This is a genomic window from Paenibacillus sp. NRS-1760 (genome assembly GCF_050467785.1).
Classification (GTDB): Bacteria; Bacillota; Bacilli; order Paenibacillales; family Paenibacillaceae; genus Pristimantibacillus.
Genome location: NZ_JBITPK010000003.1, coordinates 1 through 57671, shown reverse-complemented (window position 1 = coordinate 57671; position 57671 = coordinate 1). Strand labels below are relative to the sequence as shown.

53 protein-coding genes, 1 pseudogene and 1 other annotated feature (1 of these 55 running past the window's edge) are annotated in these 57671 nt (G+C 45.2%); of the genes and pseudogenes, 12 read left to right on the top strand and 42 right to left on the bottom strand.

All coding sequences use genetic code 11. The features are described 5' to 3' along the window. The 14 genes from ACIFSR_RS00580 to ACIFSR_RS00515 all read right to left on the bottom strand — a co-directional run. Positions 1–2162, bottom strand: partial view of an S-layer homology domain-containing protein gene (locus ACIFSR_RS00580; protein WP_430054071.1) — the 5' portion only. The gene continues 580 nt to the left of window position 1, outside the view; the window shows 2162 of its 2742 coding nt (coding positions 1–2162); the start codon lies at positions 2160–2162; its stop codon lies off the left edge, out of view. Positions 2163–2175: 13 nt separating this feature from the next. Beyond that, positions 2176–2643, bottom strand: a complete 468-nt coding sequence (locus ACIFSR_RS00575; protein ID WP_430054069.1) for a hypothetical protein — start codon at positions 2641–2643, stop codon at positions 2176–2178. Positions 2644–2791: 148 nt separating this feature from the next. Further along, positions 2792–2986, bottom strand: a complete 195-nt coding sequence (locus ACIFSR_RS00570) for a LytR/AlgR family response regulator transcription factor (RefSeq protein WP_430054066.1) — start codon at positions 2984–2986, stop codon at positions 2792–2794. Then, positions 2983–3108 carry a hypothetical protein gene (locus tag ACIFSR_RS00565; protein WP_430054063.1) on the bottom strand — a complete coding sequence of 42 codons (126 nt, stop codon included), beginning with the start codon at positions 3106–3108 and terminating at the stop codon, positions 2983–2985. The genes ACIFSR_RS00570 and ACIFSR_RS00565 overlap by 4 nt, the downstream gene beginning before the upstream one ends. A gap of 166 nt (positions 3109–3274) precedes the next feature. Next, positions 3275–3790: a bacterial transcriptional activator domain-containing protein gene (locus tag ACIFSR_RS00560; RefSeq protein ID WP_430054062.1), complete on the bottom strand. Its 516-nt coding sequence runs from the start codon at positions 3788–3790 to the stop codon at positions 3275–3277. A gap of 1 nt (position 3791) precedes the next feature. After that, positions 3792–4397: a response regulator gene (locus tag ACIFSR_RS00555; RefSeq protein ID WP_430054060.1), complete on the bottom strand. Its 606-nt coding sequence runs from the start codon at positions 4395–4397 to the stop codon at positions 3792–3794. 143 nt (positions 4398–4540) lie between these two features. After that, a complete protein-coding gene (locus ACIFSR_RS00550) occupies positions 4541–4681 on the bottom strand; it encodes a hypothetical protein (protein ID WP_430054058.1) in 141 nt (46 codons plus the stop codon). A gap of 198 nt (positions 4682–4879) precedes the next feature. Further along, the gene (locus ACIFSR_RS00545) at positions 4880–5473 is read right to left on the bottom strand and encodes a chloramphenicol phosphotransferase CPT family protein (protein WP_339209759.1); all 594 of its coding nucleotides are present in this window, start codon (positions 5471–5473) and stop codon (positions 4880–4882) included. 192 nt (positions 5474–5665) lie between these two features. Continuing rightward, on the bottom strand, positions 5666–6163 hold the full coding sequence (locus ACIFSR_RS00540) for an AAA family ATPase (RefSeq protein ID WP_339205000.1): 498 nt from the start codon (positions 6161–6163) through the stop codon (positions 5666–5668). Between the two features lie 182 nt (positions 6164–6345). Further along, positions 6346–6654: a hypothetical protein gene (locus tag ACIFSR_RS00535; protein WP_339205001.1), complete on the bottom strand. Its 309-nt coding sequence runs from the start codon at positions 6652–6654 to the stop codon at positions 6346–6348. 92 nt (positions 6655–6746) lie between these two features. Continuing rightward, on the bottom strand, positions 6747–7853 hold the full coding sequence (locus ACIFSR_RS00530; RefSeq protein ID WP_430054053.1) for a C45 family autoproteolytic acyltransferase/hydolase: 1107 nt from the start codon (positions 7851–7853) through the stop codon (positions 6747–6749). Positions 7854–8446: 593 nt separating this feature from the next. Further along, positions 8447–11128 carry an S-layer homology domain-containing protein gene (locus tag ACIFSR_RS00525; RefSeq protein WP_430054050.1) on the bottom strand — a complete coding sequence of 894 codons (2682 nt, stop codon included), beginning with the start codon at positions 11126–11128 and terminating at the stop codon, positions 8447–8449. A 381-nt stretch (positions 11129–11509) separates the two neighbouring features. Beyond that, the gene (gene murD, locus ACIFSR_RS00520) at positions 11510–12835 is read right to left on the bottom strand and encodes a UDP-N-acetylmuramoyl-L-alanine--D-glutamate ligase (protein ID WP_430054048.1); all 1326 of its coding nucleotides are present in this window, start codon (positions 12833–12835) and stop codon (positions 11510–11512) included. A 255-nt stretch (positions 12836–13090) separates the two neighbouring features. After that, positions 13091–14290, bottom strand: coding sequence for an MFS transporter (locus ACIFSR_RS00515; protein WP_339205005.1), 1200 nt, complete (start codon positions 14288–14290; stop codon positions 13091–13093). Between the two features lie 439 nt (positions 14291–14729). Here ACIFSR_RS00515 and ACIFSR_RS00510 point away from each other — a divergent pair, with 439 nt between their 5' ends. Next, positions 14730–16991 (top strand): fibronectin type III domain-containing protein, encoded by a 2262-nt coding sequence (locus ACIFSR_RS00510; protein ID WP_430054045.1) that lies wholly within the window; start codon positions 14730–14732, stop codon positions 16989–16991. A gap of 64 nt (positions 16992–17055) precedes the next feature. On the opposite strand, the gene ACIFSR_RS00505 is transcribed toward ACIFSR_RS00510, so the two are convergent. The 9 genes from ACIFSR_RS00505 to ACIFSR_RS00465 all read right to left on the bottom strand — a co-directional run bounded on the left by ACIFSR_RS00505 (position 17056) and on the right by ACIFSR_RS00465 (position 24329). Further along, on the bottom strand, positions 17056–17895 hold the full coding sequence (locus tag ACIFSR_RS00505; protein WP_430054042.1) for an SDR family oxidoreductase: 840 nt from the start codon (positions 17893–17895) through the stop codon (positions 17056–17058). Next, positions 17892–18419: a YfiT family bacillithiol transferase gene (locus ACIFSR_RS00500; RefSeq protein ID WP_430054039.1), complete on the bottom strand. Its 528-nt coding sequence runs from the start codon at positions 18417–18419 to the stop codon at positions 17892–17894. The genes ACIFSR_RS00505 and ACIFSR_RS00500 overlap by 4 nt, the downstream gene beginning before the upstream one ends. Positions 18420–18574: 155 nt before the next feature. Further along, positions 18575–19285 carry a hypothetical protein gene (locus ACIFSR_RS00495; protein ID WP_430054036.1) on the bottom strand — a complete coding sequence of 237 codons (711 nt, stop codon included), beginning with the start codon at positions 19283–19285 and terminating at the stop codon, positions 18575–18577. Between the two features lie 453 nt (positions 19286–19738). Continuing rightward, positions 19739–20191 (bottom strand): EVE domain-containing protein, encoded by a 453-nt coding sequence (locus ACIFSR_RS00490; RefSeq protein ID WP_430054034.1) that lies wholly within the window; start codon positions 20189–20191, stop codon positions 19739–19741. A 38-nt stretch (positions 20192–20229) separates the two neighbouring features. Then, positions 20230–20772 carry a DinB family protein gene (locus ACIFSR_RS00485; RefSeq protein ID WP_430054081.1) on the bottom strand — a complete coding sequence of 181 codons (543 nt, stop codon included), beginning with the start codon at positions 20770–20772 and terminating at the stop codon, positions 20230–20232. Between the two features lie 67 nt (positions 20773–20839). Then, entirely contained in the window at positions 20840–21787 is a 948-nt protein-coding gene (locus ACIFSR_RS00480) for a helix-turn-helix transcriptional regulator (RefSeq protein WP_430054030.1), read from the bottom strand. A 446-nt stretch (positions 21788–22233) separates the two neighbouring features. Beyond that, complete coding sequence (locus tag ACIFSR_RS00475) at positions 22234–22731, bottom strand: GNAT family N-acetyltransferase (RefSeq protein WP_430054027.1); 498 nt, start codon at positions 22729–22731, stop codon at positions 22234–22236. A 36-nt stretch (positions 22732–22767) separates the two neighbouring features. Then, entirely contained in the window at positions 22768–23319 is a 552-nt protein-coding gene (locus ACIFSR_RS00470; RefSeq protein WP_430054025.1) for an SMI1/KNR4 family protein, read from the bottom strand. After that, positions 23316–24329: a serine hydrolase domain-containing protein gene (locus ACIFSR_RS00465; protein ID WP_430054079.1), complete on the bottom strand. Its 1014-nt coding sequence runs from the start codon at positions 24327–24329 to the stop codon at positions 23316–23318. The genes ACIFSR_RS00470 and ACIFSR_RS00465 overlap by 4 nt, the downstream gene beginning before the upstream one ends. 206 nt (positions 24330–24535) lie before the next feature. On the opposite strand from ACIFSR_RS00465, the gene ACIFSR_RS00460 reads away from it, so the two are divergent. From ACIFSR_RS00460 to ACIFSR_RS00450, 3 genes are all read left to right on the top strand, one after another. Continuing rightward, complete coding sequence (locus ACIFSR_RS00460; protein WP_430054023.1) at positions 24536–25516, top strand: phosphotransferase; 981 nt, start codon at positions 24536–24538, stop codon at positions 25514–25516. Between the two features lie 168 nt (positions 25517–25684). After that, complete coding sequence (locus tag ACIFSR_RS00455) at positions 25685–25966, top strand: ArsR/SmtB family transcription factor (protein ID WP_054025100.1); 282 nt, start codon at positions 25685–25687, stop codon at positions 25964–25966. Positions 25967–26037: 71 nt separating this feature from the next. Then, positions 26038–27237: an MFS transporter gene (locus tag ACIFSR_RS00450; protein ID WP_430054022.1), complete on the top strand. Its 1200-nt coding sequence runs from the start codon at positions 26038–26040 to the stop codon at positions 27235–27237. Between the two features lie 622 nt (positions 27238–27859). Here ACIFSR_RS00450 and tyrS read toward each other — a convergent pair. The 14 genes and pseudogenes from tyrS to ACIFSR_RS00380 form a co-directional block, all read right to left on the bottom strand. Next, positions 27860–29149, bottom strand: a complete 1290-nt coding sequence (gene tyrS, locus ACIFSR_RS00445) for a tyrosine--tRNA ligase (protein ID WP_339205016.1) — start codon at positions 29147–29149, stop codon at positions 27860–27862. A gap of 73 nt (positions 29150–29222) precedes the next feature. Next, the gene (locus ACIFSR_RS00440; RefSeq protein WP_430054019.1) at positions 29223–30323 is read right to left on the bottom strand and encodes a hypothetical protein; all 1101 of its coding nucleotides are present in this window, start codon (positions 30321–30323) and stop codon (positions 29223–29225) included. A gap of 58 nt (positions 30324–30381) precedes the next feature. Then, positions 30382–32061 (bottom strand): glutamine--tRNA ligase/YqeY domain fusion protein, encoded by a 1680-nt coding sequence (locus ACIFSR_RS00435; protein WP_430054016.1) that lies wholly within the window; start codon positions 32059–32061, stop codon positions 30382–30384. 91 nt (positions 32062–32152) lie between these two features. Continuing rightward, positions 32153–32406: a binding site (T-box leader), on the bottom strand. Positions 32407–32479: 73 nt separating this feature from the next. Then, complete coding sequence (locus ACIFSR_RS00430; RefSeq protein WP_076267312.1) at positions 32480–32806, bottom strand: YnfA family protein; 327 nt, start codon at positions 32804–32806, stop codon at positions 32480–32482. A gap of 42 nt (positions 32807–32848) precedes the next feature. Next, complete coding sequence (locus ACIFSR_RS00425; protein ID WP_430054013.1) at positions 32849–33331, bottom strand: SRPBCC family protein; 483 nt, start codon at positions 33329–33331, stop codon at positions 32849–32851. A 21-nt stretch (positions 33332–33352) separates the two neighbouring features. Further along, positions 33353–33607 (bottom strand): hypothetical protein, encoded by a 255-nt coding sequence (locus tag ACIFSR_RS00420; RefSeq protein ID WP_339205020.1) that lies wholly within the window; start codon positions 33605–33607, stop codon positions 33353–33355. A gap of 183 nt (positions 33608–33790) precedes the next feature. Then, positions 33791–34051: a hypothetical protein gene (locus tag ACIFSR_RS00415; RefSeq protein ID WP_430054010.1), complete on the bottom strand. Its 261-nt coding sequence runs from the start codon at positions 34049–34051 to the stop codon at positions 33791–33793. Between the two features lie 6 nt (positions 34052–34057). Next, positions 34058–34132 (bottom strand): annotated as a pseudogene (locus ACIFSR_RS00410) (hypothetical protein); the annotation flags it as partial. A 249-nt stretch (positions 34133–34381) separates the two neighbouring features. After that, a complete protein-coding gene (locus ACIFSR_RS00405) occupies positions 34382–36619 on the bottom strand; it encodes a cadherin-like beta sandwich domain-containing protein (RefSeq protein ID WP_430054007.1) in 2238 nt (745 codons plus the stop codon). A 154-nt stretch (positions 36620–36773) separates the two neighbouring features. Then, positions 36774–37115, bottom strand: coding sequence for a hypothetical protein (locus ACIFSR_RS00400; protein ID WP_430054005.1), 342 nt, complete (start codon positions 37113–37115; stop codon positions 36774–36776). After that, positions 37078–37491 (bottom strand): hypothetical protein, encoded by a 414-nt coding sequence (locus tag ACIFSR_RS00395; protein WP_430054002.1) that lies wholly within the window; start codon positions 37489–37491, stop codon positions 37078–37080. The genes ACIFSR_RS00400 and ACIFSR_RS00395 overlap by 38 nt, the downstream gene beginning before the upstream one ends. A 239-nt stretch (positions 37492–37730) precedes the next feature. Beyond that, positions 37731–37997: an extracellular solute-binding protein gene (locus ACIFSR_RS00390; RefSeq protein ID WP_430053999.1), complete on the bottom strand. Its 267-nt coding sequence runs from the start codon at positions 37995–37997 to the stop codon at positions 37731–37733. A 192-nt stretch (positions 37998–38189) separates the two neighbouring features. Beyond that, on the bottom strand, positions 38190–39521 hold the full coding sequence (locus ACIFSR_RS00385; RefSeq protein ID WP_430053996.1) for an alpha/beta hydrolase: 1332 nt from the start codon (positions 39519–39521) through the stop codon (positions 38190–38192). Then, complete coding sequence (locus tag ACIFSR_RS00380; protein WP_339205026.1) at positions 39522–40871, bottom strand: alpha/beta hydrolase; 1350 nt, start codon at positions 40869–40871, stop codon at positions 39522–39524. A 170-nt stretch (positions 40872–41041) separates the two neighbouring features. On the opposite strand from ACIFSR_RS00380, the gene ACIFSR_RS00375 reads away from it, so the two are divergent. From ACIFSR_RS00375 to ACIFSR_RS00360, 4 genes are all read left to right on the top strand, one after another. Further along, entirely contained in the window at positions 41042–41968 is a 927-nt protein-coding gene (locus tag ACIFSR_RS00375) for a LacI family DNA-binding transcriptional regulator (RefSeq protein ID WP_430053993.1), read from the top strand. A 38-nt stretch (positions 41969–42006) separates the two neighbouring features. Continuing rightward, a complete protein-coding gene (locus ACIFSR_RS00370) occupies positions 42007–42165 on the top strand; it encodes an IS3 family transposase (protein ID WP_430053991.1) in 159 nt (52 codons plus the stop codon). 553 nt (positions 42166–42718) lie between these two features. Continuing rightward, on the top strand, positions 42719–43552 hold the full coding sequence (locus ACIFSR_RS00365; protein WP_430053989.1) for a sugar phosphate isomerase/epimerase family protein: 834 nt from the start codon (positions 42719–42721) through the stop codon (positions 43550–43552). A gap of 14 nt (positions 43553–43566) precedes the next feature. Continuing rightward, positions 43567–44037: a heme-degrading domain-containing protein gene (locus ACIFSR_RS00360; protein WP_430053987.1), complete on the top strand. Its 471-nt coding sequence runs from the start codon at positions 43567–43569 to the stop codon at positions 44035–44037. 85 nt (positions 44038–44122) lie between these two features. On the opposite strand, the gene thrC is transcribed toward ACIFSR_RS00360, so the two are convergent. From thrC to ACIFSR_RS00335, 5 genes are all read right to left on the bottom strand, one after another. Continuing rightward, complete coding sequence (thrC, locus tag ACIFSR_RS00355; protein ID WP_430053985.1) at positions 44123–45517, bottom strand: threonine synthase; 1395 nt, start codon at positions 45515–45517, stop codon at positions 44123–44125. 219 nt (positions 45518–45736) lie between these two features. Beyond that, on the bottom strand, positions 45737–50428 hold the full coding sequence (locus ACIFSR_RS00350; protein ID WP_430053983.1) for an S-layer homology domain-containing protein: 4692 nt from the start codon (positions 50426–50428) through the stop codon (positions 45737–45739). A gap of 269 nt (positions 50429–50697) precedes the next feature. Then, positions 50698–51234, bottom strand: a complete 537-nt coding sequence (locus ACIFSR_RS00345; protein WP_430053980.1) for a DUF2812 domain-containing protein — start codon at positions 51232–51234, stop codon at positions 50698–50700. Next, the gene (locus ACIFSR_RS00340) at positions 51227–51553 is read right to left on the bottom strand and encodes a PadR family transcriptional regulator (RefSeq protein WP_339205035.1); all 327 of its coding nucleotides are present in this window, start codon (positions 51551–51553) and stop codon (positions 51227–51229) included. The genes ACIFSR_RS00345 and ACIFSR_RS00340 overlap by 8 nt, the downstream gene beginning before the upstream one ends. Before the next feature lie 193 nt (positions 51554–51746). Then, on the bottom strand, positions 51747–52403 hold the full coding sequence (locus ACIFSR_RS00335) for a pentapeptide repeat-containing protein (protein WP_430053977.1): 657 nt from the start codon (positions 52401–52403) through the stop codon (positions 51747–51749). Between the two features lie 269 nt (positions 52404–52672). Between ACIFSR_RS00335 and ACIFSR_RS00330 the strand changes: the two genes are divergently transcribed. The 4 genes from ACIFSR_RS00330 to ACIFSR_RS00315 all read left to right on the top strand — a co-directional run bounded on the left by ACIFSR_RS00330 (position 52673) and on the right by ACIFSR_RS00315 (position 57351). Further along, complete coding sequence (locus tag ACIFSR_RS00330) at positions 52673–53947, top strand: DUF3895 domain-containing protein (RefSeq protein WP_430053974.1); 1275 nt, start codon at positions 52673–52675, stop codon at positions 53945–53947. A gap of 315 nt (positions 53948–54262) precedes the next feature. Beyond that, a complete protein-coding gene (locus ACIFSR_RS00325; protein ID WP_076267328.1) occupies positions 54263–54787 on the top strand; it encodes a DUF4358 domain-containing protein in 525 nt (174 codons plus the stop codon). A 5-nt stretch (positions 54788–54792) separates the two neighbouring features. Next, positions 54793–56181 (top strand): MBOAT family O-acyltransferase, encoded by a 1389-nt coding sequence (locus ACIFSR_RS00320; protein WP_430053971.1) that lies wholly within the window; start codon positions 54793–54795, stop codon positions 56179–56181. 21 nt (positions 56182–56202) lie between these two features. Further along, a complete protein-coding gene (locus ACIFSR_RS00315) occupies positions 56203–57351 on the top strand; it encodes a DHHW family protein (RefSeq protein ID WP_430053968.1) in 1149 nt (382 codons plus the stop codon). Positions 57352–57671: the final 320 nt, after the last annotated feature.

Here is a 57671-nt window from a genome sequence, read left to right as displayed (position 1 = left end):
TCCCCCGTCGATGGACCGCCACCACCACTGGATGATGTATCTGCTGCTGCAGTTGCTGGGAACACTGCGGTTACAACGCCTGAATCAGCCATATTTGTTGTTGTTGCTCCTGCAACTGTAAAGAAGTCTGCATCCACACCTATTAAGGTATATCCTGCTTTTGGTGTAAGTGTAATCGTTGCTGTGTATGCTGTACCTGCCGCAAATGTTGTAGTCACCGCTGGCAACCATGTTACCGTCCCTGTGTAGTACATTGTCTCCGTTACTGTCGCTGCTGGCGTTGCCCCTATTACCGGTGCTGTTACTCCTGCTATGGCTGATGTTGCGATTGGTTCTATTGTCGTATTGATGTTCGTTATATCGACCGTCAATGTTATTGCGCTGGAAGGATCTGCAGCTACACGGACGTAGACCGTATCTCCTGCATTTACAATAATATTATCTGCATAAGTGCCCGTGATCGCGGTGTAATCAACATCATTAAGCGAATATTCCATTCCATTCGCAACTTTGATCAATTTCGTTGTTAAGTAATCCGTTCCTGGCGTCAAGGCTGTAAACGCCCATAATTGAGGATATTGCTCTGATACCAAATACCAAACTGATTCGAAATCCCAATCCGTAAATGTGCTGCTGGTTTGCATTTCTGCAGTTGTTTTACGAATACCTATTCCATTAACCAATTGTTCTGATGTAATAATGCTGTCATAGAAGCTGTTGCTTATTGTTCCAGATTTGTTATATCCTAACAAACCGCCCACTTCGGAAGACCCACTCACACTTCCTGTGGCGTAGCTGTTGCTGACCGTTCCATCATTCCAACCAACCAACCCGCCTACATTATTTAGCGTTCCACTCACACTACCAGTCGCGTAGCTGTTGCTGACCGTTCCATAATTCCTACCAACTAACCCGCCTACATTATTCGCCCCGTTCATACTTCCTGTGAAGTAGCTACCGCTGATATTGGTTTCATCATTCCAACCAACCAACCCGCCTACATCTGCCCCGCTCACACTTCCTGTGACGTAGCTGCTGCTGACTGTTCCATTATCAATGTAACCAACCAATCCGCCTACAGTATTACCAATTTCGTCGCCTATAATATTCACATTTTCAAGCTTCATATTTGATAGTACAGAATTTTCAGCATAACCGAATAACCCTACAGGTATATCGTGATTAGGCCTGTTAATCGTCAAACCCGTGATTGTATACCCGTTGCCGTCCATATTTCCTTTAAACCATGTATCCCAATCTCCTATAGGCAGCCAGCCTTCGCCGGCCTGATAACCGCTTAAATCAATATCCGCTGTCAGCTTGAAAAAAATGCCGGAATCTAAATAATACCTGACCTGATTGAGTTGATCGGCGGTGGCTATCTGGTAAGGATCACTTTCCAAACCCGTTCCTTCACCTGTATAAAAATGCAACATATTCTGAACTACTGTTGCATGAGAATAACCAGTTGCCTTTATCTTGATTGTATGACTGCCTTTTGACAGCACACCAGCGTTTATCGTGATCATCCCGGCGCTGATCGTGTAATCCGTTTCCAATAACGGATTCTCTCCGTCCTTCACTGCCGTAATCTCTCCGCGCCACGTCTCATCATCTGCAAACGTAATCTCGATGTCGTTCAAGTTATCATTGTCTGTCGTGTCCGCAGTCAAGCTCGGCGATGCATTAACAGTGTTCAGACTCATCACCGTGACTTTAGAGCTATTCCCCAAATCCTGATAGGCCACATAAGGGGTGCCATTGTCTACATACAGGGACGTGTAATGTGCCTCACCCGCTGAAAACCCAGCGTTGCCCACCGTCACCCAATCGCTGCTGACGCTGTCATACTTCTTCACCGTGGCTTTAGAGCTATTCCCCTCATCCATATAGGCCACATAAGGGGTGCCATTGTCTACATACAGGGACGTGTAATGTGCCGAACTCGCCAAAGATCCATCGCTGCCCACCGTCACCCAATCGCTACTGACGCTATCATACTTCTTCACCATGGCTTTAGGGCTAATCCCCCAATCGATATAGGCCACATAAGGGGTGCCGTCTGCAGCTACATACAGGGACGGGTAATATGCCTCCCCCTCTGAAAATCCAGCACTGCCCAAGGTCACCCAATCGCTGCTGACGCTATCATACTTCTTCACCGTGGCTTTAGAGCTACTCCCCCCATCCATATAGGCCACATAAGGGAAACAGGGACGTGTAAGCTACCGAACTCTCCGATAATCCATCTTTGCCCACCGTCACCCAATCGCTGCTGACGCTGTCATACTTCTTCACCGTGGCTTTATCGCTATTCTCCCCATCCATATAGGCCACATAAGGGGTGCCGTCTACAGCTATATACAGAGACAGGTAATCTGCCCTACCCTCTGAAAATCCTGCACTGCCCACCATCACCCAATCGCTTCTGACGTTGTCATACTTCTTCACCGTGGCTTTATCGCTATTCTCCCCATCCATATAGGCCACATAAGGGGTGCCATTGTATACATACAGGGATGTGTAATCTACCCTACCCTCTGAAAATCCAGTGTTGCCTACTTCCTGCCATACCTGTAGAGTATCCGCCGCAAACGCTTTAACTCCACCAACAAACAGCCCATTCAATCCACCTAACACCATCAACATCACTAAGGTGATGGAAACCGTTTTTTTTTAGTATAATATTCATTAATGTTCCTCCTTCAAATTTTCAACTTACTCTTAACTAAGACAAGTATAACTACTACTTCTGACAGCAATCTGACAAATTCGACGTTTCAATGCTTCTCTAGAGCTTTTCGGAAAGTACTCTTTGCAGGGTTTTGTGGAGTCTAGCCTGTTCAACCGGTTTCACGATGTAGTCATAGGCATTAACTTCGAATGCAGCCTGAGCATATTCTTTATAGGTTGTAACAAACACTAGCTTCAGCTTTCTACCGCCCTCTTTCAATCGTTTAGCAAATTCAAGACCACTCTCTCTCACATACTAATATCCAAGAATATCAAATCCACCTCATGATTCACCAAATACGAGTATGCGGCCGTGGTCTCCTGGAAGCTTCCTACGATTTCGATCTCATCCAGCTTAGCTAACATACGTTTCATAATGAAGTGCATAGCCTTCTCATCATCGATAATAACGACTTTCAGACGACTCCCCTCCTCACACGTAGCAAGAACTACAGTATAAACAATCCCACTGACAGCAAACTGACAAACTTCGACAACAAGAAAAAGCCTGCATATGCAAGGCTCTTCATCTTTCTGTATATTAGGTATCAAGCTCCGCTAGTAATTGACTGTAATAGCCAGTTACAATAGGTGAGGGGCTTATTCCAAGCTCTTGATAAAGTGTCTCTGTATAGTGAAGATCTTGCCGCATGAGTGCTAATTTATTATTCTGTAACGCTAAGGATTTCATAAACAGCTTAATCGTTTCTTCATCTAGCTCATAGTGAGCAGTCAGCTTTGTTAATAATCGAATTGCCGTTTGGGTATCCCCTCTATTTAACAAAGCTCTGCATAAGCGTTGGGTAAAAGCTGTATACATCAGCCGAAAGCGTTCTACCTCGCTCCATGCCCAATGGAAAGCGCGGTCCCCGAATAAATCTCCGGCATAGAGCTGCTCCAGCGCTAACGCCTGTTCTATATGGATATCATCCACTACAGCGATCTGCTTATATCCTTCTTCAAATTGAAGCATATCGACATCTATGTGGTTAAGCTCTAACGCATAATAGTTGCTGTCCGAATGTAAGCTTTCCTTCAGCCCATAGGTGTCCAGCAATTTACGAAGCTGATAGACTGTCGTGTATAAATTTCTTAAGTGGCATATCGTCGAACATATCTTCAATGATTCTCGCTCTGGATACAAGCCTGCCTTTATGTATTAACAAATAGCCAAAAAGCTCCGCGCTTTTGCTAGTCTTCCACTTGACTAACTCGTTCTTGGCATTACGAATCTCCATTCCGCCCAAACAATTAAATAGGACTCGTATAGAGGAAGAGTCAAGTTCTACCGAACCTTTTACTGAAGACATTTCGGAAAGCGCCCTTAGGACAGTACGATGAAGCCTTGCTTGATTGACGGGCTTTACGATGTAATCAAAGGCAAATACATCAAATGCAGGAAGCGAATATTCTTTGTGTGAGGTAACGAATACGATTTTCATTTGCCTGCTGCTCTCTCTTAATCGCCCGGCAAATTCCAGTCCGCTTTCCTTCGGCATATTAATATCCATAAATATCAAATCCACGTCTTGGTTCGTCAGAAACGAGTAGGCAGTCGATGTCTCCTGGAAGCTTCCCACGATCTCGACTTCATTAACCTTACCGAGCATTCGCTTCATAATCAGATGCATGCCCTTCTCGTTATCGATAATAACAACCTTCATATGCTTATCCTCCTTCCATCCTGAATTATAGATTGAGAGGAAGATTCGGGAGGAGCGGGGATTGAGAAATGGAAGGTGCTTCCTTGCGAAAGCGCACTGTCAAACCAAATTTCTCCTCCATTCAAACGAACAAATTCCCTGCATTAGGTGAACCCCAGCCCGACGCCTCGCTCTCCGGCTGTCCCCGATGATGAGACCGGATAGACTTCCTGTAATATAGCTTCTGCTTGTCCCGCCGAAATGCCTGATCCCGTATCGCTTACCGAGACAATTATTTCTACCATTCGCGGGATATGCTCGAGTAATAAATCGATTAGACTGTTTAAAAATAGAAACAGCGGTAGCCTTGGACTCAGATATTAAGTCCAAAACTGCCGCTGTTTATTGAACTAACGTTCTCCGTTAGCTCAATCCCGAAATCCCTCGGACGCTGAGGGGCGATAGCCCCAATGCTTGAATATGGTGGTATCTGGATACGCCATCTAGGAAACACTAACATTTTTTTTGCTTAATTTCTTAAATACCGAGTATTCCTTATCGGACTTAATAAAATTTAATATTTTTTCGGCACATTCTTTTGGGTTCATCTCTTCAGTATTTACTTCGAGGTCATATTCATCAAAGCAATATACTTTGCTAAACTGTGAAGCTGCCAGTCCAATTTTTCTATCTCCTCTTGCTTGCTCTCTTCTTATGAGTTCTTCTTTCGAGCATATTACACCTATAAATAACGTAGGCTGATCGAAAAATTGATCAAGAAACTCATTAAACCTCTTGTCATTGTCGATTACGGTATCTACTATTACATTAAAACCCAGTTCTGATAACAATTTAATTGTAGAATGGTACACTGAAAATATGGAATCATCAAGTAATTGTGAGACAACTTGATGATCTATTTCTCTTGGAGGTTCATCTGGAAATTTATTATTAATAAAATCATTGTAATTATTAAAAAAATCATCAATTGATAAATGATAAAAAGGAATCTCTTTCTGATTTATCAGTTCAGTCGATATGGAAGTCTTTCCAGAACTTGAAGTTCCATTTAGATAAACTAATATCCCTTGCTTCAATTTAATCATCCCTTCAAAAAATAATCTTTGCGTATTTTTCAGATAACGTTGTATTCACAGTTTATAAAATTATTCAACTCAAGGAATATTCTGGAAACGATTGAATTATCCTGCCCATTAGCTTAATAAAAACAAGGAGCAGCTACCGTAGTATCTGCTTCTTGTACTGTTCAACTAATGTTCCCTATTAGTTCAAGCGTATTGGAGAACCCACTCTTTTATCTGAGAGGCAACTTCGGTTACATCATTATCCGTTGTATCAATAGTAGGCATAGGTGGGTTATAGACCTCATCAGCAATTTCAAGCAATCGTTTTGCAAAGTTTTTGTGGTTTTGAATCTCTTCCTCTGACCAATTTCTTTCACGTAGACGTTTCTCGCGAGTTTCTTCATCACAATGTAGGTTTAGGTAATATACATGCTTAAAAAATGGATAGTCCGCACATTTTTCAATATCCCAAGGCATCATTGTTCCGCATATTATAGTCATGCGCCCACTTTGAGCGATATTTCGTGCAACCCTAAGCCAAATATTTCGCATTTTCTCCCAATCATGCCCAATAAATTCAACAAGATTATCAGGGTCAAAAATATCAAAATCAGGCATCAATCTCCGTAGTTCCTTTATGACATATGTTTTCCCTGACCCACTTGCACCTGTTACGATAAATAAAGGCAATTTATTTTCCATTAGTTTTACCACCTCCCATTTACTTATATTTACAATTATAACACCTCACAAATGATATAAAAGGTAGTAAACAATTATAACTAAACTGCCAGTTAGCGTAATGAAGCAGCCGATCATTGTGATCGGCTACTTCCGTTTTTTTATTGAAATATCCTTTTCCGTTACTTCAATTCCTGGAAACATTACCAAATATAATAGCCTGAGTGTTTTTTGTTATTTATTAAAATCATGGTTATTGAAACAGCACCAAATATAATATATATCCCTAGAAATACTGGTAATGAGAGGATACCCTTGTTTTCAAAAATTCCCATTATAATAAAAGTCATTCCTAATAAGATGTGTGGGAATATCAATCCTTTTTGGAATGAGGCTAGCTCATCCTCACTCAAAATATCTATTACGGATTTTCTAAGAAGAATTTTAAGTTTAAAAAAATGACAACCCCCGATTACAAGCATCCAAATACCTAGAAAAATTTGTGCATACATTCCCTTACCTCCTTTCTTAACATATCACCACTTTTTACCAACTCTTTTGTTAAGCAAATCTGCCCGTTAGCTCAATCACAAAAAACTAAGTATCATTGCATCTCTCTCCAAAATTGTTCTGGGTTCTCAATAATTTCATTATTATAATCACAAATAATTTCTTGAATCCCAATTGGTGCATCAAAATCTATCACATGCCATGGGTTCATATCCGAAGGACCAAAACTAACCTTCAATTTCTTTTCCGTTACATCAAATATCATACTTCTAAGGGTACCCATCCCACTTGAATAAAAATGGCAGCATGGACCATTTGGATACGGAGTGGACATTAAGTTCCTTATCTTTTCATCATTGATATAAGGAGCATCTCGTAATAACGAGTTCAACACGGAAGAATAGCGCATCTCAGAATGCCAAAAGTGATGTTCATCGAATTCCTTCATTTCATGACTCACATAATGATTTGTGGAAACCAATAAGCCACCAGTTGGTTTTCGCACTGAAATCCTTTTTTTATTTGATGAAAAGCTTGCCACCTCGAATACAGAAACTTGATTATCAGCATCCGCTACCAAAAAATTCGCATTCGTACACAACGGTATTTCTTCAAGCAAACATTGAGCTTCATAAACATCTTTACAGCGGTCTAAAATTGCACGAATAGCGACCCAAAACTCACATCCATCCCCACCAAGCGGTTTCAAGTAAGCCGTACTAGTCATGGAAACAACGAGTCCAAATTCGTTCATTCCATCCATTCTACCTGCATTTTGTAATGAGAAACCAATGTGTTTTGGTTTTCCTGTTACCCGGGTAATACATAAACTTCTTTCATCTCTTACAAAATATTCATAACTCCTTCCAACATAAAAATGCCCATCGCTCGTGTTGGAAGGAAGTACTCCAAATTGACAGCAATTATGAGAGTTGTGATACGAATTTGAAAAGCAAATTATTTTTTCCGGTTCTATACCTACTTCATCAGAAAATCCCTGTACTTCATCCACAAAACCAGGGCATATTTTGTCTATCAACATCATTCTCCTATGGGCAGTTGCTAATGATATATAATCCTGCCCTTCCATTGGACTAATAAAATATGGGATATCATCTGGATAGTTTTCTTTCATTGTAATCGCACGTTGTTTACCTACCTCATAACTGCTACCTTCAGCTACATGAATATCAAAAATCATAGGTTCTTTTTTTCATTTTTATCCATATCTTTTGCACCTCCATAGATTACTGGTTCATCTTGGGAGTAATCTAACATATTAAAAAAATTAGGTCTATGCGATTGATGGTTCTTCGCTATACTGCGTGGTTAAATGTACGTTTTAAAAGCTAATAGAGCGATTTGACATGGAGCCTCTATGGGCATGAGTCCTCGCGAAAAGCCGCGAATGGCAAGTCTTCGCGAAGCAAATTAGCTTATCATGCCCGCCTCTCCGTGTGAATCACACAATCTTTTGTTCCACCCAGGAATAGTGAGGAAGCCGAATGATTATCCTCTGAAGCTTATTGAACTATCCTGCTCGTTGGTTTAATAATCGCTCCTCGTTTAACACTTGTGTTTAATCGCTCGGATTGCTTTTATCTTCTCCACTTTAACAAATCAGTCTTATGTCTTGTTAGACGCAGCTTTAAATGTATCTTACTCTCATCCATATTAGAATGGACACAATCAAGCTTCCGTTAAGAGTACCGCTATTTCGTGCTGTGAATGACGCTACAATATACAAAAAGAACCTTCAAGCTGCACGATACGCGGCTGAAGGTTCTTTCGTATTTAGATATGCAAGCGATCAAGCAGCCTGAAAATCATGGCCGCGGCTTCCGCTCGGCTTGCTGCACGATCGGAACGGAACGTTTGATCGATATAGCCCGTGATAATACCTTCCGAAACCGCACGGTTGATGGAGTCCTTCGCCCATGCCGGAATAGCAGCTGCGTCTTTAAATATCATTACCGCACTTGCTGGCTGCTGCTCGTTAGCCTTTAAAGCATTCGCAATCATGACTGACATCTCAGCGCGTGTAATCGTTTGATTTGGCTTGAAAAGCATTTTCCCGTTTTGCTCGTAGCCTTTCAAAATACCCGCTTGCACAGCAGCAGCTACATCAGCTCCAGCCCATGCTGGAATGTCGCTGTTATCCGCAAAGCTTGCAGCTCCTGAAGCCGCTGGCAGTCCCAGAGCTTGCACGATCATTTTGGCAAAAGCAGCACGAGTAACCTTCTCTTCTGGATGGAATGTCCCATCCTCAAAACCTTGAATTACGTTCATGCCAAGCAAGCGATCCGCAAATGGTGCCACCCAGTGCGTTGTCGCATCGGAGAACTGCTTCGCTTCTACTTGGAAAACTGCAAATTTGGTAAAGTGGTTTACCTTTGCTGAAATTGTGCCATCTGCTTTAACAGTGCCGCCAACATAAATCCAACGCTTTTGCAGCTCGTTATAGTAATAAATGGCCGTTTTTTTGCCCGATTGGACTTGATCCTTCTTGTAGTTGAAGCTAATTTCCACCGGTTTGTTGAATTGGTTGCCTGCTGTGCTTTGGAATTCGACCACCGGACTAAGCGCCTCAAGCGTCCCAGCCGACGGTGCCTCATTCTCCCCTACAACCTTAGCGCTTATTTTTCCGTTAACAGCTGCAGCGCCTGCTGGCACATTAAAGCTAATAACATCTTTAATTGCGCCATCAATCCCTTTCGACGCATCCAAGTCTACTTCTACAGAAGTAGCTGGAGCCGGAGGAGGCGTCACGATCGGTCCTGGACCTGGATCTGTGTTGCCATCGTCTTTTGGCTCACTCGTTACAAAGATAGGATTCGAATAAAACCAAAGATCCTTGTAGTTGCGATCGTTAATTTCATTAAACCGTTTCATATAACGGATATCTAGATCCGCAATCGTTGTATCGTCTTCTGTTCTGACGTCAATGAGCGGCTCGCCGTTTTCAGTTTCGCCAGCTACATTTTCGCCAAGATTAGTGCCTCTTAGTCTAAAATACTGATCTTTGTACGCTGGATCGAGATCATACGTAATGACATTGTAGCCTTCCGCGTCTGTTGTCCAGTCTTCGCTCGTGAATCTGGCAATGACCTTCGTTGAATCATTCGTATCTTTGTTGTATTCATCCGTACCAGGCTTAACCTCACCTGTAACATCACCGGCAATCAAATCTACGTGGTCAACCTTAACAGCATTTGTCACGTCACTTTGGTAAATATATTTGTCATTGATAGCAGGATTTTCACTTTTAATCACGGCGTAATTGTTTGTCTGCGGGCTTTTGAAACGAATGGTCAGCTTAAGCGCATCGCCATCCTTCACCTTCAAGTTTTGCCCCATTTCACCTTTGTTTTCACCGTTAGTAATCGTAAAATCTAGAGCATTAATCAGGTCACCTGTTGTCGAAAATGATTTGCCTGAACGCATGCCGTCCAGCACAGCTGCCATGTCGTTGCCTTCTACCCATGTATAATTTTTGGAATATTCACCCGGCGCGTAGCCACTAGAATAAAGACCTTGCGATACTTTAAAATGGGAATCAGAGTTGGTGAAATTCCAAAACCGGCGACCTTCTCCAAGCAGCGCGTCCCACACCCCGCCAACCTTAGCAATCATATAGTCGGAACCGCCGTACGTCTTGGTCTTGGGATTATTTTGATTCAAGCCGGCTCTATCTGGCTCCATCTGATTGCCTGGCATGCCCTCCATCCCAAAAAAGATGTTTGGCGCTATATTGTTAAAATCACGTATATCTGAAATTCGAAAAATCGCATTGCCATTGACAAGCTTTCTGGATGGATGGTTAATAATCATATAGCTGGAATCTGCATAATTTGTTTTCAACCACTTCACAGCATCGCGCGCTGTAGCCGCATTTAGTGCAGGTCGCGTAGGGTACAGCAATTTCCACTCCGCTACAACTGCCGGGTCAAACATGCTCTCCGGGCGATCCGTATACAAATATTCAAAAAGGCTCGTTGCCTTTAAGCTGCTTTCTTCGCTATCCGCTAATATGCCTGCTCCGACGTGATCGTAGGTTGGCATATCCCACTCAAACCCTGAAAAAATAATTTTATCCTTGTACTTTCCTGCTTCTTTTAGTTTATTTATGATGTTTACCTGATATTTATTAACAGCATCTTTAAATGATATCGGAGAAGGAAGCGAGTTTCCTTCATCATCCCGCTTCGAAGTTCTCAGATGATCAGATAAATTCATCCAGTCCATCCCATAGGTTTCAAAAGCTTGATCGAGCACCGTCTGAACTGATTGCTGCGCATCATCTGAAACGTAGGTATGGGCATGGTATTCCCCTGCCATCCATTTTCCAGTGCCTGAAGTCCCAGCCGACTGGTTGCCCGCTTCTGCGAATGTTGTTGTCAATGCTATATTTTGCCCTGCAAAGCTTGCTGTTAAAATAAAAGCTGCTGCCAGCTTGGCCCACTTATTAGATAACATGTTATAATCCTCCGTTATAATGTTATAATTGCCATCTGCCTATATCATGTTAGCTATGCCGCTAATGCTGACCTCCTATTACGATTGATTTGAACAGCTCCACCCAAATGACCACATGTCTAAAATAAGAGATTGCTCAGGCTCTGTCTATGCTTTTGGAGCAAACGATATAATTTCTTAACATTAGAGATTGGAGCAAAAAAATCTATTCACATAGGAGCTTCGTTGTAAACTGGCCCCAACTATAAAAAACAGCGGCAGTCGTGGACGAAAAAAAGTCCTAGACTGCCGCTGTATTATTGAGCTAACGTTACCCGTTCCCGTTTACCACACATGCGTTCAATCAGGATTTCCCGGAAAACGCCTGTGTCTTATTCAATCCTATCCCTCCGAACGACGCAGTGTCCCGACCAGCTCTACAAAGTGGCCCCCGCGTTCTTCAAAGTTGCTGTATTGGTCAAACGCAGTGCAGGCAGGGCTCAGCAGCACCGTGTCGCCCGGTGCGGCCAGCTTGTGCGCATGCGCCACGGCCTCGGCCAAGCCTTCGCAACGGAAAATAGGCGGGCAACTCGGCACGCTGCGCGCTGCAGCCTCGATTTGACTGGCCGCTTCGCCGATCAACAGCAACACCTTGACATGATCAGGCAGCAGCCTAGCCATCTCGTCAAACGGTACGTTCTTATCTCTCCCGCCGGCGATCAGCAGCACTCTGCCCACGTGCGCGTGCAGCGTGGCAACGGTACGGGCGGGGCTGGATCCGATTGAATTGTTGTAGTAATGCACGTCGTCCACAGTGGCTACCCATTGGTTTCGATGCTCCACGCCGGCAAATGTGCGTGCCGTCTCCAGAATTGCCTCGTCCGGCACGGTCCCCCTCACGGCGGTCATGGCAGCCATAACGTTTTCCACGTTATACCACCCGGGCAAACGAATGTCACTGATAGGTACCAGGCCGTCGATTACTCCATCGCAGACCGTGTGACCGCCGAAATACTTGGTCCGCCCCCGTCCGCGCAGTGCGGCGGTCGCCGGGTTGTCGCCGTTAAGAACGGCAAGGTCTTCTGCACTCTGAAAATCCAGCAGGCGGCGCTTGGCGGCAGTATATTCATCCATGTCGCGGTGCCAGTCGAGGTGATTGGGCGAGAGGTTGGTCATGACCGCCACGTGGGGAGAGCGCGTCATATCCATCAGCTGAAAGCTGGATAGCTCGACCGCGCACACGTCCAGCGGCGACATCTCGCCTGCACGCGTCAGCAGTGGCGTGCCAATGTTGCCTCCCAGATGAACTGTACGCCCCCCGTTTGCCAGCATGTCTGCAATTAACGACGTGGTGGTGGTCTTACCGTCCGAACCGGTCACGCCAAAAATGGGACAAGGGCACAACGCAAAAAACTCCTCCATCTCACTGGTCACACGGCTGCCGCCAGCGCGGGCCGAGTCCAGCGCCGGATGGTCTGGGCGCATGCCCGGAGTGCGGAACACGATATCGCCCCCAACGCGATCCAGGTAATTCTCCCCTAGGCGGAGCCCGACGCCTAGATCATCCCACTCCTTCCGGGGCAGGGCCGGATTGCGGTCGCGAACGATCACGCGCGCCCCTGCTGAACACAGCATGCGGATCAGCGGTGAGTTGCTGACGCCGGCGCCGATGATGGTCACGTCCTGGCCAGCCAGCGATTGGATATAGGTGTCAAAAGCAGGATTCATAAGCACCTCCGCTTAAAAAATGTCATTAAATCAAATATACCACATATTGGAACTACCCTGCCTGCCCGTTAGCCGTTCATTCAGCTCAATAATCAGTCCACCAAGGAAGAATTTTTTTCCTTCGACAATGAATGCGCCTCAAAAGCTAGAGATAAAAAAATAGGACTATAAACTAGCCCTATTCCCCTCAATATAAATTAAAAGACCCAAATAGATCAAGAAACTACACATTTGCAAGAACCATACTTTAGCAACTCAACTGGATATCTCTACTTTTGGCACCTCAACTGCTTTTGGACGAAATCCGAAACCAAGCAGCGCGAAGATGAGAAAGGCCGCACCTAAAAACAGAAAAATACTATGAACAGAAACATAACGAATCCCATAACCGCCAAGCGTCGGGCCCATGATGCTTCCAATACTAAAGTGAATTGAAGCGATAACATTCGCCGCAGGCAATATTGCCCGAGGCAGTATATCAGCTGCATAAGCGAGACCTAAAGAGTAAAACGATCCAACCACTCCGCCAGCAATAGCAAATAATACAAAGAGCAGCGCGATATTATCTCCGGCAACAGGTATGGTGAAAAACACGAGAGCCCCTACCACTGCACATCCAATCAACACCGGCTTCCTGCCGATCCGGTCACTCCAAATGCCAAGCGGCAGCTGAAGAATTAAAGCCCCGACTCCAAATGCCATGAGCAGAAGCGAAATCCAATGCTGGCTCAGGTTGATCCGCAATCCATACAACGGAAAGTTGCTATTCATAGAAGCTTCCATCAGTCCATATAAGAAGCCAGGTATAAGGACAAACCACGCGAGGCGGTAGGTTTTTACAAAGCGATTCTCAGACGCAGTTCCCCGTGCTGCTCGCTCCGGCATTTCATTCTTCATACGCAGCACAAGCATCAGTACAGTAACAAAAAATAAACTGGACACTAAGAATGGAACCGCCCTTCCAAGTGGAAGAAGATTGATGCCCAGCGGCCCTAAGCTGAAGCCGAGTCCATAAGCCATACCGTACAGCGAAATAAATTTTCCCCGTCGATCGGCTGGACTGGAGCTCACGATCCATAACTGCGTCGCATAATGAAGCGAGCTATCTCCGACACCAACCAGCAAACGCAAGACGAACCATATCGCCAACGAATGGGTAAATGGAAACAGTAGATTAGCAAGTGTAACGAATGAAATGCCGACTAAAATAACTTTTTTGTACCCAAAACGCATGACCGGCTTCTCAACGAAAAACATTGTGCAAAAAATTCCGATATACATAGCAGCTGAATTAATCCCGTTCATATCTGACGATACGCCTGAATCCTCCAGCATAATCGAAAGCAACGGCAGCAGCAGCCCTTGACTCATACCGGCTACTACAACAACTAAAAGCAATGTGGTTAAACGAACATGGAAAGAAGGCGAAGCTGAAGCTAAAGCACTTGATGACAAACCTGTTGCACTCCCTTTACTAAAACTATCATTCTGATTTTCTCCTTACACATTGTATACCTGAGAGTAGAGACTGACAACCGCTCATTCATTGGCAGCGCCTCTCGCAATCGCCTATGCTGATTCAGAATTGCTGGGTGCAACGATAAGTGATAGATTTTTCTCCCTAAACTACAGGAAAAATCCCCCTTTATTTTTACTCCTTTCCCCCTCAAAATAAAAGTTGTTTCCTCTTGAAATAGTCTCCTATTTGCCTATCAAGTTTTTTTACTCCATTGCAAGAAGAGTCGAACTCTATTGTACCTCTCGGTTTTTCGCCACACTCTAAGTTCATCCCATTTATACAGTTAGGAGGTGATGTTTTTAAGAGATTGAATGTAATCGCTTACAAAAAAGGTAGTGGTCAGAAGCTTTATATTGAGAAGGGAGATAGTTGACGATGAAAAATGATTCACGATCAACGAAACGAATGATGAAAGCTCTTTTAGCTGCCCTAGCGGCACTGCTAGTATTGACTGGATTGCCCTTAGGAACGGATAGAGTAGAGGCCGCAACAGCTCGCAACAAAATAATCGTAGGCTACTGGCATAATTTTGACAACTTCTCTACCAATATTCGTTTAAGAGATATTTCTCCGGATTACGATGTGATCCAGGTCGCTTTTGCCGAACCAACAGGTGGCGCACATACTGGCAATATGGTGTTCACGCCTTACAACGCAACCGTTAGCGAGTTTCAGTCTGATGTTGCTTTCCTTAAAGCGAGAGGACAAAAGGTGCTCATATCCATCGGCGGCGCTAACGGTGCAGTGGAGCTTATTACACCTCAGGCCAAAACAACATTTGTGAACACGATGAAGGGTATTATTAATTTATATGGATTTGACGGCCTCGATATTGACCTTGAAGGCAGCTCTCTTGCCCTTAACACAGGAGACACCAACTTCAAAGCTCCTACCACCCCAAAAATAGTAAATTTAATTTCCGCTACGCGTGAAATATTAAATAGCTATAGTCCAGATTTCCTTCTGACCATGGCTCCGGAAACGGCCTATGTTCAGGGTGGAGCAGGAAACTATACAGGACATTGGGGAGCATACCTCCCTGTCATCTATGATCTGCGAAATGAGCTGGATTACCTGCATGTACAGCATTATAATACGGGTCCCATGTTAGGCCTTGATGGTAAAGCCTATTCTCAAGGTACGCCTGACTTCCATGTGGCTATGGCTGAAATGCTCCTTGTTGGATTTCCTGTCGGAGGCAACCCGAATAATATGTTTCCAGCGCTTCGTCCAGATCAAATCGTCATTGGTTTGCCCGCTTCACCACAAGCAGCAGGCGGAGGTTATACAACACCGGCTAACGTCCAGAAAGCTCTTGATTATCTTATAAAAGGTATCCCTTTCGGCGGAACCTACGTTCTTCGAAATACTGCTGGTTATCCTGATTTAAAAGGATTGATGACCTGGTCTATCAACTGGGATAAATATACGAACAATCTTTTTTCTACTAGTCATCGTACCTATCTTGATCAATATGGTTCGGGTGGAGGTGACGTTACAGCTCCGTCAGTTCCTGCTAATCTTCAATTAACCGCCAAAACGTCCACGAGTGCGAGCTTGTCTTGGAATGCATCTACCGATGATCGAGGAGTAACGGGTTATATCGTCTCATATGGTTCAACTTCAACAACCGTTACAGGTACAAGCACAACAATCAGCGGTTTGACACCTAACACAGCGTATTCATTTACTGTAAAAGCAAGAGATGCAGCAGGCAATATTTCTGGCGCGAGCAACGTGATTAATGTAACTACTGATGCACCCGTTGTGGATGTAATAGCACCTTCTGTACCTGCTAATTTACGCACGACAAGTACAAGTGCATCCAGTGTCAACTTAGCATGGAACGCTTCCACGGATAACGTAAATGTAACCGGTTATACCGTGACTTACGGTACAACAAACGTGAATGCAACGGGTACAAGCGCAGCAATTAGCGGATTAACCCCTAACACTGCTTATACCTTTACAGTGAAGGCATATGATGCAGCAGGCAATGTGTCTGGCGCAAGTACGCCAATTACGGTTACTACAAGCCCCGCAAATGTTTGCACCGTACAGCAATGGAACACCGACACAGCCTATACAGGCGGACAGCGTGCTTCCTACAACGGCTCTGAATACGAAGCTAAATGGTGGACAAAAGGAGAGCGCCCAGATATAAGCAGCGTGTGGAAATTAATTGGTCCATGCGGCAATGCAGGACCAGCGGATACTACAGCGCCAACTGCCCCAAATAATCTTCAAGCAACAGGTGCTACAGCTTCTACCATTAATCTTTCATGGGGAGCATCAACGGATAATGTCGGCGTTACCGGTTACACCGTTTATTATGGCTCTTCCAGCCTCAATGTTGCTGGAATTACAGCTACCGTAAGCGGTCTTACAGCAAACACAGCCTACAGCTTTACAGTGAAAGCAAAGGATGCTGCAGGAAATTTGTCGGCAGCTAGCAACGTACTTCAAGCCTCAACTACAGCTAGCTCGGGCGGAACAACGACTTGGGCTGCTCAAACAAGCTATGTTGCTGGCAGTACAGTAACCTACGCGGGCCTCTCCTATGTTTGTCTCCAGCCTCATACCTCACTGGTTGGCTGGGAGCCGCCAAATGTGCAATCTTTGTGGCGGCTTCAATAATAAAGCAAGAAAATGGACTATGGGCGCAATAACCCATAGTCCATTCCTGTTTATATATCTTATATTACATTTCTAATTGAAGTTTACGTGTATTCAGCATGCCCTCCAGCCCCGTAGGATCGTTGCTCACTTTATAATGTACAAACGCTTCAGCTTTATCGGATGTACGAATGCGCAGCGGCTTCGTCTCCATATTTACTAATTGAAGCACAACATCAGCAACGGATTCAGAAGTTTGTGGAACGGAGTTTCGCTTGGAAAAGGTATTAATAATGGTGTCATACGTTTGTTTATAATCATCATCTGGAATACCGCCTGTTTTTTCAATATGTGCAAAAACAGTATTGTTGAAATGGGTCCCAATTGCTCCAGGCTCCAGCAAAGTCACATCAATATTAAATGCAGGCTTGTAGTAGGTCGCTAAGCTCTCCAACAACCCTTCAACTGCAAACTTGCTTGCGCAATAAATTTCATTTAATGGTTGTCCGACCAATCCCCCTACACTCGTCGTTGCGATCAAATGGCCTGAGTTCGACTTGCGAAGAAGTGGCAAACCCGCACGAATCGTATGCATAACCCCGTACACATTCGTATCAAAAACAGCTTGAATTTCCTCGAAAGTAGCTTGACCTAGAGCACGCAACAGCCCAAATCCTGCATTGCAAAATAAAACATCCATATAACCGTGTTTTTGCTTAATGACCTCAAATGCCTGCTCCAATGATTCCGGTTTAGTTACTTCCATTTCAATGAAATGTAGATTGGGCTGATCGCTATACTTTGCTTGATCACGTTCTGCATGCCGAGTTCCAGCGTATACGATCCATCCTTCTTCAGCAAATTTTAATGCTGTTGCAAGACCTATTCCGGATGAGGCGCCTGTAATGGCAATAATTTTATTCATGCCTGATTCTCCTTTTTTAAAAATATGGAAGCGATCTGTGCAGTATGATGCCGATTATGCCAAATGAATCGTTGAAGCGCAGCATCAAGACTCATGGCGCCGTGAGTTGGACTTGTAAACGTTCGTTGAAAATCTGATGATTGTAAAGATCGGAGAATTGCAGTAAACCGATCATGAACGGATTCCAGGAGATTCAGCGATGTTTCGAGGGGTGTTTCATAATCGCTTAATTCCGCCCATAAATCTTCTCTATATGAGCTGGCTGTGGGATTATCCTCCGTTAGCGCTCTCTTGAAACGGATAAAAGCATTCATATCGTTGTCAGCCATATGGTGAACAACCTGCCTGACGGTCCAACTGCCCGGACGGTATTGTAAAAGCAACTGCTCAGACGTTAAGTTTTGTACCGTATGCCGCAGAATCGGACATATTTGCGACACATCCTCAATCCAGCTTTGCCGAAGCTCGGTCGTTACATGCTGTATGAGTTCAAATTGCCCGACAGGATAACGTAACTCATTCATATGCTCGCCCCCCATTCTTTAATTAACCTTCAATAAACATAGGGATTTCCATATGGTTAGGATTAGAAATCCATTGTGACAATACTTCTCGTTGGTGCTCCCATAATAAAATTCAAATCATTGTCGGGATGCAAACTTAGCTGCCGTTCTAATTCTCACGTGATCACCTCACTATTTTTATCGCGTTTTCCTTTAATATTTATATTTGCTGATTGTCTTATTGCTCTTGCATTTTTTATGCTTGTCGCTTCTAATAATTTGTTCAAAATATCTACTGGAGTGTTGGCGTTTTGGGATAATGACAGCCAAACATAGGGCTCTTTTGTCTCAAAAAGGGATTGAAACTCTTCAAGTGTTAAATCATTGCAGCTCGCATATTTAGCAGTGTCTACTACAGTAAGCAATCTTTGCAATACGTCTGCATCCATATTCCTTTTTATAGCTGCTTCGAGTAATCTTCGCTTTTCAGGTGATGACGGCTGTTTATAAATCAAGCTCTCCATCATCCATTTATGATTATCGTATTTGTTAAACAGCAGCTCTATTACTTCATGGCCAAAGGATAGTTGAGTATAGACGTCTATCGCTAGTGTCAATAAAGCTTCGTCTACTATCTCTGCTAATCTCCACAAGACATCGTAGTCTTGTTTGGAATGACCTAAGTCCATAATAGCAATATTCCTATCTATAAGGGAAAAAGCGATTTGCTTCGGGAGAGGTTCATCGTATAACGAGATTAGTTTTTTCCAAACCTCCTCCTCCCCATCCGTATTTTTAGCTTCATTGTAAATTTTATATAATAGGTCTTCCGTTAATTCTATTTCCATTTGATTAGAATGTAACAATTGTTCGATAAAAGGATTCATTTTACTCCATTCCTTTCATTAAGAAACGTCACTCCATATCGTACAGATTATTAAAATATTCAATAGCTTGATCCAATAGTTGTTGATTCATATCCGAAATCGTCTCATTTGTATAATAGGCAAGATGTGGAGTACATACAACATTAGGCAGATCATATAGCTTTCGAACGTTTGCTCTAATTTATTTCGTTTCTGTGCTGTTAGATGGATTGTTTTGTCTACTGCACATTGCCATTTCTGTTTCATTTCTATCCTCTTCTCATGGATTCTATAGGTTTAATCTCATAATAATAGAGAACCTAAACCGTTTCCAATATCTAGTTTATATAGGAAAAATAGATATAGCCTATAACAAAGCACCTCAGACTTCCTAAAGTAAGTTTTAGACTGGCCTCAGAAATTGAAACAGCGACAGCCTAGGATATGAAAATAAAGTCCTAGACTGTCGCTGTTTTATGAACTTTCTATCTGCTCATTTAGCATCGCTTTGGCAATTGTCAAAAAGTCCTCCCGACTGATCTCAAAATGACCGTAGCGGAAGGAATACCCCCAATTTCGGTTCCCACGAGTGAAGCTAAGCTTTTCTAAAAGATCTCTAATCTGTACCTCGCGGCATGAAATATAGCGGATATTTCGGCGTAATGGCACAAATGATTCCGACATCTGATATTCGTAGACTTTATCATCATCCACTTCTCCAATAGCGGTGAACGCTTGGAGTGGTGCCCCGTTCCTTATTTCTGTTCGCGGGGAATAGTAGATCAACCAATCGCCTGCTCGCATCTTATGTAAAGGTGCTGACTTGCCGTGGCAGAGCTGAGCGAATCCCCCCGACTCTCCACACTTCACATGGGATGCGGACACGACACCAATCCAGAAGCGGCTTTGCTCGTTTATTTCATCCATTTGCATACCTCGAAATCCCTTCCTTTTTTAAAACATGTTTATGTCGCTTCCCGTACCAGCTCTTGCTTTAAGCGGTCCAGCTGCAGGAGATGGTGACGGTAGTGCATTTCAACAAGCAGAAACCACTCCTCCGCACACAATCCACCGAATCTCGGATGGGACACTGTATGTTTTTTGGACACTTTTTCAAGGGTAGGTTCAATGTCCTTCATTCTCTGGATGACAGTGTGTAAGCCTTGAATCAGCTGCTCTTTGCTTTCCGGCTGCTCCGGAGTATATTGTGGGGAAGGCGGAACATGAATACGAGTGGGCGGGAAGCTTCCTTGAGAAAATATAGCCACACCAACCTCGGTTTTTTCCGTTCCAGGAACCGTGGGATCTTGGCTTGGCATCAAGCATTGATCAAGATTACGAAGCTGCATATAAAGCGCCGAGCTAATGAGATGTTGAAACATCTGACCGATTGACCATTCGTTTTCACTTTGCTTTTGCCTCAGCTGCTCCAGACTGAATTGATCCAGTTCATGAATATAATGTGCCGCAGTTTCCTCAAATCGTTGTAATGCTACCTTTGTTGTAATCATCGTCTATCATCGCCTCTAATCATCTTTTTTCTAAGTATACAAAAACGCTACTGACACCATTATGTCAGTAGCGTTTTAACGTTTTTTTCAGTTCGTTTCTAACCCGATGTCGGAAGGATTCCGGCTCCAGCACAACCACTCCGCCTCCCCAGCTGAGCACCCAATGCAGCAATTCCTCAGGCTGCCGAACACGTAAGGTCACCAGCAACCCTTCGGTATGATCCTCTATGGTTTCTATATAGAAGTTGTTCGATTCCCTTACCTTATCGGCAATGTCAGGTTGGACACATATGCGCACACGAACGTTGCGATCGTCTGGAGGTTGGTATACATCTAAATTGAAATCTGCTGGCAGCATAAATCTATCTTCCAGCTCGATAAGCTCCGACATCCGGGACAAACGAAAATGACGGATGTTTTGACGCAATTCGCACTGTGCAACGAGTACCCATGACCCTTGAAGAAGAACAAGTCCATAAGGAGCAACCGTACGAACACTTTGGCGGTTCCCATCAGCCTCGGCAATTCTTTTGGAATAGCGGAATCTTATTTTTCTTTCCTCCAGAATCGCTCTACGAATCGCTTCCAAGTATGCCTTCTCTTGTATTCGTGCTATATCTTCAACGGAAGCAAGCAAACGAAAGCTCTTGCGAATCCGGGATGCCCTACTACGGATCGGTTCCGGCAGGATGGCTTCAATCTTTCCTCTTGAAGTTCGAGACTTACTGCCATAGTGAACATCAAACCATTGCTCGATAAAATCTGTCCCGATGAGTAACGTCACTGCTTCTTCTACCGTGAAACTGACTGGCGGTAGGAAATACCCCTCCATTAGGGAGTATCCCTGCCCTGGCGCTCCTATCACGGCTACGCCAGCTTCACTCAAAGCCTGAATATCCCTGTAGATGGTTCTCACGCTTGTTTCAAATGTAGCGGCTAAATCCTCGGCTCGTAACACTTCGTTACGCTGCAGCTCAAGCACTATAGCTAACAAACGATCCGTTTTGTTCATGCACTGCACCCTTTTCCGAGAGATTGTTTATACCAGAGTTCCTCCACTGAAAGTATATCACTAAGGTATCCTGCCCGTTAACTTAATGAAGCAACGTCAGTCTACAACTTTATTTTCTTCTGACAACATATAATTTATAGAGAAATGAAGTCAAATAAGGTTGGTTAGGTTCGTTACAAACGATAAAATCCCCTACCAGCGGCTTGTACTCTGGATAGATACTTGTTATGAATCATATCATGGTGAAGAACTCATGATTCGCTATGGGGTGCACATGTCTCTGGCTGGTCTAGACGACCAGTCTCAAATTAAGGTTCGTCAAGCACTAATACTTAAACTGCGTGTGCTGGTGCCCACTATCTTTTTTCCAGCAGCCGTGTCGGGAGTTGCGGTGCTAGTACTGAGCGGCTCCGAGCTAGTTATGCAAATTGAAAAGATGACTATTCTCATAAGTGAATCCAGTAATTGCATTTCCCATCTTCATTTGCTTCTAGTACACCATTATTTAACTCAATGACTCTTCTAGAAGCGATATTACTTTCCACACAAGTCAGCATAACATCCTTAATTCCCATGCTTTCTGCGTTTTTTAGGAGTTCATTTAACATGACCGTACCGTAGCCTTTTCCGCGTTTGCTTGGTCTGATCGTATACCCTATATGCCCGCCTGATATTTTTAAATTATCATTCAAATAATGCCTCAGCTTTCCGTAGCCTACGGGATATGAATCAACGAATAACCAGAAAACAGTCTGGGGAACGTGCTGGGGTAAGAGATCAATACCTTGCGAGATCGCTATGTTTTTTCGAATAAATGAAGGAAATTGACTATAATCGATATCATACGAACTATTCACAAACCCATTTTCTCCTGGGCCTATTTCTACTAACATGTCAAAAATATCACGTCCATCATCTACGCTTGCTGCTTTTAGTTCAATCATCTTCTTTAGGCCTCCTATTTATATATTCCGCATCCACTAGTCTCTTAATCTATTATTATTTCCCTCGTTATAAATGGGCCAATTCCAATACTTCTCACCCTGACATATGATAAAACGATCAAACCATTGCTCAAAATTCATATGCAGCGGCCTCGCATCATAAAAATGTTCAATATGGCCTTTGACCATTAAGTAATGGTCTGAGCCTTCGTTAAAAGCTTTTAAATGAATAACAATGTCATCCTGATAAATGTAAGCTACTTTCAAATAACCTTCATTAGGCTCCTCGTACGTTACTCCAAATGTATCTTGCCACCCGTATAAGTAGGCCTCTCCTCCGTACTCCGGATGGTCAAAGAGCGAGCAGCCATTCGTTATTCTAAGGAAATTCAAATAATCCTGAGGAAGTTTACAACCCAGTTTTTCCTGAAAAAGCATTAAATCTTCTTCCCGTACAGGGGATCTAAATGTACATTTGGCCTCGTATAGTTCACCTTCACGCAGCTGTAAGGTTAATAACCCGTTGCCCGCCTCTAATCTTTGTTTTAAGGAAGTGATGGTTTTCTTAATGATACCGCCTTGAATCATCGAGCACCTCCATAACTGCGAAGCAGATCATATGCCATATTTCCAAACTTTCTAATGTCGTATAAGTAATCATACCCGCTCGAATCCTGCAGCTGGTTATACATGCGAACCACTACGGCATCGCAGCTCGGAATGACCAGACAGGCGCAGCCTGTAATTCCAAGAACTTGATAAGCGTCGCTCGGCAGATGCTCGCCAATTTGATTCAAGGGAGTATCACTTTGCAGCCACCATATAAAACCATTTCGAGGCAGGTGAGAGGGAACAGTGAGCGGCGTATGCAGCGTAGTAGCTCTTGCAAAAACAGTTTGCGGCAGCAACTGTTTTCCATTTACATTGCCGTTTTTAAGATGCATATGTCCCCACATCGCTAGATCGCGCGCACTAACGAACAAATTGCTTTGATCACCCGCATCACTATCGTTTGGCCCCACCCACGTATCTTCATCATCGTAATAATTATATATAAGCTGCTCAGCTGCTTTTGTTCTCCAGTCCGTTTCCTTTAACCCATATTGATTAAATACATGACTCGCCATAAAAGAACTTAAGTTTTGCCCCGTTATATGCCTAACTATTTGAAAAAGCATGCCAATTCCCGTATTGCGGTATGCCCATCCATATCCAGCTGGGAACTCTCTTGCTATCTTCCCGTTCTCTTCGATTAATCCATGGGTATGCGTAAGCAAGTCCCTCAACGTTACCCCTCGCGCTGCATCTTTATAATCATTGAGATACTGCCCGATTTCATCATCCACGCTGCCTATTTTCCCTTGCTCTATTAATAAGCTGACAGCAAGCGCTAGATACGTTTTACGGATTGATGCTACGTTGAACTGCGTTTTTTCATCCACGAGTCTCGATGCATCTGATGCTTCATGTGTACCGGAATACCACTCGTTTACAACAACATCGTTCTGAATGATATAAGTTGCGGCAGCTGTGGCGCCGATACTTTGTTGAATAACATAGACATACTCATTCAGGCTTTGAAAATGATTCGTTTCCATTCTCTGCACATAATCCTCTCCTGCTTCAGAGTTGATTGACCAATTCTGATTAACAATAATCCGCTGCTCTTACATTGTCAAATAAACCCAACAAAGCGATTTCCAACAGTAATAAACAATTATAGCTATTGTTTCTATCCCCTTCGGTTCACGATTGCTATAGGATAAATAGATAATGGGAAAGACATTGAAAGGATGATTGTGACATGCTGCATATTCCTGCCGTACATACTGTATTTCATAAGGAAACGCTTTTTGAAGCCATGGCCTTATTATATGATATCGGTACACCGCTAAAGAGCCAATTCGTGTCCAATGGCTTGAATGATACCTATTCGGTGGATACGAATACCGGAAAATTTATATTGCGAATTTATAAGCATTTGTGGCGAGCAGAATCCGATATCCGTTTTGAGCTGGATTTGTTAACCTATCTTAAAAACTGCACTTTGCCGGTTTCCTATCCAATCCAAAGACGAGATGGCGAATGGTTAACTGAGCTCGACGCACCGGAAGGCACTCGATATGCTGTGCTATTCTCTTATGCGGATGGTGCCGGGAAACTTAATGTCGATACAAGCCAAGTTTACGGCAGCGCTATAGCACAGCTTCATCATGCCATGGATTTCTATGAGCAAAAGCATGAACGGTTTGAGCTTGATGCTGCCCATTTGCTCGACGAGCCTCTTCGTGCGATGCTTCCGTTTTTACAGCATCGTCCGAACGATGTAGCATTTGTACAAGAAACAGCCGGCAGGCTGAAAGCTCGCCTTGCAGAAGCCGCGAATGGTGCATATGACTGGGGAGTATGCCACGGGGATCTGCATGGCTGGAACGTCTTTCATTCGGATGACGGCAGCATGACACACTTTGACTTTGACTGCTGCGGCGTAGGCTGGCGCTCGTATGATCTATCCGTTTATTTATGGGATCGCGTCCATGGCAGATCGGATAGTGAGAGCTTTGAGGATGAATGCTGGGATGCTTTTCTGGAAGCCTATACGAAGGAACGTCCTTTAAGCGAGCAGGATCTTGCGATGATTCCCGTATTCGTAGCCGTTAGACAGCTTTGGTTGATCGGACTTCATACAGGCGGAAGCGCCGTTTGGGGATCCTGGCAAGATGATGGTTACTTTGACGGGAAGCTAAAATTTTTGGCAACTTGGATAAAGGCGCATAACCTATAATGCGATGAAAGAAAAGGAGCTGCTTTCGGCTCCTTTCTTCTTTTATACGATTACGGAAATGCTTGTTGTAAAACAAAATGAATGCTTGCCTGTTTACATTCGAATATCGATATGCTATCTTATTTCTACAAATATAGAAATAACGACTGCAAGAAAGGTGAAGCCACAATGACAGAAGATCATGCGGACGTACGTCAAGCTGTAAAAGTATATAAGGCGCTCGGCGAGCCTACCCGTCTAAAAATAGCTCTGCTGCTTACTGAGGAGAAAAATTTATGCTGCTCCGATATTGGCACAAAGCTGGAATCTGTAGCCGGCTCTACCCTCTCACATCACTTGAAGCAATTGACGGAAAGCGGGTTGCTAGATCTCCGCAAGGACGGTACGTATATCTACTACAGTGTGAACCGCGAAATGGCTCGCAAGTATGCGCCATATTTGTTGGAGTAATTTTTTTAGGTTATATTTCTATAGATTTAGAAATATAAAAACAGTGGAGTGGAGAGAGGAGTATTTTTTATATGTCTAACGCGTGGAAAATTTACATGCTGGCTATAATTAGCTTTTTGGTTGGAACGTCAGAATTTATTATTGCGGGTATTTTGGATAAGGTCGCCGACGACATAGGTGTATCCGTATCTGCAGCAGGCCAGCTGATTACCGTTTTCTCGCTAGCTTACGCTATTGGCACGCCGATTCTTATGGCAGTTACGGCGCGTGTTGAGCGGCGTCAGCTGCTCCTCTACTCATTAGGTGTATTCGCGATCGGCAATCTTATTGCCGTTGCTTTGCCTGGATTTGAGTTTTTGATCGTGTCCCGAATTGTTCTAGCGCTCAGCACAGGCGTGTTTGTCGTTACCGCTTTGACCGTCGCTTCTAAGCTTGCACCCGTTGATAAACAGGGCAGTGCCATTGCGACGCTCGTTATGGGCTTTAGCACAGCATTAATCGTTGGTGTCCCTCTAGGCAGGGTGGTCGCATCTGTATACGACTGGCATCTCATCTTCGGAGCAATCGGACTGCTGGGCCTGCTTGCAATGCTCCTCATTTTATCCAGCATTCCAAAAACAGATGGTGAAGAGCCCGTTCCACTTCGCAGCCAGCTTGCTCTCTTGAAGCAGCCGAAAATTGTAACGGCACTGACGGTCACCTTCTTGTGGATCGGCGGTTATTCCATCGTTTACACTTATATTTCACCATTCCTGCTTAGCGTAACGAAGCTGAGTGAACAGGGCGTGAGCATCGGACTATTTGCATTCGGTATCGCCAGCCTGATCGGGTCTAAATTTGGCGGCTACAGCACCGATAAATGGGGAGCGCCTCGAACATTAGTCAGCGGCATGCTGTTCCATACGATAGCACTTGTTCTACTCTCGTTGGCTGGACAGTCTCCGGTTATCGTATTTCCTCTGCTTATGATCTGGGCCTTTACTGCTTGGTCATCCGGTCCAACTCAGCAGTATCATCTGATGTCACTAGCTCCAGAAGCTTCGGGTATTATGCTAAGCTTGAACAGCTCTGTACTTCAGCTGGGCATGGCTGCAGGAGCCGGGCTTGGCGGGGTTGTCGTTGAGCAAGTATCGCTCACCTCTATCAGCTGGATTGGAGCTACAGGCGTCATTCTCGCCGCTGCTACAGCCGCAACCTCCTTCGGGTTCTCCCGCCGCGCAAGATCCCGCCGGAAGATAGCCGAGGGCAGCTTGGCAAAGACGAGTGCTTAAACTTTAGCAGCCCTTTTTATAAAAGCTAACCATAAAAACCCAGACTTCCATTAACGGAAGTCTGGGTTTTTGTCCTATTCAGAAACTAACCATAAAGCAATTTCCGAATCATTCGGCCCCCACTTTTCACGTAATATGCTGGCAAAAAAGATTCTTCAGATTCACTTTCAAAGTGGTTTTGAAGGTTCTTTTGCACATACTATGGGATTCTCTCACACAGGTTTCCCCTTTTGGGATATCCCCTTTTCTAATCCGGCAAATATGCACTTCTACATTGTTCTTAATTATTTTCTATAATGCATATTCGCAGGATAGCGGTATCTTTCTCACACTTACGTGCAGCTATACTGTATTCCCTACAATATAAGCGCACTTAAAGTGCTAAAATGACAGATCATATAGCAAGTTATTTCATAAATACAACATAAGACTCCAACACAACTAAAATTGGGCGAGGTTCCTGCAATTGTGCAGGATAGCTGGACGTTGATCGCGGAAATTGGTGTTGGAGACTTCTCAAAATAGTATCAAAACAATGAAAAGTGTACACTCGATTTCCTAAAGTAGATATAACATTCAAAAAAAACCAGACTTCCAATAGTGGAAGTCTGATTTTTTTGTCCTATTCAAATCGAATCAAGAAGTAATTTTTTTTGCCGCGGCGCAGCACGACAAATTTGTCATAGAGCTTTTGCTCCGAACCGATGATGGATTCTACATCCGTGTTTTTCGTGCCATTAATTGAAATCGAGCCGCTCGTAATATCTTGTTTCGCTTGGCGGCGAGATGGTGCAGCTCCAGATTCGATTAGAAGATCCATAAGCGCAATCTCTTCTCTATTCGTAAGCACCGTTGTAGGCATGTCCTGCAAAGCTTCAATCAGCTCCGCTTCACTCAGTTGATTTACATCGCCGGAGAAAAATGCCTGCGTAATTTTCTCTGCGCTGTCGAGCGCTTCTTGTCCATGAACAAGGCGAGTAATTTCACGCGCCAACTCACGCTGCGCCACCCGCTTCTCTGGGTGCGACTGAAGCTCTGTCTCCAAAGCTTCGATTTCTGCACGAGAGAGGAATGTGAAATATTTCAAAAATTTAATCGTATCGTTATCTTCAGTATTGATCCAGAACTGATAGAACTGGTACGCCGATGTCTTCGAGCGATCCAGCCAAATCGCGCCAGATTCGGATTTCCCGAATTTCTTGCCGTCGCTTTTGGTAACAAGAGGCATCGTCATGCCGTAAGCGTCGCCACCGCCCATTTTGCCAATCAGATCAAGGCCTGCTGTAATATTGCCCCATTGATCGCTGCCGCCAATTTGCAATGAACAGCCGTGCTCTTGATGCAGCTTATGGAAGTCGTAGGCTTGCAAAATCATATAGCTGAACTCGGTAAACGAGATGCCTGATGAAAGACGGGAATCGACCGAATCCTTCGCCAGCATGTAGTTTACAGTAAAGTTTTTGCCTACATCGCGTAAAAAAGTAATGACATCCAGCGGCGCAATCCAGTCGTAGTTGCTTACTAGCTTAGCCGCATGATCCGCAGCATCGAAGTCAAGAAAGCGGGAAAGCTGACGCTTCAAGCTCTCTGTCCACTCGGATACCGTATCCGCTGTATTGAGCGAGCGTTCCGTCGAGCGGCCGCTTGGATCGCCAATTAAGCCTGTTCCGCCGCCAACTAGCGCAAGTGGAATATGGCCAGCCTGTTGGAAACGACGCAAGCACAAAATCGGAAGCAAGCTGCCGATGTGCAGGCTGTCCGCTGTAGGGTCGAATCCGCAATAAAGCACAACGCGTTCACTCGTAAGCTTCTTATGTAATTCCTCGCGGTTAGTAAATTGCTGTACTAGCCCTCGGTATTCTAGATCAGCCAATAGATCTTCATGATTAATGGTTAATGCTTCGTTTGTCATTTAACTCTCTCTCCTCTAATGTTTCCTACAGTTTACGTTGATTTCGAGTTTTTTAAAAGATGTGGACGGACGATTACATGGTTTTGGTCATTTCTCTACGTCTACGAATCGTTCTTCTAATTAAAATATCACAAATAAGCAGCCCTACGCCAACAACAAAGTCGACAAACCCTACAAAAATAGCGTTAAACGGATAACCGCCCATTTTCGAGATATAATATACCGTAAAAGCAAAAATCCCAAATGCACTGATCGTAAATAGCAAACTTTTTCTAAAAAACAGCGCAAGCGCTGCAGCAATTACCGTTACTGCGGCGACTGTTCCGAGTATCAAGTGATTATGGTCCTTCTCGATATTCGTTGGATACAACAATCTTTTGGGGTACGTGTAAGAAAAATACCAGTCCTTGCTGGGCAGTTCATTAAAAACAGCTTTGAATGTTTTGGAGTCCGTTTGTTCCATTGCTAAATTCGAATGAAGCTTAGCGCCGGGCGCACTTAGTCGTATTTCCAGCTCGACATGCGGCTCGCCCTCCCAGAAAGCTGCTGGGGTCAAATAATAAAGATGGGAAAAAATCGTCGTAATCACACCTTTATTATACATCCCTCCATTTTCAATATAGGTGATGACAATATTTTTCGTTTCGTTCGGCTTAAAAGATAAAGGGAACCTCGCTCCTTGTGCTGGCCCAATTTCCGCTGAGTAATTGGATAAACGCAGCTCCTTGCCGCTTACTGGATCAATGACCGTATTTTTCAATAGGGTATTCTGCCAATTAACCGTCTTTACATTCGGATCCATGATCACATGAATCTCTTTATTTCCCTCTGAAACCATAAAAGCCTCACTTGCAGGCGTTACAAATAAAACCTCCAAGTCCTTGGCGGAATCGGACGTATTGTGAAGCTCATACTGAACCGTTACTTCCGCATGGCTTTTGTACCGTTCGATATCACGGAAGGTAAACGCAACCTTCTCGCGAACCAAACTCACTTGCGATTGATCATCCAGCTCCAGCCTGCCATAACCCTCCGCAGGATAATGCAGCGGTCCCCCGTTGGCACTTGCTGCTTCTGGTAAAAGCATACATAATAGGACAGCAGTCAGAATTAATGGTCGAAGCTTATGCAGGAACACTCCATCACCTCGTTCTCCGATTGTAGAGCCTCTCAAAAAAGAAGCCTCCATATGTATTATTTTACCACATGAGAGGCTTCATCTTGTTATCGCTCTATTTTTTCTTCCACGTATCCTTAAGCGGTACGATGCGATTGAAGACTAGCTTCGTATCCGTTGTATGTTTTTTGTCCACGCAAAAATAACCATGCCGAACGAATTGGAACTTATCCTCTGGCTGCGGAAGAGCCTCAAAAGGCTCAATCCTACAATCTTTCACGATTTGCAATGAGCTCGGATTAATGACGCTGTCCCAAGCTATAACGGTATCCTTCGGGATTTCATTACCCCGCAGCAGACTATCATAAAGGTGGACATCCACCTTAGACGCGTGACTCTCCGAAACCCAGTGGACCGTCCCCTTCACCTTCCGGTCGGTAAAGCCCGTTCCGCTTTTCGTTTCGGGATCGTAAGTGCAGCGAAGCTCAATGATCTCACCTGTGGCTTCATCTTTAATGACTTCCTCACATCTAATGAAGTAGGCACCGATCAGCCGAACTTCAGCTCCGGGTGCTAATCTGTGAAATCCTTTGGACGGCTGCTCCATAAAATCATCTTTCTCTATAAATAGCGTTCTAGAGAAGGTGACCTTGCGTTTGCCAAGCGTGTCGTTCTCGCTATTGTTATCAATGGACAACAGCTCGGTTTGGCCCTCCGGATAATTAGTAATAACCACTTTCAGTGGATGGATGACGGCCATTACGCCTTTGACCTTCGCCTTCAAATCCTGTCTTGCCGCATGCTCCAGCATCGCGATATCAACGGAATTTTGGGCTCTAATCATGCCGATCTCATCGATAAAATTTCTAATGCTCTCGGGCGTAAAGCCTCTTCGCCTGAGTCCACGGATCGTTGGCAGCCTTGGATCATCCCAGCCGTCGACAAAGCCGCCCTCAACGAGCTGTCTCAAATACCGCTTGCTCGTCACGACACCCGTTAGATTCAGCCTTCCGAATTCCCTTTGCCTTGGCGGCTGAGCAAATTCCAGCTCCTTCAATACCCATTCGTACAAAGGACGATGGTCTTTGAACTCAATGGAGCATAACGAGTAGGTAATGCCCTCGATGGCATCTTGAATCGGATGCGCAAAATCGTACATCGGATAAATGCACCACTTATTTCCCGTCCGGTAATGCTCAGCATGGATTATGCGATAAATAACGGGATCTCTTAAATTAATATTAGGCGCACTCATATCGATTTTGGCACGCAACACTTTGGAAGCGGCCTTAAAATCACCGTTTTTCATTTTCGCAAACTGCTCTAAATTATCATCAATGGAGCGATTTCGGTAAGGGCTATCCTTGCCCGGCTCCGTAAGCGTCCCCCGATATTCCGTTACTTCCTCTGGCGATAATTCACAAACATAAGCCTTTCCTTTGCTTATGAGCGCAACTGCAGCGTCATATATCGCATCCGAATAATCCGAACCATAATAAATATGGCTGCCTGGACGATAACCAAGCCAATTGATATCTTCGATAATGGCATTCACATATTCGATATCCTCCTTCAGAGGATTCGTGTCGTCAAATCGCAAATGAAACCTCCCATTATACTTTTGCGCAATCGTATAGTTTGTATGGATGGCATAGGCGCTTCCGATATGAAGGTATCCATTAGGCTCAGGCGGAAACCGCGTGCACATTTCTCGTGTAAACACGCCTGCTTGAAGATCCTCATTAATAATTTTATATAAAAAATGATCCGTGATCGGCTCTAATTCGCTGCTCATTGTAAAACCTCCAATTTAGGGTTGCTATCGATACCTTGATTTTTCATGTCCCAAAAAACAAAAAAAAAATTCCACCCCCAAGACTTCGCGTCTTGGGGACGAAATTTTTCGCGGTACCACCCCAGATTCGTTAATATGTCGCCATATCAACCTCTTCAAGTACGGCACCAAAGGATGCTTATACTCTAGCTCTATAACAGGAGCTCCTGTCACAGCATCCCCTTGCTCAGGTTCCGATGTGATGCTCAGAGACTTGTTTCGATAAACCATTCCTTGCCCCTTTTCAGCTGCCGGGGCTCTCTGCGAAAGAATGTGTTTATGTACTCTTCTCGTCATCGCCTTTTTCAATATTTCATATATGTTAACAAATCGTTCCCTGAATTGTAAATGGTTATTCTACACAGCAAGCTAGAAAATACTAATGCCTTGGCGCCCACAGTATAACTGAAACACCGACCAAGCAAATTGCAGCACCTATCCAGTCGTATAAATCAGGTGTTTTTTTATCGACCAGCCAGCCCCACAATACGGCCATCACTATAAAAACGCCCCCGTACGCCGCATAGACTCTTCCGAACGAGGGGAAGGATTGAAATGTAGCAATAACACCATATAGTGCCAAAGCTACACCTCCGACCATTCCCCAATACATCGGCTTGCCTTCACGCAGCCATAACCAAATCAGGTAACCTCCACCTATTTCAGCTAACCCAGCTAATAAAAATACCAATATTCCTGTAATCATCTCTATCACATCCGATAACCCAAGCTGATTGAATACTTATTTCTAAGCCTGAGGCAAATTTTCAAAAGCTTGTACATATTTATCGTATTTCATTTTCCATACGTCCTTGCGAGAGGCAATTGTTTTTCCATCCAGCAATGCCTCGATAACATCCAAACATACATCCCAGCCGGCAATATCTCTAGGGGTATGCGCTGTAATTTGGGCAAGCTTCTCGATTAAAACCAAGCGGCAGCCCTCTGGCTCTGCATATAATTCAAAACGAACGATATCCTCAGCCCACGTAAACTCCAAAACCGATAACGCTTTGAGCTCAATGATGGCCATCTCTTCAAAATGTCCATTTTGCATATCAAATTTTATTAATCCGCCTTCACGCAAGTCCGCGACACTCAGTTCGGGGAACCACTGGGCGAGCTTCTCGTTGTCAGTCAGCATCGACCAGACACTCTCCACAGCATGCTTCAAATTGCGCTCGAAACGGACCGAATATCCATTCTCAGCTTGGGTAATGGATGCCAACATGTCTACTCACCTCGTCCTTATTTATTCCTGATTGTATTTTTTCTCAAAAACAGACCATCGAATCAAAGAAAGAGTAACACCCACGACAAATGAAATAAAAATAATAGGCGCCATTTCGATTTGATCTACACTTTTACGACCGAGTACAATGAGTACTCCCTGAATAATTAAAACGTAAATCAATATATAAAGCACCCATCTAATAGCATACGACAGCTTGCCCTTTGTTCTTATCTTGCTCCATTTCTCGCGATTGAATTTGTTGAAGTCATTCACAGGTTATCCCTCACCCAATTACATATTTCTAGTGATACATACTCCCGAAATAGGATTCAGCACCTTATTTAATATGGCGATTATAACATAAGTATAATCAAAAATAGGCTGCAGCAAGAAGAATAATCCTTCTTCACTACAGCCTTGCACGTCAACCGACTATTCATTTTTTGTTATATGAAGCTACGAAAACAACAAAGAATCGCTAATTGCAGGTACATCCATCCACTGTCTCGACTCGGCAGAACGCTCAACAGCTTCAATAACGAGCTGATTTCTATAGCCGTCCTCGAAGTTCGGAGCAGGATTAATCCCGCTGTGCAGCCCTTCCATGAACGTCGCCATCATAATAATAAAGGTATGCTCGTAGCCGATAATATGACCATCAATCAGCTTCTTAGCTAGCTGTATCGCAAGCGCAAAACGATAATTATGGCAAATCATATGCATAACGCCTGCTTTTTTTACCGCCTGCAGCATCTCCGCTGCTTGGCTTGCACTGACCGCGAGCGGCTTCTCGCAAATGACATGCTAGCCCGCTTCTGCCGCATAGTATGACTGAAATTTGATTAAGGTGTTGATTTCATACTTTTGTTTGTTGTCCGTTCTCTCCCGTTACAACTAAATTCCAATACCTAATAGAATAGAGCCTCCAAGCCTGCACCTGAGCAGGCCTGAAAGCTCTATTGGTTAACCAACCTTCAATGGCTGATGTCAGGGCAGCAGCAATTTGACTAATAGATCAAGCTTTCGGCTCAGCATAACAAATTGCCTTTATTTGCTCGCTGCTAGATCATCCAATATATATTGAATGATAGCAACGACTTCAGCTCGAGTTGCCGATTCAGCCGGAACAAATAGATTCTTTCCCCGACCCTTCAGGATGCCACGGTCTTTAGCTGTCTTCACAGCATATTTGGCCCAATTTGAAATAAGACGATCATCAGCAAACCCAGTCTCTGGCGCAAGCGCGCCTCCCTCAGGTTCGCCAAGTGCTCTCATAGCTATTACGGCTAACTCCTGACGATTAATTACCCCCTTTGGTTGGAGGCTTCCATCCACATAGCCAATAAATAAACCATGCTGGTAACCAAGTGCGATCGCATTCGCTGCATAAGGGGCGATTTGCTCCCCATCACTAAAGCTCGGTTCACTCCCTTGTGCTGGACCAGACCAACCTAATGCCTTAACCAGCATGACGATAAAATCCTGCCTTGATACTTTCTCGTTAGGCCTAAAGGTCCCATCAGGGTACCCCGAAATCCAGCCCTGCTGAACTGCTGACTGTATGATCGGCTCTGCCCATGACCCCGAAATATCGTTAAATGAAATGGGCTTGACGGGACCAACAGGAGTCTCCGTAGTTGGAGTCGGAGATGGCGGAGTATACGGAACAAAAGCTCGGTTTACCCTAATTGTGTATAGCAGCTCTTCACCGCTCTGCGAGACGACTTTAATATGAATATCATTGTTCCCTTGACTCAACAGTAGATCTACGCTGTCGCTAGCACTTGCAACTGGGACGTAGGTCGAGTCATTTACTGATACGCTTACTAAAGCATGACTCTCTGCTGCAACTGGTTTTACCGTTATCGCATAAACCGAATAACCAACGGATGCTTCGTAGTTTACTGTTTCAGGATGAAACAAAGGTGTAAGTGTTCCTGCTGACAAACTCAAATCGCTCAGTGTAGCATTGTGGCTTGGCCGCAAGACTTGTACGGTGTAGATTTGCTCATTTCCCTCCTCGGCCGTTACGCGTATGGCAATCGTATTTAGGCCTGCCTCCAGCGGCAGGGGAGCGCTTGCCGAACCGTTGGTCAAGCTTTGATATGAACCTCCATTGACACTTACCGCTATAGACGCATTCGTTCCCGCTGCCGAAGGCGTCAGCGTAATCTCACTCTGATAACTCCCCACTTCGGCTGAATAGCTATAAATTCCAGCATCGAATAATGGGCTGAGCGTACCAGAAGAGAGAGATAAGCCGCTTAAATTCGCATCGTTGCTCTGCCTATAAACTGTCAGCACATATTGATTCACCGTCGCTCTGTCCTCTGCCGTTACGCGTATGGCAATCGTATTCAGGCCTGCCTCCAACGGCAGGGGAGCGCTTGCCGAACCGCTGAATATGCTAGTGTATGTTCCCCCATTAGCACTGTAGGCGATTAAAGCATTCGCTTCTGATGCTGTAGGCGTTACCATGATGGAATCTTGACTATTTGCTACAACAGCCTCATAGCTGAAGCGTCCGCTGGCGAAATCCGGCTGCAGCAAAGCACTTCCGGATAAGCTTAGCTGCTCTAAAGTTGCATTCGTGCTAGGCTCAGCTCGAATAACTTCGATTGTATATTTTCTAGTTTGGGAGCCATCCGCAGAAATCGTTTCAACCGGAATGGCAGTGCTGCCCACCCCAAGCGGGATAGCGGAGCTAGCTTCGCCATCTGCTCCCCCTATCCCATTTATGGACAAGCTACCATCGGCATCGTTTAAAGTAGGAGTGACCATTGTAGAGACTGTTGAATAAGGAACGTAAACGGTGTAATTAAGCGTATTCGCGTCGAATGCAATCGTCCCAGCTGAAGTTTCCAGCTTCTTTAGAGCAGCATCATTGGCCAACGGCCGATGCACATGGAAATTAATCAGTCGAGTGACTGTGCCATCGGAAGAAGTAATTTTTATTTCTACGAGGTTATTTGCCGGATTTAGAGGAAGATGGCCTGTCGAAGTCCATTGCCCAAGATTTTTCCAACTATCTCCATTCATTTGATATTGTATCGTTGCATTTTCATCGACGGTCTTGATTGCGAAATAGTACGTTAAAATCGAACTTCTGGGAATGTAGACATCATAATCGTTAATCGTGTTCGAAAGAGATGGGGTATGCGGATATGTAAATTCAACCCTGTCCACATCCACATTATTGCTCCCAGCCGCCCTAACATAATGACTCAAAGATGCTGGAAGCAGTATGCTAACTACTAACAAGATTAGGCCTATTTTTCTTAACATTAAATGAATTCCCCTTTGCTATTCACTTATTTTTCCCTAACGAAAACCACATCTAGCAAACTATGTTTATTATATCATATAGACATGACTTATGTAGTTCGATGAATTAAGTGGGAATTGTGAGAATCTATGCTTGAATAAACCGGCCACCTGGTTACGCATAGGCTACTAATGCCTCCGTAGCGAACACGAATTCCATATGCGCATGCTGATATGCCTCCGAAGTGGGATGGTATTTCCCGAAAGCAAGGTCTTGCTTGGCCATACGAAAAAACACTTCAATGCGCCACTTTTTCCCATAGACTTCGAACGCCTTTTCGGGCACATCGTGGCGGTTGCTAATGATGAGATAGGCTCCCTTGTACGTTGCAGGGCTGTAGTCATAGTCCTCTATGCCAACACTCGATTCTTCATCTTCTTTCAAGCGAACAGTGACGACCGCGGCAATAGGGACACGCTTATCTTTCGAGATCGCTTGCCCTTTCTTGAAGGACAACCAGATTCATACACCAGCGATACGTTTTGGATGAAGAGTCGAACAACCAGCATAAGAAAGGCAATTTTTTGGCGTAGGGATGGGCAATAAGCGTATCATCCAAGTTTATGACGTCACCTGGTTTTAGTGCCGTAACGCTAACTTCTTGAAGCCTTGCCGCACGTTTATGACCAAACGTTCTCCATGCAAACGAAGTTGTGAAAAATCGACTAAGTGTATACTGCGCAAGCTTATAGGGTTTGAACATGGTCGCAAGTAGAGCGTCCTTACTGGTTAACAAAGCCATTTGGTTCACAGACGAGTGGTTTTCCATCTGTTGGTATGAACTGCATAAGTCATGTGATTTTTTTCTACAGGATCTTTCTATACCGTTCATCAAATTAACCACCTGCTCTGAACATTTAATAAAAATGATCAAAGAGCCGCAACCATTAAAGAAAGCCGAGCGAAATCAGTTTATGGTTAACTGAAGATCGTCGGCTTAGCAGTAAGCTTATTAAGGTGATAAGATAGCTGAAAGTGAGTCCACACCTTTTAGATTTGCACACTACGTTAATACAATGAAGTCGTTCCCTCTGTCTCTTCTATCCTTTAGTCGCGCCTGCCGTCAGACCGTCAACAAAGTGCCTCTGCAAATACATGAACAGCAGCGTAATCATCGTTAGGCAGAATCAGCCCGGCGCTTGCCGCCTTGCCCAGATGGTCCTGGGAAGTCGTAATGACGTCTGCCGAAAGGCCAGCTGGACCGTCCAGCTCGAATTTTCCGATTTGATCCATCGTTCCAAGCTCCTGCATCTTCACTTCGACGCCGTATAGTTCCGTAAATTCCTTGATGATGGCATCCACAAAAGGCCGGGCTTCTTTGCTCTCCCATACCAGCAAGCTCGCGCCGGTCTCCGGTACAAGCTCCGTATCGAGCTTCTCAAACGCCAGATCGAACTAGCTTTGTACAGGAGTTACGCCCGCTCCAGACTCGGTTGTTCCGTTGGAGCACGCGGCTGCGGCGAGCAGCGATAGCGTTAAGAAAGACAATGGTAGTTTTTTTACGACGCGAGTCAGTGTTTTACCCCGTATTCATATCGATTGACTTAGCATCCAACTTTGGACTTCATAACGCAACGTCTTGTTGCCGTCGGCGACGAACCGCCGCTTCGGGACGTCCGCCCCCTCCGGGCCTGCTTCCCTTAGACCAGAATGCTCTGAGACGTGAAAAGCAAATCCCGTATTTCTCGGCAGGAAAAGCCGCCTTCGGTAGGAGCGAGGTCCGGACTTCTCCAGTTCCGCCCCCGCATATACTCTCGCCGTTGCCGAGGTATCGTCTGGTACGACAACTTCCAACTCCACTTCGACCTTTTCGGATAATTCCGGCACGATCCTGATTATTGTCAATGCGTTCAGCCCATGTCCGCTGTATGCGATCTCACAATCCCCCGTCTTGACTGCCCGGATCAAGCCTGTCGGATCGACCGCCGCTGCGCCTTCGGGCGTTACGCGAAAGCTTGCGTCCAGGTCGACCGAAACTAAACCGCTTTCATATGTGACAAGCGGGTATACCCATGCCTCGGCTCCCTCGATCCCGGCAATAGGATCACCGGTCAACTCGGCTGAGACGGGCGATCCTTTGTCTCCGAAGAAGAAGACAAGCGGCGCGTATACCCTCTGCTCCCAAGCTGCCTCGTTATGCTCTGCCATCGGTTCGTAGCAGAACACGAGGTCGTCTCCAGACCGGTAGCCTAGCTTCAAGAAATGCTCCACCATGTGCCTGACGTGATCGACACGCACAGTCATGCCTTCCATGCCGCCAGCATCTATCCATAATTGAAACGGTCCTTTTCCATCGAAAGTCTGAACGATGGGCAGATGCGTCATCGTCTCCTCATTGTATTGGGCAAAATAAGGCGAAACCATGGCCAGCTTGCCAAAAACGTCGGAACGGCGGAACCCGATATGGTAAGTCGCGAGCCCGCCTCTGGACGAACCCATCAGTGCGGTGTGGCGGCTCTCATGCTTCGTCCGGTAAGTACGGTCGATGTAGGGTTTAACTTCCTCCGTCAGGAAACGTTCATAGAACTCTCCCCGGCAAGGGTAGTCGAGCTCCTCCGCGAACGAGCCTTGATGCGCGAACTCGCTGTTTCGCTCCAGCCCCATATTCGAAACCGCCACGACGATCAATTTTTCGATGCGTCCTTCCGCAATCAGACGGTCGCATACGCGGTGCAGGTTCCATGACTGCCCGTTAAATGCTTCATGGAATACGTTCTGCCCGTCATGGACGTAAAGTACCGGATACGTCCTGTCCGCTTCCTGCCCGTAGCCGGGCGGCAAATAAACGAAAATGTCCCTTTCGTTGCGCATAATTTCCGATCGGAAATTCGCGATGGATTCCACTCGCGAAGGCTGCGTCATTCAAATCTCCTCCTCTCTTCCCATATCGGGCCTTATGTCTATCCAATTATGAACCGTGTAAACGACTCTTTTGTCCTCGTCCGTGACAAGCCTTCTGTAAGGCATCCGCCCGAAATCCCGATCGACCTCTTCCTTATCGTAGCCCCGGGTGATGAGAAAATCGAACGTTAATCCTCTAGGCAAACTGACCGTTCCGCCATACAATCCTTTGCCGAGCTTCGGAACGCCGAACGTCGCATAAATCTCGGCATCTTCCGGCGTTGTATCCGGCACGAGAATTTCAAGCTCGACGACGACGGTCTCAGATAGCCGTTCCACGACAGTATACATTCTGGCCGCTTCTTGGCCACCATAGCGGCAGACGATCGTCGCAGTGCCGGGTTTCCGTGGAAGCAGCCTTCCGTCTGGCGAAATCCCGAGGACATCCGGATTATCCGTCTGGTAATCGGCTCTGAGCAAACTGAAGCGTATGCCGTTGTGAAGAGCGGCAACCGCATTAACGACCACTAAAGGCCCGTCGACACCGACGATACCGTCCCCTTCAAGCGCGAGAACCGACACATCGGCGGCTTCGCCAAAGAAGTGCAGCAGCGGCATGTGCGCCCGGCGGCTCCAGTCCCATTCGGAATGCGCGGCTTCCATGTCCAGATAATAATAAAGCTCCTCACCTTGCTTCCAGCCAGCTTGCTGCATATTCTCCGCGACGCTCCGCACGTGGGATGGCATGAAGAACCCCTCCGCCCCACCTATGTCCATCCATATTTTCTGCCCATCGTTATAAGGATACAGCCGATACTGCGGCGTTTCCTCCAGCGTGCCGGGATCTACCTGGACGAAAAAAGGCGACAGGATGCCAAGCATTCCGAATACGTCCGGACGGCGAAGCCCGATGTTGTACGTTGCAATGCCGGCCGCCGAGGAGCCCATTAACGCCGTATGATCCGCATCCGGCAGTGTCCTGAATGCGCGATCTACAATTGGCTTCAGCTCTTCGATTAGAAAATGCTCGTAAAGCTCGCCGACGCAGCGAATAGGATACGCGCACAGGTCGTGGAAATATTCACTGGTTCCGTCCTCGTACTTATGTTCGACCGCTACGATAATAATTGGCCGAATCAGCCCTTCCGCCAATAGTCGGTCCGCTACGCGGTGCATACCCCAGGACTCTCCAGAAGGCTTGCTCGGCTCGAATACGTGCTGGCCCACGTGCATGTACAACACGGGATACCTTACGGACGGATCATCGTCATAGCCCACAGGCAAATAAATGTAGATGTCTCTTTCATTTCCCAGCCGGGATGCGTGCACCCCGGGTAATACGATTAGCTTCGATTGAGCCGAATTTTCCATATTGCATAGCCCCTTCTGAGAACTTCATTCTTCAAGTTTCAACTTAACCGGTTAAGTGGCTTCAGTATAGGGCGTTTCCCGTGGCTTGTCAACGGCAAGTTTGACATCCTTCCAAGTTCGGACTTATGATTATCTAAACTTTTGATCCTAACGAGGCGGTTACTGATACGATGAAAAAAACGACACTTCGCGACGTAGCCAAAGAAGCCGGCGTCTCCGTCGCCACCGTAAGCTATGTCCTTAATTACGTGAGCACCCAGACGATTCCAGAAGAGACGCGGCAGCGGGTCTTTACGGCAGCGAGCAAGCTTCATTACGTTCAAAATTTGACGGCGAAGTCGCTCTCACTGGGTAAAACCAACGTCCTCGGCGTGCTGTTCGTCAGCACCGGAGACGCCCGCATTCCAAAGCCGGTCAGCTACGGAGCTTTCCTTGACGGATTAGAGCGCCGATGCCGGGAGAAGAGCTATCATCTCCTTGTATCCCAAATTGATCCGGCCAAACCCAATTTCGAGATCATTGCCGAGCGCAAGCTGGATGGCGTCTTTCTGATTGACGCTATGGCCCAATCCTTCCATGCGATATCGAGGAATCTGCAATACGGCTCGCCGTTGGTTATCGTGGACAGCTTGATCGACGATTCCTTGTTCCGGCAAGTCAATCCTGATTTCCAACGATTGTTCAGTGATCTGAACTCGTCATTGCCGGCCGGACAGCCTTATGCACTCATTCACGAACACATGTCGAACGAGCGGTATCACGAAATCATTCGATCCGCCTCGGGATTGGACGAATCGCTCGTATTTGCGGCCACCAGCGACGAAGAGTCGCTCAAGCAATTTATCCAGCAGCACGAGAACAAGCCTCTCGTCGTCTTCAACGAATTTTTGGCCTTGCAGGTACTGAAGTACCTGAGCCCGGAGAACCTTGTCGTCGTCTGCACCTCGGAATGCCCGGAACTCCTTCCCGAGCAGGTCACAAAGTTCGTTTTCACTCGTTCCAAGTCCGAGGTCGCTTTCGGCTTGATGAGCGCGCTACTGCACACTCCTTTCGGCACTTCCGAGGATCAGTACATCTCTCTGAGCAAGAAGGATTAAACGGCTGGGGCTCGTCATGAACCTATGAGACATAGAGGATGAACAGATCCATAGAACGAGTAGCTCGCTGTATCTTTAAGACGGATTTCGCTAACCATGCGCATTTCCTCGCGGAAGAACAGTTTGACATCGAACCCCATGATTACGTCCATTGGTTCAATTTCCATAAACCACGGGACACTAGATTATTTTATTAAATGACATGGTTATCTTTAATACGTTTGCAGATGATGAATTCTAATATGTTGTGACATGAAGTTAATCCACCAGTTGAACATATACATTTTTTAATTAGACTTATAATTGAAAAATAGAGTTGCACCTAGTCAATTTACAGGAATTCTAAAGGTACCTTAATTAAATAATCTAAAAGAAATGCTCGCCTTTGAATTAGGCGAGCATTTCTTTCTTTAAAAAAAGCTTAGTAATATTCAGAATTTCTTCAGAAAGTTCCTAGTCAGTAACTAAGCATTCTTCTCTATACTGATATTGTCGGGCGACCTCTACACTATTTATGTCTGCCTTTTTCAATTGTTGCTAGCCTCTTTCATGAACGCATGTTTATGCCATTATCACATACATTTCATAAATTGGCTGTCATTCCCTTTGCAGCAACAAAATTTTATTTTTTCAAAGTGCTCATTCTTATCAAAAGATTGATCTTGTATAAACACGTGTTTATGTTATACTTTGCTCAACATAAGTTATTCCTGCCAGCGAGAAAATATTCGAACAAAGGACGGGGTTTCGATGAGGCTTGGAGGTCAGGTTTTTCTAGAAAATAAAAATCCTGAAAGTTGGTCAAATGCACTTATACAAGCGGGCTTCCGCGCAACAACCTGCCCCATAGACGGCAATGAAGATATTAGCGAGCTGGATGATTACTTAGCCGCAGCAGCAAAACATGATATTCTGATTTCCGAGGTCGGCGCATGGAGCAACCCCATTAGCCGAAATGAGGAAACAAGGCGCAAAGCGATTGCATACTGCATGCAGCGTCTGGAACTTGCAGAACGGATGGCTGCGCAGTGCTGCGTAAACATTGCCGGGTCACGCGGCGAACAATGGGACGGACCCGATCTAGACAATTTCAGCGATGAAACCTTTGAGCTCATTGTAGAGACGACACGTGAAATTATCGATGCGGTTAAACCAGAAAGAACCGTATTTGCCTTGGAAATGATGCCGTGGGTATTCCCAGATTCGGCTGACTCCTATCTTTCCTTGATCAAAGCGATCGATCGCAAAGGCTTTGGCGTACACTTCGATCCCGTCAATATCATTAGCAGCCCTCGGGCCTATTACCAAAATGGCGAGATCATCCGTGATTTTTTTGCAAAGCTTGGGCCATATATTCGGAATTGCCATGCGAAGGATATTTTGCTGCGCGGCCAATTGACCGTTCATATGGATGAGGTCATCCCAGGTCAAGGTGTGCTTGATTACCGGACATTTCTTACCGAGCTGAACAAGCTGCACCCGGATACGACGCTCATTATCGAGCACCTATCCACCAATGAGCAGTATCAGCAAGCTCGGGAGTACATATGCAAGACGGCTTCAGAGCTTAATATATCGCTGTAAAGGAGATCGGCATAATGAATCACGAACAACTCCTAGAGGAATTGAAGCGCGAGGAAGAGGAGCTGCAATTCGACTCCTTCACGAACGAAACCGCGCTGCAAGTCGGACTTGGGCTCATTGAGCAGGCCAAATCGGAGAACAAGCCGGTAACGATTGATATTCGAAAAGGCGAACAACTGCTGTTTCACTATGCTTTTCCGGGCACCTCGGCAGACAATGATGACTGGGTCACGCGAAAAGCACGCGTCGTCAATCGTTTTGGAGTCAGCTCCTATCGTATGGAAATCGAGTTGCGCGCTGCCGGTACAACGCTTGCCGAGCGTTTTTCGTTATCCCCTTCGCTCTATGCTCCTTATAACGGAGCGTATCCCATCTACGCTCGAGGGTTCGGGGTAATCGGAACCATTGCTGTATCCGGATTGCCGGATGATCAAGATCATAAGCTGATCACTTCTGTGCTCCGAAATATACTTAAACGAGCCTAAATGTAGGTTCCAATAGAAAAAAGGCAGCAGCGAAAGGATTTCTCCTCTAGCTGCTGCCTTTTCCATCGTATCCAAGCATGAATGATTATGCGTTATAAAATGCTTCTAATTCGCTAACGACCGCTGCAAGCGATCCGTCTACGCGAGTCTGACGCTGTTCTTTGTTGAACAGTGAAGCGATTTGCTCAGGGAATTGCTGCTCGATGCCGCAAAGCTCGATGGCTTCGTTGAACTTAGCCGGATGAGCCGTCGCAAGCGAGATCGTGATTCCTTGTTCATTGCTGTATTTATCAGCCGCAGCGACGCCGCAAGCTGAATGCGGATCAAGCAGGTAGCCGTTTTCCGCTTCATATTTCTTAATCGTGCTCAGGCACTCTTGGCCTTGTACGCCATGCGCGCCAAACTCGGCTTGCACTCTGCTCAGCGCATCGCCGGAAATGACGATTTGTCCTTCGGCTTTGAACTGATCCATCAGACTGCGAATTTGAGCAGCATCCTCGCCAAGCACATAATACAAGTAACGCTCAAAGTTGCTGGCTACTTGAATGTCCATCGATGGGCTGTACGTGCTGCGGAAGTCGCCCGGCTTGTACACGCCCTCAAGAATAAAGCGCTCCAAAATATTGTTCTCATTCGTAGCTAGAATGAGCTTGCCTACAGGAAGTCCCATACGCTTCGCTAGGTAACCTGCAAAAATATCACCGAAGTTGCCTGTCGGTACGCTAAAGTTAACCTGCTTCGCATCCGTCTGCTTCGCCACTTGGAAGTAGGCATAGAAATAGTAAACCGTCTGTGCCAAGATTCGAACAAAGTTGATGGAGTTGATCGCCGCAAGCTGATTGTTAGCTTTAAAATCAAGGTCAGCGAACAAATCCTTAATCATGCGCTGGCAATCGTCGAAGTTGCCATCTACAGATAGATTCAGTACATTGTCGTCCTGAACCGTCGTCATTTGCAGCTCTTGTACTTTACTTACTTTGCCATGTGGATGTAGAATACAAATCTTGATGCCGTCTTTGCCTTTAACGCCCTCGATTGCTGAAGCTCCTGTATCGCCGGAAGTAGCACCGAGTATATGAATTTTTTTATTTTGCTTCGCTGCAACATACGTATAAAGCTGGCCCATGAACTGAAGCGCGATATCTTTAAATGCAAAGGTAGGACCGTGGAACAGCTCCAGCAAATAAAGATCATCCTTCAGCTTGCGGACAGGCGTTACTTCCGGGTCACGGAAAGCAGCATAGCTCGCGTACACCATATCCTTCAAATCCTGTGCTGGAATCTCATCATTCGTAAAATGCGAGAATATAGCAAGTACAAGCTCTTGATAGCTAAGATTCTGCCATTCCTTTAATGTTTCAGCTGAAATAACTGGAATTTCGCTCGGAACAAGCAGTCCTCCATCGTTGCCTAAGCCCATCATAAACGCATCGATAAACCCTATTTTGCCAACATTTCCTCTTGTACTAATGTACTCCATCTGTAAATAGCCTCCTACATGCGCACAATTATCGTCAAATTTCGTTATCTAAATCATATCATCGTTTTCCATAATAATCGATTGTTTTCACAACAGTATATCATTTTTATCGTCTAACAAGCTAAAACGCATTCGGCGTTCTTTAGAAAAAAATATACTGCCTTATATTTAAATAAACGAAAGACATCCCTTATTTTGGGATGTCTCGCGTTAAACCTGCTATTTGACGAAGTTTGCTACAATCGATGCAATCTCGGCGCGTGTAATCTTTTCCTTTGGCCTGATTGAACCATCCTCATAACCTTTAATGATACCCGCTTCCGTTAATGCTGCTATCGCTTCTTTGGCCCAGTTGGACACGCTGGGCTCATCCGCAAAGGATGGTTTTGCCGCTCCGGAGGCAACGATCATTTGGCCTTTAACCGCTCTATACAAAATAACGAATGCTTCCTCTCTCGTCATTTCCTGATTCGGCTTGAAGCTGCCATCATCGAAACCAGTTATAATTCCAGCGGCATACAAGCCATTCACATATTTACTATACCAAGCCGTCGGCGTAATATCTCCGAAGCCAGATTCACTGCTTTCTGCTTTGAGGCCTAACAATCTGTAAATAACAGCTGAAAATTCCGCTCTGCTCATTTCCTGATTAGGCTTAAAGCTGCCATCTGGAAAACCGCCCAAAATGTTTTGGTCTGACAGCTTGTTAATCGATGCTGCTGCCCAGTGCCCTGCTGTATCTTTGAAATGCGGCTCTGGATCTGGGCTCGGTGTTGGAGCCGGACTTGGTGTTGGGTTCGTTCCAGGGTTTGGCGTCGGACTAGGCGTTGGATCTGGACTCGGACTTGGTGTAGGGTCCGGGCTAGGGCTTGGTGTTGGATCTGGAGTTGGGCTAGGCTCTACGCCAGTGTCCTTCTTTTTCTCCACCGTTACGACAACCTTAGCTGTAAATCCGCCGTCTACCGTCACAACCGTAAGGGTAGCTGTTCCTTCTTTTAGAGCTGTAACAATGCCGTTTGTATCGACTGATGCAATGGCTGCTGCATCGCTGGACCATAACACGGCTTTATTATCCGCATTCAGCGGTGCAACTTCTGCATTCAGTTGCAGCTGCTCTTCTTCCTTCAGCGTAACCACATCCTTGTTCACCGTAACTCCTGTTACATGAACAGCCGTATCCAGCTGCTTCAACACAGTGAACGTGAACGTTCTTGATACAGTCGATTTTCCATCTGATAGAACAGCGGTCAGTGTTACAATTTCATCTCCATTTTCAAAAACAGGCCGTGCAACAGTACCGCTATTACTAATGATTGACTCATTATCTGATTGCCATGTAATGGTTGCTCCATGCAATCCAGTCGTTGGCAGCTCAAGATCCGTCAGCACTGCATCCTTGCTGCTATTCTCCCCAAGGAAGCTCAGGTCATCTAATTGATCGGCAGCATGTTGTAGCAGCAGCACCTCCATGCTTGACAGCTTCTCATTTGCCGCCACATGAAGCTCGCTCACTTCAGAGGCAGGAAGTGCGCCATTATAGATTTGGAAGTCTGCGATCATACCGCCAAAATAAGCATCTCCCGCATAAAAGGATTTTCCAATAATACCGCTGATGCCGTTTTTATTGTTAATTTGATCGAGAGTAAAGCCGCCAGCATTACCAGATGAGACTAGCTGGCCGTCTACATACAGCGACAGCTTGTTTTCTGTACCCGACATTACTGCCGTAACGAGCTTCCAATCATCTGATTGGAGCAGCGGCGCTTTCGTCGCCACTTCATTGCGCCAGCCATTCGTTGCGATACCGAGCCGCGCCGTGCTGTCTGCATTATATTTTGGCGTCACATACAAATAATGTGTATCGCCTTGTCCAAGCGCAAACAGCCATTCTGCACTGTTCTTGCCTTTCCAATTGACAAGGGCAGATACCGTGACATCCGTCAGCCCATCCAAAATACCCTGCGGCATTTCAATATAAGAGCTTGTATTGCCGCCTGCAAAGCTGATGGCTCCGGCTGCATCTGTCTTAATCCACTCCGCGTTGGCAGGGTTAATCCATGTGCCATTGTATTTGCCAGTCTGGTCAATGACCGAAGTACCTTCCAGCTTGCTCATGTCATAATGGACAATCAGCTCTGCAGGAGTCTCAACAACATCGCCTTTGCTATCCGTTATCATAATCCAGCTAATTTGCGGATCGGAACTGGTTGCACCTGCATTCGCCGCTCGATGCACCGTCAGCTCCAGCTTTCCGTTATCAACGGCTACATTGCCATAGCTAAGCACATCTTTTGCTGAGGAGAAAACATACCCGCTTGTTTTCACCGTTCCGTTCAGCAAAATATCAGCAATCCGTTTGCCGTTTGAATACTGGGACCACGGGTCGTACAAGCCTACATAAACATCGTAGCTTCCATTATCGATGTCGAAACGGTACGAGAGATCATTGCCAGCATTGCTTTTCAAATAACGCAATCCATCAAAAATATTGCCGCTGTTCGTACCGGATGTCAGCGTATTGTCTCCGATATAACCCCAAGTTTGATTGTTCGCCGGATCGTATTTCTGATCGATAACGTTTCCGTTTAGCAAATGCTCTTCGCCAATCAATTGAGTAATATCTTTATAATCTGACGTTTCCGCACCGCCTGCATGAACAAAATAAGCGCTGCCCTCTGGAATGACATACATCTGATGTTCGATTATTTTATTGGAGAGCTCAGTCAGCTTGCCGCTGACGCGCACCGTCCCCGGAATTTTAAATGACGCTTCATTTATGCTCCAGCTCATCGGCGTATCCTTCACCGTTCCATCCGATAAGGTCACTTGTACAGTAGTCGGAAGTGCTGGCGCTTTGCCAATTGTTGTACTTGCAGGAAGCGGAGTATTTAATGTCACCTTCCCCATGCTGTCGAGCAAATCAAGCGACCACTCATCATGCCATTGAAGGGCAATTTCATCATTTTGACCAAATTCAATCGGCAGCCAAATATAGCGGGAATTCGCAAGATCGTTTTGATTCCAGCGGTCACCCATATAGATGAATTTCCCCGCAGCCGCGTCTACTGTAATCACTTGAGTGCTCTGCGAGCCATAGGTCGTTGAGCTTCCAGGCGCAACATCGCGCATCGTTTTCCACGGTCCCATCATGCTGTCGGCAACCGTATATTTGCCCACGTTCGGAGCCCAGCCCGTCGCACCGGATGAAATCATGTAATATTTCCCTTGGTACTTAAATAGTGCTGGTGCCTCGCGCTGAGCTAGCGGGAATACGCGCACATAGTCCTCGCCATGCACTCCCTTGTACTCCGTATCTCGCTCCTCGTTGCCGTCTTTATGCCAACCAACAACATCTGTATACGAATCATTGAGCTTGGAGATGTACATCGTTAAATTTTCTTCACTCGAATAAATCAAATAACCGGTGCCGTCGTCATCCTTGAATAACGTCATATCCCGAGCCATGCCTGGCTGGTTTGGCTGGCCGTTATCCGTTGCTCCCTTAGGCGCTTGGTCCATGCGGTGGCTCTCCTGATAGACAAAAGGACCGAGCGGAGAGTCACTAAGCGCATAACCGGCTTCTGCTTTCGCATAGTTGGCTGTCGATGTCGCACTTGGGCCATCCGTGTGCATCCACATCACATATTTTTTTGTGTGATCGTTATAAATGACTTTAGGACGCTCAATGATGCGGTCCGTACCGATGTCGTTCAAAATATCAGCTTGATCTGTCCGACCAGCATATAGCTCTGAAATAAGCGGATCATTCTCAAAGTCATCTATGGAACCGATCGCTGTCAGGGCGAGTCCATGATCCTCCCAGTTGTACAAATCCTTGGACGCGTAAACCCTTACCCCTCTGGCAGGCAAATAACCATAGGTTTTATCCTCGCCGTACCAGTAATAGGTTTGTGTATTCTCATCAAACATCATGCCAGCGCCGTGCGCTTGAATGAGCGCTCCGTTCGTATCTCTCCAAACCGCACCGGGTTTAAAAGAATTGTATGTCTCTTTAACTGCCAGCTCTGATATCGCCTTTGATAATGCTGCGATAGCCGAAATAATCTGCTCCTGAATTGCGAGATCCGTAATATCCGCACCGCTGCCCACTAGCGATTGCAGAATGGAATCACTCTCTTGAATGACCTCGTTCAGTACTGCGAGACTGAATGGCGTATATTTCGTGTTTGCTGCTTCAGCTCTTGCTGCTGCAATCTTGTCATCTAAATCAGAAAGTGGAACCGTTCTGTTCTGTCTAATGATGAGATAATTAACGAGTGGATCGTTATAGTTTGAGAGCGCAGCTGTTGCCGGCCCTTGTATCCTTACGTTTAACATCCCATCGGTAACGCTGATTTTGCGATAAGTAACCGATTTTTCAGCCCCTTCACCGCCAATTGCAAAATCACCGCCAGAAACGTTATTCCCTTCCAGCAGCAAGTTCACGCTTCTTCCGCTCCACGGATTATTAAAGCCAAAGGTCACGTCATATTCGCCTGTTGGCAGCTCAAAGTCATAAGCCAGTGCCTTATCTCTAACCTGCGTACCGTTATAATATCTTAACGATCCGGATTTGGTCGTTGCATCCCAGACGTTTGTGCCGCTCGTTGTCGTCACCAAGCCCCATGATTTAGACGTTAGGGGATCAATTCCATATACCTGCTCCGTAATCGAGCTATACAAGCCCAGCTTGTCGTTCCCTTCAACCGTCTTCGGGGTTGAATCACCTGCATTAACGAAATATAAAATATAATCGTTATCCTTCAGCTCCTGCTCTGTAAAATCGTCGGTGACAGCTAAAGCTTCCTCTAGCCCTTCACTTGCTGCGTTTACAGGGGCAAGCGAGGTTAGAAAACTTGCTAATAGAGAGAAGCATAGCGCCAAAGACAGCCATTTCTTTCTTTTCAACAATTGAATTCCTCCTTTAGTTTGGGTATCCGCTCTTTATGTATGCGTTTGCAGATCATGCTGCTTAGAACGTCTCCATGAATGTTAGCCTAGGTGTACCGTCTCTTCAACTGAACAATTTAGACAGCAATGAACTTCCATTAGACCGCCTAATTCTTCCGAAAATGAAGCGTTTATGTTCACTCAGGTTTGATTTTTTCACCTGCTCAAAACGGTGTGCACACATGTGAAAAAAGAAAAGAGACTGCCCGTGGGCAGCCTCTACTTCTGTGCTATTTATGCAAATCTCGTCTCTTGATAAGCCTTCGATTATTGGAAACGATACGAATAATACCATAAACAAACAACCCAACAACGATCATATACAAACCTAAAATGATTAATGACCATGGGTTGAACATTTGTAACGGAAAAATGTTAATCAGTATAATGGGAAACTGTGCGAATAATACGACTGAAAGCAGAGACAAAATTCTTTTGTTGCGATCAATTAGAGAGTCCAGATCGGAGTAGATTTCAGGCCGCACCTCACTGTAGGGCATTCGCCAAATAAACCAGCCTGTGCCGGAATATACGAGCTCCCAGCCTGCTTCTTTAAACAGCTGCACATAGTTTGGGTCGTTGTTCATCTGATAGTCGAGGCAATATCTTAGCTTTCTAGTCTCACCCTTCTGGAAATGGAAACGAACGACATTGCCGCTTACTTTCCTCAGATGCCATCCTTCAGCCTCCTCTTGCTCAAGCCATCTCTCTATTTTTTCCGAATCCCAGCTTACCCACCATTTCGTCACCCGTTTCTCGTTATTCATGAAGTTTCCCCTCCACTTTTAAACTATTATGATACAGCTCTCCGATCCGGTTCATTTCTAGTTTGAGCAAGGTTTTACCGTCATCCGTGATGCGATAAAATTTACGCCTATCCTCTTCAAGCACAACTTCAATTAAGCTGTCTTTTTCCATGCGCGACAGGCTTCCGTACAAAGTCCCGGCCCCTAAATGAATTCTATTGTTCGTTAGTTCATCTACATGCTGCATGATCCCGTAACCATGACGAGTCTCTATAAGCGACAGCAAAATATAAAAAGCCGTTTCCGACATTGGCAAATAATTGCGAAGTAATTTCTCCATTGTGACTCGGCTCCTTTTGTGTGGAACTACCGAAAGTGTATATCACCCTATGCTATATCGCATCTCGATATAGCATAACGCGATTATATCACGTCACGATATATAAGTAAATCATTTCCATGCAAAAAAAGACCACTGCTCGTACGCAGTGGTCTTCTTTGTTACCATTTAGGCGTTGGTATACTGCTTGCCATTATGTTCCATCATTCACAACAAGCCCAAAAATCGTCGCCATTGTAATCGCCTGTGCAGGCGAGATGATGCAGCGCCGCAAATCCTCAAGCGAAGCGCCTAAGCTGTTAAATTCACAGCTGCTAATATCGATGCCGCCAAGCTTCGTCTGTGAAAGCTGCGCTTGATCGATATTTGTTTCATGCAGAAAGAAATTAGCTAATGTCATATTGGACATGTCCGCTTTGGCTAACGAGCTTTTTTCGAATTTAACGCCTTTGGCATTGGTGAAGCGCAGTACCGCATAATCCGCCACACATTGCTCGAACCTTACGTTGCGCAGCATCGAGCCTGTCAAATCCATGCCAAGCAGCTTGCAATTAAGGAATGAGACTCGATGAAATACCGCTTCACTTAGATCGATATTTGATAAATCGCAGTTGTCAAAACGAACATCGGTAAATTCCGCTTTTCGCAGGCTTGTCGCCCGAAACGATACGTTATTAAACACCACTCGATCAAAACAAGGCTTATAAGCCGATTGATTATGAACACCGCTGTCTTGAATGATGCTGTCGCTAATCTCAATCTCATCCGCCCATTCGTAATCAGGAACGTCTAAAGATTGCAATTCGCTTGATATTTTAGGAGCTTCAATTTTCTCTTTTTTGCTGGACATAAGTATGAGGACCTGCCTTTATTATGAAATAAAATCTATACAACCTCAGCTTCTTTATATTATACACCTTCAAATCCTGATAGGACGAATTCGTTTTTTAAGCAACAAATCTTAAGGAGGCGGATTGAACATTATGAAAAAACGGGTAATGAGTTGTATTGTTTGGCATCGCTAATGACTTCTTGTGCTCCCCCATCTATAATGTGATTAAATAAAGTATGCAATAAAGGGGGACTTCACTCCCTTTTTAGACGGAATAGAGGTGTGTTATGAAATACGAGATGTCGCTGGAGCAGCGCGATAACATAATGGGAACGCTCACGGAGGAGCAGCGTCATTTTTTGCACCATGAGCTCGTTAGAGGCAGAAGAACGTTGTTCGCACGACAGCTTGCCCGAAAAAAATGCCAGTTCATTCCCGAGGACGCTGAATTCGAGGATATTGAATCGTTTATTGAGGAATGGGACTATATCGGGTTCACCGATAGCGGCGAAGTGTCTCCTCATACAAAATGTGAATGCGGCCGATCCTTGCGCTACCAGCATCAGGTGCTTCATCTCCCTACCAATACGATTCGCTACTTCGGTATCGAGCATTTACAGCTGCATACCGGAATTGATGCGAAAGCCATATCGGATATTATGAAAGGCTTCGACATCCTCGATGGCGAGATGAATGAAATGTTATGCAAATATAGAGATGGCTGGCAGCTCGATCAGCATCTTTTTTTGCCGCTGCCATCTGAGCTTGAAGTACCTGCCGACATTCAAGCACATATCGATGCCAATCTTCCGCTGCTGGAGAGACAGCTGTCTCGGATTCGCAGAAGACTGCATGAGCTCGACCTTGCAAGCAGGAAGAAGCGTATAGCAGCCGCTTTAACCTTCTATGATCAATCGTCTTCAGAAGACGATGAACAGCAAATACCGGAGACCCCGAACCTGCATAGCGACTACCGTTCCGACAAGGACATCATGGAGAACAGCAATCAGCCTGTTGACCCACCAAACCATTCGCAAGGCTCCTTCGATTTTGGAGATAACGATGTAACACAAGGCGTACTCAGCTTTGACAATTCCAATGATGGCCAAGGTGCATTTGTATTTGATGAAATCGAAAACAGTCAAGGCGCATTCGTCTTTGATGAGATTGAGGAGAGCCAAGGCGCGTTTGTGTTCGATGAGCCTCCGGTGAACCAAGATGCGTTTGCATTCGAGGAGGCTGGCAAAAAATTAGGTGCTGCCGCAATGCGAGAATCTGAGCTAAGCAGCTCGAATGCCAAAACTTCAAGTCCCTTTTATTTGTCACAGCCGGCTCAGCGTGTCGTTGATGATGCTCTCAAGTACGGACGTATCAGCACATTAGCAATCTCTAACTTCTTAATTGAACAGAAGCTTGTACAAGATACACGAATGTCTACCGGCAAGCCTGGCATCTACATTGCTGTGGCAGCGTATTTGGACAAGCTTTCAGCAGCAGGCCAATGCGAGCTCGTGCTCGGCAATTCCGAGGATCGCGTTTATTCGAATTCGAAGACTCCGTAATTGCTTTTTGTGCCGAGCGTTCACCCAGCATTCATTCCAAGTTGAATTTCTATTTTTCGAGCCCACTCTGTCCACCTCGTTTTTTGTGAGAGCTTGACCATCGATACATCAAAAAGCATTGCTGCTTCATGGTCAAGCCTCTCCTCTATGGCAAAAACTCCGCGTAATCACTCATTTTTCTCGTAAATTAAATAATCATAATCTTATGAATTATTAACGTTATTTTTTACCATAATAATTAAACCTGCAACATAAACTTAATATTTTCCGTTTTTAAACTTGATAACAAAAATGACACCGAGGAGATTGATTACGATGAAAAAAAGATATTTTGCATTTATGCTTGTCATTGCTTTAGGTTTGGTGCTGACGGCATGCTCAGGTTCGAACTCAAATTCAGGAGCTAATTCTAATACATCAGGCAACAAAGAAGAGCAATTCGTAACAACAAAAACGACAAAAGAGATGGTTGACGGCATGTTGGCCAAAATTGAACAACCCGCGCTAGCAGAAATGACAGGCGACATGGTGAAACAAATGTATTACTTCGATCCATCTATTCTGGAAGAATATACAATTATGTCACCATTAATGAATGTTAAAACAAATGAAATAGCTGTTTTCAAAGTGAAGGATGCTAAAGATATTGCTGCTGTTGAGGACGGAATCAAGAAACGTGCTGCGGATGTTCAAAAATCGTTTGAAACTTATTTGCCAGATCAGTACGAAAACGCCAAAAACTACAAGCTTGTAGCGAAAGGCAATCACGTCTTTTTCGTCATTTCTGAACAAGCGGATAAATTTGTAACTGAATTCGATTCCTTCTTCGCTAAAAAATAAGCAATATGGTATTCAGCAGTCTACTTTTCCTATTTCTATTTCTCCCTGCTGTATTGCTGCTGTATTTCGTGTCTCCGTGGCGAATTAAAAACTTTGTTTTGTTCGCCACAAGCCTCATATTCTACGCATGGGGCGAGCCCGTTTACATTGCAATTATGCTGCTCTCGACGGTTACTGACTACAGCTTCGGACTTGCTCTTAGCAACCCGAAGCGGAGCAACCTGCAGCGGAAATGGATTGTCGTCGCCTCTGTCGTCGTAAACTTAACCTTGCTTGGTTATTTTAAATACGCTGATTTTCTCATTAACAATGTGAATGCACTATTAGGTACACAAATACCATTAACTGAACTGGCGTTGCCAATCGGTATCTCCTTTTATACTTTTCAATCGATGTCCTACATTATTGATGTTTATAGAGGTACAGCAAAGGCACAGCGCAACTGGATTGATTTCGGTACGTTTGTCGCTTTGTTCCCTCAATTGGTCGCAGGACCAATCGTACAATATTCTACAATTGCGGAGCAATTGCGCCATCGCACAGTGAACATCGAGCTGTTCGCTGAAGGCGTTAGACGATTTATTATCGGTTTAGCAAAAAAGGTACTGCTCGCAAACAATATCGGACTGTTATGGAATACGATATCAAGCACAGGAGCAGATACGATGCCTGCCTTGACCGCTTGGCTCGGCATTATCGCCTTTGCCTTCCAAATTTATTTTGATTTCAGTGGTTACTCCGATATGGCCATAGGGCTTGGCATGATGTTTGGCTTTCGGTTTAACGAAAACTTTAAACGTCCTTATACGGCGCAAAGCATTACTGATTTTTGGCGCCGCTGGCATATATCGCTCAGCACCTGGTTCCGGGACTACGTGTACATACCGCTTGGCGGCAACCGCAAAGGTCCATGGATACAGCTTCGCAACATTATGATCGTATGGCTGCTGACCGGTATTTGGCATGGAGCCAGCTGGAACTTTTTACTTTGGGGCTTATACTTCGGCGTTGTTCTTGTGTTCGAGAAATGGTTTGGACTAAAGCTGCTGCAGCGAATGCCAGCTTGGGTTAGGCATGTGTATGCGCTGCTGCTTATTTTGATCGGCTGGGTATTCTTTGCCTTTGACGATTTAGGTAATATGGGTACTTACTTTGCTGCGATGTTTGGCGCCAATGACCAGCCATTATGGAATAATGAAACTTTATATTTATTGTATACAAATGCGATTTTACTCGTATTATTAGTGCTCGCATCCTTGCCTAAGCGCAAGCTCAAGGAAAACAGAAGTACGCGACCCGTTTTACAGCTTGGCTGGCATGCTTTATTGTTCTTTATGTCCGTTGCTTACTTGGTTGATGCGACGTTTAACCCATTTCTTTACTTCCGTTTTTAATGTAAAAGGAGGCTGGCGGTTTTGAGCAAGAAGACGGACCACGTTTTTGTGTGGGGCTTCGTCGGTGTCCTATTTGCTATGTCGTTATTATTTTTTTTACTGCCCGTACAAGCATTCTCGGACGTTGAGAATCGCACGCTCCAGAAGTCACCTGAGCTGACTTGGGATAATCTTTGGTCTAAGAAGTTTGCCGATGATACGGAAAACTACGTAACCGATCATTTTCCTTTCCGAACCAACTGGGTATGGACGAAGTCTGTATTTGAGCAGCTTCGCCTGCAGCAGGAAAATAACGGCATCTACAAAGGCTCTGACGGCTATTTGTTCGAGAAATTTAATGAACCGAACTATAAAGATATAGATGAATACACTGCTGCGGTGAACAAGTTTGTACAAAACCATCCTAACGCCAACATCACCTTTATGCTTGCTCCGACCTCCATAGGCCTGTATCCAGAACGGCTGCCATGGCTGGCTGATGCTTACCCGCAAACGAAGGTAAACAGCTTTATTGCCGATCAGGTTAAAGGGAGCTTGTCCTTTATCGACGGATTCGAATTTCTAGAGCCTGAAGCCGGCAGCAGCAGACCGCTTTATTACAAAACAGACCACCACTGGACGACTTATGGCGCCTATCTAGCCTATGTTACTTACGCGGAGAAGATGGGCTGGACGCCAATGGCCGAGAAGGATTTCGACATCGAGACCGTTACCAGCTCTTTTTTAGGCAGCTATCATACTCGCGGTCAGTTCAGCGGTTTAACACCTGATTCCATTGAAGCCTACAAAGCTAAAAACGGTATTAAAACAGACATGTATGTCGCTGATACGGACAAAACCTTGACGACCATGTTTGATTCGAGCTATTTGGAAAAGAAGGATAAATACTCGTATTTTCTTGGCGGCGTGCACGCTTTAATGACGCTTCACAGCGAGCTTCCTCCGAAGCAAGCCGATATGAAGAAGCTGCTCGTCATTAAAGATTCATATGCGCACAGCTTCCTCCCTTTCCTGACGCAACATGTGGAGGATATCCATGTGATCGACATTCGTTATTATAACGGCAACATTAGTGACTACATGGAGGCCAACGGGATTGAGGATGTCCTGTTGCTGTTTAATACAACAACCTTCATTGCGGAACGCAATTTATTGAAGCTGAAGTATTAATGGTGGGTGTAAGTTCAAATAATAGATTCGCAAAACAAAGGAGCAGCCGCGGTGGCTGCTCCTTTGTTTTTTGGCGTTCCTCTATGAGGCAATTTGGCAGCTGCTGAGCCGTTTAACAGGAAATACTCCCTTTAATTAAAACGATCGCTTTCTCTCAAAGCCACTAGATGGAAAAACTCCTGTTATTTTCAGCATATCCTCATCAAATGGGCCTATTTGACGAATATAGCAGGAGAATCGGTTTAACCCCCTAAATTTGGACACATTCGCTCTCATTCTTATTCAGTCGCATCATACTGCAATTTTTTGAGGCTTTAGTT

Coding starts and splice junctions, on each gene's coding strand:
- ACIFSR_RS00575 (WP_430054069.1), bottom strand. CDS start 2,643: ATGGTGTTAGGTGGATTGAATGGGCTGTTTGTTGGTGGAGTTAAAGCG.
- ACIFSR_RS00565 (WP_430054063.1), bottom strand. CDS start 3,108: ATGAAACGTATGTTAGCTAAGCTGGATGAGATCGAAATCGTAGGAAGC.
- ACIFSR_RS00555 (WP_430054060.1), bottom strand. CDS start 4,397: ATGAAGGTTGTTATTATCGATAACGAGAAGGGCATGCATCTGATTATG.
- ACIFSR_RS00550 (WP_430054058.1), bottom strand. CDS start 4,681: ATGGTAGAAATAATTGTCTCGGTAAGCGATACGGGATCAGGCATTTCG.
- ACIFSR_RS00540 (WP_339205000.1), bottom strand. CDS start 6,163: ATGGAAAATAAATTGCCTTTATTTATCGTAACAGGTGCAAGTGGGTCA.
- ACIFSR_RS00535 (WP_339205001.1), bottom strand. CDS start 6,654: ATGTATGCACAAATTTTTCTAGGTATTTGGATGCTTGTAATCGGGGGT.
- ACIFSR_RS00530 (WP_430054053.1), bottom strand. CDS start 7,853: ATGATTTTTGATATTCATGTAGCTGAAGGTAGCAGTTATGAGGTAGGT.
- ACIFSR_RS00525 (WP_430054050.1), bottom strand. CDS start 11,128: ATGTTATCTAATAAGTGGGCCAAGCTGGCAGCAGCTTTTATTTTAACA.
- murD (WP_430054048.1), bottom strand. CDS start 12,835: ATGAATCCTGCTTTTGACACCTATATCCAATCGCTGGCTGGCCAGGAC.
- ACIFSR_RS00510 (WP_430054045.1), top strand. CDS start 14,730: ATGAAAAATGATTCACGATCAACGAAACGAATGATGAAAGCTCTTTTA.
- ACIFSR_RS00505 (WP_430054042.1), bottom strand. CDS start 17,895: ATGAATAAAATTATTGCCATTACAGGCGCCTCATCCGGAATAGGTCTT.
- ACIFSR_RS00500 (WP_430054039.1), bottom strand. CDS start 18,419: ATGAATGAGTTACGTTATCCTGTCGGGCAATTTGAACTCATACAGCAT.
- ACIFSR_RS00495 (WP_430054036.1), bottom strand. CDS start 19,285: ATGAATCCTTTTATCGAACAATTGTTACATTCTAATCAAATGGAAATA.
- ACIFSR_RS00490 (WP_430054034.1), bottom strand. CDS start 20,191: ATGGATGAAATAAACGAGCAAAGCCGCTTCTGGATTGGTGTCGTGTCC.
- ACIFSR_RS00480 (WP_430054030.1), bottom strand. CDS start 21,787: ATGAACAAAACGGATCGTTTGTTAGCTATAGTGCTTGAGCTGCAGCGT.
- ACIFSR_RS00475 (WP_430054027.1), bottom strand. CDS start 22,731: ATGATTGAACTAAAAGCAGCAAGCGTAGATGATGGACGTGATATTTTT.
- ACIFSR_RS00470 (WP_430054025.1), bottom strand. CDS start 23,319: ATGATTCAAGGCGGTATCATTAAGAAAACCATCACTTCCTTAAAACAA.
- ACIFSR_RS00465 (WP_430054079.1), bottom strand. CDS start 24,329: ATGGAAACGAATCATTTTCAAAGCCTGAATGAGTATGTCTATGTTATT.
- ACIFSR_RS00460 (WP_430054023.1), top strand. CDS start 24,536: ATGCTGCATATTCCTGCCGTACATACTGTATTTCATAAGGAAACGCTT.
- ACIFSR_RS00455 (WP_054025100.1), top strand. CDS start 25,685: ATGACAGAAGATCATGCGGACGTACGTCAAGCTGTAAAAGTATATAAG.
- ACIFSR_RS00450 (WP_430054022.1), top strand. CDS start 26,038: ATGTCTAACGCGTGGAAAATTTACATGCTGGCTATAATTAGCTTTTTG.
- tyrS (WP_339205016.1), bottom strand. CDS start 29,149: ATGACAAACGAAGCATTAACCATTAATCATGAAGATCTATTGGCTGAT.
- ACIFSR_RS00435 (WP_430054016.1), bottom strand. CDS start 32,061: ATGAGCAGCGAATTAGAGCCGATCACGGATCATTTTTTATATAAAATT.
- ACIFSR_RS00430 (WP_076267312.1), bottom strand. CDS start 32,806: ATGATTACAGGAATATTGGTATTTTTATTAGCTGGGTTAGCTGAAATA.
- ACIFSR_RS00425 (WP_430054013.1), bottom strand. CDS start 33,331: ATGTTGGCATCCATTACCCAAGCTGAGAATGGATATTCGGTCCGTTTC.
- ACIFSR_RS00415 (WP_430054010.1), bottom strand. CDS start 34,051: ATGATTTGCCATAATTATCGTTTTGCGCTTGCGATACAGCTAGCTAAG.
- ACIFSR_RS00405 (WP_430054007.1), bottom strand. CDS start 36,619: ATGTTAAGAAAAATAGGCCTAATCTTGTTAGTAGTTAGCATACTGCTT.
- ACIFSR_RS00395 (WP_430054002.1), bottom strand. CDS start 37,491: ATGAACGGTATAGAAAGATCCTGTAGAAAAAAATCACATGACTTATGC.
- ACIFSR_RS00385 (WP_430053996.1), bottom strand. CDS start 39,521: ATGACGCAGCCTTCGCGAGTGGAATCCATCGCGAATTTCCGATCGGAA.
- ACIFSR_RS00380 (WP_339205026.1), bottom strand. CDS start 40,871: ATGGAAAATTCGGCTCAATCGAAGCTAATCGTATTACCCGGGGTGCAC.
- ACIFSR_RS00375 (WP_430053993.1), top strand. CDS start 41,042: ATGAAAAAAACGACACTTCGCGACGTAGCCAAAGAAGCCGGCGTCTCC.
- ACIFSR_RS00370 (WP_430053991.1), top strand. CDS start 42,007: ATGAACAGATCCATAGAACGAGTAGCTCGCTGTATCTTTAAGACGGAT.
- ACIFSR_RS00365 (WP_430053989.1), top strand. CDS start 42,719: ATGAGGCTTGGAGGTCAGGTTTTTCTAGAAAATAAAAATCCTGAAAGT.
- ACIFSR_RS00360 (WP_430053987.1), top strand. CDS start 43,567: ATGAATCACGAACAACTCCTAGAGGAATTGAAGCGCGAGGAAGAGGAG.
- thrC (WP_430053985.1), bottom strand. CDS start 45,517: ATGGAGTACATTAGTACAAGAGGAAATGTTGGCAAAATAGGGTTTATC.
- ACIFSR_RS00345 (WP_430053980.1), bottom strand. CDS start 51,234: ATGAATAACGAGAAACGGGTGACGAAATGGTGGGTAAGCTGGGATTCG.
- ACIFSR_RS00340 (WP_339205035.1), bottom strand. CDS start 51,553: ATGGAGAAATTACTTCGCAATTATTTGCCAATGTCGGAAACGGCTTTT.
- ACIFSR_RS00335 (WP_430053977.1), bottom strand. CDS start 52,403: ATGTCCAGCAAAAAAGAGAAAATTGAAGCTCCTAAAATATCAAGCGAA.
- ACIFSR_RS00330 (WP_430053974.1), top strand. CDS start 52,673: ATGAAATACGAGATGTCGCTGGAGCAGCGCGATAACATAATGGGAACG.
- ACIFSR_RS00325 (WP_076267328.1), top strand. CDS start 54,263: ATGAAAAAAAGATATTTTGCATTTATGCTTGTCATTGCTTTAGGTTTG.
- ACIFSR_RS00320 (WP_430053971.1), top strand. CDS start 54,793: ATGGTATTCAGCAGTCTACTTTTCCTATTTCTATTTCTCCCTGCTGTA.